We start from the raw sequence: 55,228 nt of genomic DNA, 5'->3' as shown, positions 1-55,228 counted from the left end.
GCATTGGAGTCGGGCCTTGGCATGGTGCGTGGCCTTTCCAAGTTCGACTCGGTGGCGAGCAGGGTGGGTGCGTTCAGCAGTCACTATGGAAGCGTGGCGACTGCGCTCAACAGCACAACTGGAGTCGACATCAGCATTCCCGGACCTGTTGGAGCGTTTATCTAAATGTGCTCGTCAGGCGCAATGAGTTGGGTGTCGGTAGCCGAAGATTCCATGCCGACGACCTTTAGGAAAGGTTCCCCGTCGTGAGTTCGGTTGAAGGATGGTCACTAGGGTTCGGGGAGGACGTCGATCTTCCTGGTTGGCTCTTCCTGCCAGAAGGGTTGACGTCCAGCGAGCAGGACTTGTGGCTCGAGTCGGCCACCGAACTCCTGTGGAGTGTTATCGGATCCGGGCCGGATCCCGCGGCTCGAGGCACCGAAGAAATGGTTCGGTCCATGCTTGCCGATGGCCTCGCTGCCCGCTCCGCGTCGCCGTCCTATGCGATGTACATGGTATGGCCAGTCCTCGCTCCGGCAGCAGTGATGTGTCACATTGACTTCACGGCGAGCGACGACCTTCCGGACTGGAAGGAGCTCGACGGTGTGGTTCACGCGGCCGACGCGCGGTATCTCGGCCCTGGGGTTCAGTACTCGACCCGGCGGCAGATCGAGGCTGGGGGCGGGCTGCTCGATCTGAGTTCTGTGCACTTCGTCTTCGACGACGGCGAGGTGGCACTGATGTTGACCTTGGAGGAGTCCATCTCAACGCTCGTTTCGCATGCGGCAGTTGGATTCACCCGAATGAAGGATGCGTTGCAAGTGCTCAAGGGTGATGGCACTGCGTTTGTTTCGAAGGTTGTGCCTGAATATGTTCGCGACGAACAGTGGGTGTTGTCTGATCATGATGGAGCGTCATGAATTTGCGTGAGACGATGGGCGTGTCCGTCGTGCCGGAGTTCGAACTCGAGCTGCCTGACGGGTGGGCGCGCCGCAGCGTGGATGAGGCGTCGCTCGGTGAGATGCTTGCCGCTGCGAAGCAGCGATGCATGGATGCGCACGCAGTTCACATGTACGCCGAGGTGAAAGGGCAGTTGGAGTCTGCGTTTGCGTCGATGCGCAAAGGTGGGGTGTTTGCCTTTTTCGCTCCAACCACTCCTGGTGACGGCACACTTGCAATCCCTTCGTCGATCAATGCTTCTGTCCGGAGCGCAGAGCCAGGGCAGACTTTGGACGACTTGGTCAGGACCCTTATTCGCGACCATGGAGCGACGCCTTTGCTGGGCGATCACCGGATACTGCGCGTAGAGAAGGAGAAGACAGTTCAAGTAGGGCCCGAAACTGTCATCAACCACTCTGTGGTTTATCTGACGCCAATCCCGGGGACCAAGCGTAGACGGGCGCTTTCGCTCGTGGCGGGTTTCGGAAGAACTCCTGATATTGACGCTGATTCGGAGTCAATCAACTCGGTTCGACTGTTGTTCGACGCGTGTGTATCGACGCTGCGATGGCGTTAGCGTTCAACTACCTGTCATCGGGTTAAACGGATACGATGTTGAGTGCCGCGACGATAAGGAACAATCCAACCGCCCCTAGAACGATGAAGACAGCGCCCCGGGTCAGCAAGTTGACGAGAAGTGAGTTGGTCCCGAGGAGTTCACTCGATGCGGGGTTGTTCGGGTCATACCGCATCTCCACAACATCGCCAGCCTTGGGATCCTTCAGAACTTCTGACTCCCCATGGTGCACGCGGCCACTCGCGTCGGTATATGTGTACTGGGTCTGAGTTACCTTCTCGGCTTCTACCGAGCTGGTGGCGGAGGTTCGTCGCGTAATGCGTCTCACGAAATGGACCTTTGCTTCGGTTTTGATCCAACTTGCCCGACGCACAAGCCGGCGAATCCAGAGGCCTGCCATGCAAACAGGCACAACCAGCATTGCAATTCCGATGACAAGCGCGGTGATTGATCCCGTATCCATGACTGTCCTCTCAAAGTCTCGGCGGACGCACACTATACTGCGTGGATGTGGCTCCGAGGATTGTGGGCACGTAGCGTCAGGTTGGACATGACATCAGTGCCTGTCTCAGCGACCCCCGGCCACGCCGACGCGTGGGCGCACAAGTGCCTCCGACGACGACGAGCGCAAGGTCGATCATCGGAGCCGTGCGCAGTTGTACTCATTTCATCTATCTACGGAGCAAAGTTCACGTGGGATCGGAACGAGCGAGAAGTGCTGACCTCGACGTCACGCCGGAGGCCGCCTTCCAGGCTGCCCTCGGAGTCGCGCAGCATGAGAAGAAGTACGAGATCAGGGCCGTGCACAACGAAGGTCATGCCCTGATCATCAGGCAGAAGACCAAGGCCTTGTCCTGGCCGAAGGTAATCATGCTGCGAGTCCATCAGAACGGGTCAGGGTCTTCGGTCAATGTTCTGGTCCAGAACATTCCGGGCGGACCCACCGCTTTGCTCGACGGTGTCTTCAACGGAAAGATCGCGGAGAAGTACCTCGGTGCCATCCAGGGCGCGTCGAACGGAACCATCAGCGCTCCGGCAACGGCAGTGACCTCCCACTTCGTCCGTGATGACGGCTCCGAGCTTCCGTGGACGGACCCAGATGAAGTTCCGGAGTTCTGAGGTCTGGCAACTCCTTGACTCGGGCCGCGGCACTGTGGCCTGTCGCGCAATCGATGCGCCGCTGATTTGTGTAGGGTGACCGGCTGGTTCTGAGCGCCCGTATCCCGGCTACGTGGGCGCGTAGCGGGCGATCTCGGATCGATTGCGAGGTCTCATCAGGGACCCTGTCGATTCCGTTGGCGGGCGGGAACAAGAACTGTGTATGAAGATGACAACGAATCCGTTATTGCGCTTCACAACTCTGTGAAGCGTGGCCTACGGTGACCAGCGGCTGCCCAAGGGGGCACCGTGTAATGAAATCGCGGGAAAGGCAATGATCGATGAGTGACTTCGGGGCAACATACGACGAGATGACCGGCACCGCCGACAAGCTCGACCAGGGCAAGGACACCATTGAGTCCGCGCTTGACGAGTGCCAGGGCTACGTCGACGAGCTCGTTCAGGACGGGTTCAAGACGGAGAAGGCGTCCGGTAAGTTCCAGGACGGCTACACGGAGATGACGACCGGTCTGAAGGACGCCATTGCTGGCGTCGAGGACATGGCTCAGGCTCTGCGTGACATGGCCACGGCGATCCAGGACCTGGACAGCCAGCTCGCCGGCGGCTGATCCATTCGCTTGGTTGGGCGGGGCGACACGTGAGTGATCGCCCCGCCCAAGGCGACATTTCGGCACTTTGACCGGGCAGACTGACGGAAGATCGAAGGGGAGCGCACGGTGGCGGACGTCAGGATCAAGATCGAGACTCTTTCGAGGATCGCGACACAGCTCGACTCGATTGTGAGCGAGTTCGAGAATGCGACGAGCCAGTCCGAGGAGCTGGAGGCCGACATCGGCAATCCGTACGGCCGCGGCGACCTTCGTGACAAGGCGCAGGACTTCGAAGAGCGCTGGGATGACAAGCGCGACGACCTCAAGGAGAGCCTGAAGGAGCTCCAGGAGCACGTCAAAGGTGTTGTCGACGGCTTCGAGAACTGGGACAGCGAGACTGCCCTTCAGTTCCAGTCGAACACTTCCATTCAAGCCCCCGGGGCGCCTGGCGGTGCTCCTTCGGGCGCGGCCGTCTAAGACGCGCATCCAAGACACAGTCGGCTCGGACCAAGGAACGCACAGACCATGGACTCATCCCCTAAGGGCAGAGAGATCAAGACCGTCGAGGGCAACCCCTCCGGCATCATCGAGCGTGGGAACGCCATCGAGCGACTGGGCGAGATGATGAGCTCCTGCGCCGATGAGCTGGCGATGATCGCCGCCCACGATCTCGCCAACGGCGAGATGGATGGCAAGGCGGTGGAAAAACTCCAGGAGAAGATCGGCGACTCCCACGAGACCCTCCGCGAGGCCAGTCAGCTCTACCGTCCGGTCGGGCCGATCATCGCGAAGTACGGCGAAGAGCTTCAGCAGTGGCAGCCGCTGATCAGGTCGCAGGTCGACACCTGCCAGGACCTGTGGGCCAAGTTCGACAGCATGGAGGGTGCGCCGAACCACCTTCCGGGCGCGGGTCCGAAGGAGGGCAGCCCGGAGGCGCAGCAGGAGGAAGACGCCGAGGAGGCGAAGGATCAGGCCCGCAAGGACTGGGAGAACGCCGCCGAGACCTGGGACGGCTACTACGACTCCTGGGAAGACGCGTACGACGCTGCGGTGAGCGGCATCGGTAACGAGATGTCGGGCAAGATCGAGGACGGCTTCTGGGAGGTCCTCGATGACATCATCGCTGTCCTCGAGATCGTTGCGATGGTGCTCTTCGTGGCGGCTCTGTTCATCGCCGGACCACTCGCGGCCATCGCGATGGCGGTATCGGCGCTGGTTCTCCTCGCGAAGACCATCCAGTTCTGTGCCGGAAAGTGCTCGCTCGTCGACCTCGGACTGGCGGTTCTCGACGTCGTACCGTTCGGCAAGTTCGGAAAGATGGCCGATGCGGTCACCGCCCTGGGCGACGCGACCAAGTTCGCCAAGTTCTCGGCTGCGTACAAGGCTGCGGGTGGCGTCGGAGACGCCGTCAAGTTCAAGGCCTTTCCGGACATCATGACCAGCCTTCACGCCGGTCTCGACGTCGGTGACTTCACGCGTATCAGCTCGTACAGCAAGATGTGGGCGTCGGCCGGCGACATCCAGGGGGCGTTGGCGAAGCAGGCCAACTCCTTCTACAGCACGGTGAACACGATCCAGGGCCTGCCCGACTCGGCCGTCGACATCTTCGCCTGAGCGATCGATCTTCCATACTGACGTGTGCTGCTCGGAGCTTGTAATCAAATCGGAGGACGACCGTGGTCGGAACGTGGCGAGCTGAAGGAATCCACCCACAACGTGAATGGACGCTGGTTCCCAGTGAACTGGGAGAGGGCGCCGACGCGTGGGTGTCGACCGAGTGTGCCCGCGTCCGCGAGTGGTTCGGCAACAATGCGAGCCGGCGGTCGGACGAGGACGTACGCCGCATCCTGACGGATTCCCTGGCCAGCCTCGATGAGCCGGGCAGGCTGGTCACCATGCTTCACTGGCCGATGACGGTCCCGATCGTCAGCCGCGTCAGAGTGGTCCTTGCCGAGGCTGGTGACCTCGACGTCAAGGCCTGGGAGAAGTCGGGTTTCGACGTCGATGAGTGCATCGGTGCGGCGATCGGTCCCGGCATCAAGTGCGTCGCATCGCGGGACGAGAGCATCGACGGACATGATCTACACCTGTCCACCGCGGTCTATGCCTTCAGCGGCGACGCCGGTGGTGTGGGACTGATCGTGGAGTCCGGTCTGCCGTTGGCGTTCCAGCTCACGATCGCTCAGATGCCGATCATTCTCTCGAGCCTTTCTCTCCTCGACCCGGACGGTCGTCCCTTCGAGGCCAGTCCGGTTCCGGGTCTCACACGAAACCAAGTTGACGAATGGGAGCACGTTTCCAATGCCTAAGGCGGCAGCGATCGATCCAGGAAACTGGGCAACGGTGCACAGCAACTTCGATCGCTTCGACATCAACGAGCTGAATCGAGTCGTTCTGGACTACGCGCAGATCGAGCTGGAGTCAGCTGAGAGGAAGCGTCGCCGCTCGGGTGCGGCGAACCTTGCTGCCAAGCTGATGTACTGGATCGCGCTCATCGGTCTGGCCGGACCGCTGTTCGCCGTGGCGATCTTTGCCAGTGGCGGAGGTGCGAGGAAGCTCTCCGAAGACTTCTCGCCGGGTTTCGAGGTTCCGTGCGTCTACATCGGATGCGCGCTCGGGTTCCTTGCTCTGCTCTACCACTTCGTGCCGTGGGTCCGGTCGACTCATCGGCAGTGGGATCGGTCCCTGTTCGGGTTCTCGGTCTTCGTACTGGTCTCGACCGTCGTCCTCCTGGTCCTGATCCTCATGAGCGACCCGGATGCCTATCCGCGGTTCCCCCTCGTGACGGCGCCGTTGTTGCTGCTGGTGTTCGGGATCTCGGTGATCGTCGCGGAGTTCCGGCTCTACTCGAAGGAGAAGCCACCCGCGGTCGACGTCAACGCACTGACCTCGGACGAGATGGAGGTGCTTCTCGCCTTGAGGCGTCAGGCGCTGACCACGCTTCGCTCCCGTTCGATCGTGTCCTACGAAGAATTCGATGCACTGAACAGCAGTCCGCTGACTGCGAGTGCTGACGGAAAGGCTTGACGTGTCAGGAATCGGCGCAGGCTCGTTGCGGGAGATGCTGGGTGCCAGCAAGGACCCGGAGTTTCACCTGAAGCTTCTCGACGGTTGGGAGCGTCACGTCCCGGACGCCTCTGACCGGGAAGCGATCGACGCCGAGATGAAGCGGCGCTGCATGGACGCCAACCGGCCCGATCTGCACGCGCACCTTCGGCTGCAGATGGATCAGGCGTTCTCGCTCATGAAGCAGCAGAACGTGATCGCCTACTTCGCGCCCACCGGGGCGCCGACGGGCGACGTCTACATCCCGGGTTCGATGTTCGCCACCATCCGGCGCGCCCCCAACGGCGAGAGCCTCGATGGCTATGTGACACATGCGATCCAGGCGTACGACGCCAAGCCGCTCTTCGGTGACAAGCGGTTCATCCGCTTCGAACGGGAGTCGACGAAGGAGCTCCAAGGCGGCTCGATCGTCATGACCTCGATGGTGTACGTGACACCGATCCCAGGCTCGAATCACCGCCGAGGCCTGCAGCTGACGGCGTCGGTCGCGCGGCCGGTGGAGATGGCGGCGACCGACCCGGTGTTCGTGGGTTGGAAGACGGCGTTCGACGTATGTGTCTCGACGCTTCGCTGGGCGCCGCCGGCGGCATAGTCGCGACGAGTTGACCGATCTCGGGTTGGAGTACAGATGGCCCCGCCGAAGGTACTGATGCAGTGGGCTCGCAAGTCCGATGAGGCCCGTGCGGAGTGGGCTCGCGAAGCGGTTGACGGGTGGGCGCGTACGGAGCGGTTCTCGCAGCCGTTCAGCTGGGGTGAGGCCGAGGCCACGGTGCTGGCGCGGAGCTACCCACCGCTGCCGGGCCGGTTCCTGCTGAACGCCGTCGGTTCTGTGGCCATGGGTCTGCTCGCGCTCGCCGCCCTTCCGCTTCTCGGTGCGTCCGTCCTGGGATTGGTGCTGGTTGCGCTGGCCAGCCGTCAGGAGACGGGTGCGGAGGGGCTGTTGTGGCTGGCTCGGATCGCCTTCGCCGCTGCCATCCTCGTAGTCGGCACCGGGCTGTCCGTCTGGTGGCAGACACGACGACGCAGCGTGGTCGGCGTTGCGCTTGCCGCGGCCACCGCGGTCGCGTCATTGGCGACGTACGTCTTGCTGCTGGTCTTGGACCTCCCGGTGATGCCGTGGCTGTCGATCCTCGTGCTTGGCGCGGCGATCTTGGGGCTGGCCAATCTGGTCCTGGAGCTGGCTTCCAAGCCGGAGGGCGGGGCAAAGAGCCGGAAGCCACCGCGGCGTGGGCCGCGAAGCTCGAGCAAACGACAGCGGGCCGGCGTCGCACGAGACCGCCTCCTCGACGTACTCATCCATCGTCGTCTGGTCGATGTCGACGAAGGCGACCGCATTCGACTTCGAGAGATGCCCTTGGGCTACTGGTCGGAGCTCGATGGGCTCGACGAGCGGGAGTGGCGTCGGGTGCTCGAGTATCGCCACGTGGGGTGGCGGGAGTTCGATGAGAACGACAGGTAGGTGTGAACGCTAGGCCGATATCAGGCCGAGGGAGGCGAGGATGACGAAGATGCCGCCTCCGCCGAGCAGGATGAACACGGCGCCGTAGTTGATGATGCGACCGACGACGGATCCGCCGGCGACGGTGTCGCTCGAGCTCGGGTCGTCGGGGGCGTACATGATCTCGATGACTTCGCCGACCGTCGGGCCGTGCAGGTGGTCGACCTCGCCGACGTGCTGGATGCCAGCAGCGTCACGGTATTCGTAGCGGGCCTCGTAGGACGTCTCGGTCGTGGTCGTCCCGGTGGCTGACGAACTGTGCTTCGTCTTCCGTACGTGGCGGATCGTCGCCTGCGCCCGTGGCCAGGTCGCGAGGCGGCGCCAGCGGCGGATCAGGTACCAGGCGAGCCAGGCTGGGAGGACAAGCATCGCGATGCCGATGAGGAGAGCGGCGACGGCGCCAAGGACCATGATCACTCCGTTCCCGAGATTGAACGCCCTCACCCTAGCCGCGAAGGCTGGGAGCCTGGCCGGGGCGGTGGGGTGCAGCCGGGGCTGTGCGCGTACCGTATCCCCGCTCGGAATCTCGGGGGCCTCCGCTGTGGCGCCTTCTGACTCATCTACTGACGACGGGATGTGTGCGTTGACTCGACGTGTGACGGCGATGGCGGTGGCCTCGGCGGCTGTGCTCTCCGGATGCCAGATTGGCCGACCCCCGAAGGACTTCGCGACCGGGGATGCGGTTCTGGCGCTGCGGGTCCACGAGGGCGGCGAGGACTCCAGCTACCTCGTGCTGGTCTCCCCGAAGGGGCAGACGCGTGCGTTCGAGCTCGACCGGGTCGAGGGCGCCCAGATCTCCTGGACGGAGAACGGGATCACCACGTCCGACCGGAGCCACGACTACGTGATCGATGAGACCGGGTTGACCGCGAACGAGCGGACGAGCGGTGGGAACGAGCACGAGACGCAGCATGAGTGGTACCGAGTGCCGGTCGGGGCGGGGACGTTGGTCGGGTTCAGCCCCGAGGACGGGTCCAAGGATCCGTTCGTGACGTACATCGACGGAGAGAGCGGCAAGGCGACGACGCGGGTTTCTCCGTACGGTCAGACGTCTACTGCCGCCGTGTGCGGCGAACGTGTCCTCTCCTCGGGACGAGGCACCGACACCAAGGCCTTCGAGGACGACACCGAGTCCATCCCGGAGAGCCAGTGGGACCGTGCCGCGTTGACGTCCGCCTATCCGCACGACGGGGCGGACATCCTGAGCACCGTGGAGCCCTCGGCCTTCCCCGGCACGACGTCGCCCTGTGTCGACGGCATCGTCTACGAGGGGTGGGAGAACGACGATGACCAGCACTTCGTGCGTGTCTGGAACACCGCGAAGGGGACGCCCGCGGAGCAGGTTGCCGTCGATCACGAGGTCGTCTATCCGGCGGATGACGACTCGTCGCGCATCGGCGGACCACATCGGGTGACGGTCTCGGACGGTCGGCTCTTCTGGGTCGTCGACAACACGATGTGGAGCGCGCCGGTGCCGACCACCGGGACGGCGCCGGTCCAGGCGCGTGAGGTCGGTTATCTGGAGGGGTACGTCGGGATGGACGCCGAGGTGATGACGTACGCGTCGAGTGCGGTCTACACGGTCGCCAATGACACTGATCTCCACGAGCGCAAGTGGTCCAGGTCCCGGCGCAGCGATCGCGTCTGGACGGAACTGACGGAGCTGAGCCTGCTGCGTACGGATCTGGCGAGCTGGAAGACATCCGTGGCGCTCGACGTGGATCTGGAGGACGTCGACTTCCCGACCAAGGACGTCCAGGTCACCGCACTGGCGATCAACCCGGAGTGGCTGGCCGAGAACGAGAAGTAGACAGCACCGGCGGTGTTGCGAAGGTCACCGCGCGACACGCCGAAGTAAAGAACGACCGGCAGGGCTTCGAGTTGCCAGGGTGACGCCGTACCTCTCGATCTCGGGAACATTCACTGTTGAAAGGGACCCTTCCATGCGCACTCGCACCACCGTCCGGACCTGTCGATCGGCCGCCGCCGGCCTCAGCCTCGGCCTCGCGCTCGCATTGACCGGGTGCGGCTCCGAGGCGACCGACTCCGACGCAGACGCTGCGGCCGAGGTCGAGTCCAGCGCGCCGGCCTCCGAGTCTCCGTCCGCAGCACCAGCGGGTGAGGAGAAGGAGGTCAAGATCGGGAAGACGCTCAAGGACCCCGACATGGGCGACACGATCGAGGTCGTCTCCGCGGTCCGTGACTTCCCGTCGGCGGAGGAGGCCGACCTGATCGCCGAGGGCGGCGAGGTCGTGCTGCTCCAGGTGAAGATCAAGCCCGGCACGGAGTACGGCGGTCGCATCTCGGACGGGAACTTCGAGATCTCGTGGGACAAGGGCGCCGACTTCGAGAGCGCCGACACCCGCCTGATGACCGAGGAGCTGACCGCCGCGAAGCGTACGCCGCTCGAGGACGTGCAGCGTCGCGACGGTGGCGAGCACACCGGCTGGATCGCCTTCCAGGTCGAGGAGAAGGCTGACACGTACCTCATCGAGTACGAGCGCGACGGCGCGAAGGTGATCGGCTCGGACAAGACCATCGCCGAGTTCACGGAGCAGGTGGAGATCCCCGCCTCGTGAGGTGATGACGCCGCGGGAGCGGAGACCCGCCATGTCGATGGCAGGTCTCCGCTCAGGCTCGTTAGGATCTGGGCGTCCGTTGTCTCGGAGAGGGGACTTGAAGGTGCATCCTGGGGCACGTCGTCGAGCGGGACTCGTTTCCGTTGCCAGCCTGGCGCTTGTCGCCACCGCCTGTTCGGGTGACCTCCCCGCCTCGGTCGAGGAGGGTTCTGAGGTCGCCGTCGCGTGGACGGAGTCCTTGACGAGCACCAACCCGGCGAGCGCGGCGAGCGTGACCGACGGAAACCTCGACATCGCCTCGCTGACCCGCGGAGCCTTCGGCACCCTGGTCAACGACACCGTCGAGATGGACGAGACCTTCGGCAAGGTCACCATGGAGGGCGACAAGCAGGCGCGGGTGCGCTACGACCTGGCCGAGCCGACCTGGTCCGACGGGGTGCCGATCGACACCGCCGACCTCATGCTCGCCTGGGCCGCGACCTCGGGCTACTTCCGCACCCCGAAGGAGGGGAGCCCGGACGGCACGGTCGACTTCGGTGCGGTGCCGACCGGTCTGACCAAGAGCGCCTACATCCCCGAGGTCGACGAGGGCGCCCGCGCCATCGAGGTCCCGCTGGTGGTGCCTGTGGTCGACTGGCGTACGGCCCTGGACGTCGCCGTGCCGGCGCACGTCGTCGGGCAGAAGGCCCTGAAGATCGAGGACCCGATCGAGGCCAAGGAGGTCGTCGAGACCGCGATCGAGGAGTCCGACACCGCCAAGCTCACCAAGATCGCGGAGGCGTGGAACTCGTCCTTCACCATCGCCGAGAACGGCAAGGCGTCCGAGGAGGCGCTGCTCTCCAGCGGCCCCTACCGGGTCTCGAAGATCTCGGCCGGCGAGGGCGGCCAGGAGGTCGACCTGGAGGCCAACCCGGAATACGCGGGTGAGGCCAGGCCGACCTACGAGCAGGTACGCCTCACCCCGGCCGGCTCCGACGCCCTGAACAGCCTGGGGGAGAAGGTCGACGTCGTCCAGGTCACCCCGACCAAGGCCAACCGGAAGCAGGTGCGTGACCTCGAGCGCCGCGACTACGCCGTCGAGAACGCCAACGACGGCACCATGTGGGCGCTGATCCTCCGCAGCGATCGCGGCCTGTTCAAGCGCAAGGACACGCGCACGGCGTATCTGCGGGCAGTGCCCCGCGGCGACATCGCCGAGGGCGGCGCGGGCGAGTGGGCCGAGGCGTACGAAGCCACCGACGTCGTGCTGTTCCCGCCGGGTGGCGAGGGCTACCAGATCGCGACCGAGGACTCCGGGTTCTCCACGAAGTTCAAGGCCTCCGAGGACGCGGCGGCCCCGCGTGGCGCCAAGGTGTGCATCTCCTACGACACGTCGAGCGCGTTCGCCTCAGGCGCCTACGACACCATCTCGAACGTGGTGGACGACGAGGGCTGGGGCACCACCGACTGTGGTGTGTCCTCGGCCGACAAGGTGATCTCCGGCAACAAGTGGGACGCTGCGCTCGTCCGGATCCCGGTCCCGCAGACGCCGGAGGAGATCTCGGCGCAGTGGGGCAGCAAGGGCAGCCAGAACGCGACCGGCGGCGGCGACCGCGAGCGCGACCGCCTCATCAGCGAGCTGGCCCGCACCGCGGATCCCTACGAGGCTCGCGACGTACGCGTCCAGATCGAGAAGACGCTGGTCCGGGATTCGATCGTCGTGCCGATCGTGATGAACCCGACGGTGACGGTGATCGACAAGAAGGTCGACAGCGTACGTCCCCGCTCCGGGCAGGTCGCACCGCTCGTCTCGACCGTCGTCGAATGGTCGCCGACCAAGAAGTAGGCGACTTTTAGCGCATTGGAGTGGTTGGGTTCCGCCACCCTTGAATAGGGTGCGGGCATGACGACGCTTCATCCCGGGGCAGTGTTCGGCCACTACCGCCTGGATCGCATTCTTGGTGAGGGTGGAATGGGCGTGGTCTATGACGCCTTCGACACCAAGCTCGAACGGCAGGTCGCCCTGAAGATGGTGCATGCCCACCTCGCCGACCGACAGTTCATCGACATGTTCATCCGCGAGGGGCAGACCCTGGCGCAGATCAGGTCGCCCCACATCATCGCGATCTACGACATCGGCGAGCAGCACGGCAGCCCGTTCATCGTCACCCAGTTCATCAAGGGCGGTGATGTGACCGGCCTCGTACGCAGCAACGGGCCGTTGGCGCCGCACCTGGCGTGCCTGGTGAACGCCCAGGTGGCGGGGGCGCTTCACGACGCCCACCAGGCGGGGATCATCCACCAGGACGTCAAGCCGTCGAACGTGCTCGTCCGCAACCCCGCGAGCCCTCTGGACCCGTTCGCGTACCTGTGCGACTTCGGGATCGCGACCTCGTCCTCCGACTCGCCCGCCGGCGGGATCACCGGCACCTGGAACTACCTGGCGCCCGAGTACATCCGCGACGAGCGGGACGCGCAGGGCCGGCCGATCTCGCCGGAGCCGTCGCGAGACATCTACGCGGCCGGCTGCATGCTGTGGTTCACGCTGACCGGCAAGATTCCCTACTCGGGTGCGGCCGTGCAGGTGGCGATGGCGCACCAGAACGCACCGATCCCGCAGTTCGTCGGCACCGACGAGTGGACCAGGGAAGCCAACCGGATCCTGCAGCTCTCGATGGCGAAGGACCGCCGGAGCCGCTACCAAAGCGCGGCGGTCTTCAAGGACGACCTGCTGAAGCTGCGCGAGATCACCGCGCCTGCTCAGCTCGTGCCCGCGCCGTCGATGACCGACCCCAACCCGGCGCCGATCCTGGTCGCGGCCGTCCGCGCGCCGTCCGAGAGCGAGGCCATCCTGATCGAGGAGGCCGCGCGGCCGTCCAGGATCACCCCGCTGCGGGTCGGTGCGGCGATGGTCGGGGTGGCCGCCCTCGGGGTCGGTGGTGCGCTGGCGATCACCCAGCCCTGGGTCGAGCACGGGCCCGAGCCCATCGTGCCGACCGTCAAGGGCGCTGCGTACGCGGATGTGAACGGCGACAAGTTCGGGGACGTGGTCACCAATGTCCAGAACCCCGACGGCAAGGGTGTCGACGTGGTCACCTGGAAGTCGGACGGCCGCACGCTGACCCCGTCGAAGGCCGTCACGTACGACGACCCCGCGCTCCCGGAGGACAACGACGGGAGCGAGGTGTTCCCGCTCTGCGCCGACTTCACCGGCGATGGGAAGAACTCGTTGATCACCTTCGTACGGAGCGAGAAGGGCTTCAACTTCCACGGTGATCTGGAGGGATCCCTCAAGGCTCCCGCGGGGGTCGTCGAGCAGGGCAAGAAGATGGCTGGGTCGACGTTCTACTACGACCTGGGCACCGACGACTTCGATGGTGATGGCGTAGCCGATCTGTTCATGGCGACGACCTTCGGCAACCCGGACCCTGACCTCGACAGGCAAGGTAGAACGGTCGGGGACGGCGCCATCTGGGTCTATCGCGGCACGGGATCAGGGTTCGCGGAGCCGACGCAGTTCGCGGCCTATCCGGCTGAGGACAGGGAGCAGGTCGTGGTGGGTGAGTTCACCGGCGACGAGAAGGCCGACCTCGTGGTGCTGAAGCGAGTTCCGGGTGAACCTGAGAACAAGACGCTCACGACGGGAACGTCGGAGCTGGACCTCTACCAGGGGGATGGAGCGACCGTTGCCGCGGCCAAGTCGTTCCCCTTCAAGCACCAGGGAATCAGCTCGTTCCTCGCTGGTGACGTCGACGGCGACGGCCTGGACGAGATCGTCGTCGGGGAGTCCGGCCGAGGCGAGGGCCAGACGATCACGGTCGGGACCTTCAGCGAGGACTTGGCCGAGTTCTCGATCGCCACGCGCGGAAAGCTCCCTAAACCACGCAACACCCTCAAGACCGTCAGCAGGTATCCCGTGACACTTGCCGATGTGAACGGGGACGGGCGGTCCGACGTCATTGCGGCCTCCCAGGACACCAGCGACAGCCCCTACACGTTCTATGTGGCGTTGGCCTCGAAGGAGGGCACGTTCCCGGGCCACGAGCTGGCGACGTGGAAGAACTCGCCGGAAGACGTGCGCCGCTACAACCTCATGGGAGGAACTCTCGGATGAGCGATTCCACAGGAATCCCTGACAACGACCCTCGCGGGCCCGAGCCCTCCTTCGAGCGCCCGCCCGTCGACGACCCCGACAAGACCACGATCCGGCCGCGGATCGCTCGACCCAGCGGGCCGACGAGTACGCCGCCTCCGCCGCCCCCACCCCCGCCGACCCGGACGCCACCCCCGCCACCTCCGGGCCCTCCGGCACCGACGCAGGCGCCGACACTGGCGCCGACGCAGGTGCCGTCACAGCCCGCGCCGCCTCCACCGCCCGCGCAGCAGGACACCCCCGGGATGATCGGGCCCTACCGGCTCGAGCAGCAGGTGGCGTCCAACGACAGCGCGGTCGTCTACCGGGCGACCGACACCCGGCTCAACCGAGCGGTCGCCATCAAGGTGCTCCTCGGGCGGAGCGCCCGTGACCCCGAGTTCGTGTCCCGGTTCGACAAGCAGGCCACGTTGATGGCCAAGCTCGACTCGCCCCACATCATGGGTGTCTACACCAACGGCCGGACCGGCGACGGTGCTCCGTACCTGGTCTCGCAGTATGCCGACGGCGGCGATCTCGGCTCACTGCTGAAGGCTCGCGGACGGCTCCCTGGCCCCATGGCCGCCGACATCTGCGCCCAGATCGCCGATGGCCTGGCGGCGATCCACTCGCCCGAGGTCGGGGTCGTGCACGGCGACGTGAAGCCGTCGAACATCCTGCTGCGTGACGGCAACAACCCGCCGTACGCCTATCTCTCGGACTTCGCGGCCGCGCGCGCCGACGACTCCGAGACGGCCCGGCCCGGCATCCATTCCGGCGCCTGGGACTATCTCGCGCCCGAACGCGCGATGGGTGCGCCGGCCAGCCCGGCGACCGATCTCTACTCGCTGGGCTGCCTGTTCTACGAGCTGGTCACCGGCGAGGTGCCCTTCACCGGGGCGAACGACGTCGAGACGGCGATGGCCCACAGCTCCCAGCCGATCCCCACGTTGCCCGGAAGGGACGACTTCACGCTTCAGGCCAACGACCTGCTCTCCGGCCAGGGCGGCCTGCTCACGAAGGACCCGGCCGGACGGTCCAGCGACGCGGTTCGCGTCCGGGATCGGTTCGCGGCCATGGCGGGGCGCCAGATGGGGTTCGCCTCAGGCGCCACGGTCACCCTCAAACGCGCCAAGACCAAGTGGTGGGTTGCTGCCGGGGCGGCCGCGGCGGTCCTCGTCGCCGGTGGTGCCGCGCTCGGGATCACGCTCACGACCACGGAGAACACTCCGGCGAAGCCCAAGCCGGCCGTACGCGGCGACATCACCGGAGACCGGTTGGGCGACCTGGTGCTCGGCGCGCCGTTCGGCGACATCAACTACAACTGGGACACCAACGCCGCGACTCTGTTCGCCTCGACGGGCAAGGCGTTCAAGACCGGCACCGGCGAGGGCCTCCGTTTCGGCAACCTGCTCGGTGACCTGGACGCCGACGGGCGGGTCGATGTGGTCCAGCTGTCCGGCGTCGGATCGACGTTCAACGTCGAGTCGAACTCCAAGAACCAACCGGACGGCTCCATCCAGGTGCCTGCTTCGGGCAAGCGTCTGGCCATGTTCTGCGCCGACTTCAACGGTGACGGTCGCGACGACATCGGCATGATCTCCGTCGGCAACGGAACCAAGCTGCCCGCGGACGACGCCGAGCTCGGAAAGCTCGAGGACCTGAAGTTCCACGTCACGGTCATGCTGAGCAAGGCCGACAACACCTGGGCCAAGAGCGCAGACTGGTACACCGGTCCCTGGAAGGGCACCACGTTCGACGTCAACTTCGAGGTCGGTGACCTCGATGGCGACAAGGGGGCCGACATCGTCATGGGTGCCAGGGAAACCTCCCCCGCCGCGGCCGTCCTGCTGATGAGCCAGGGCTCGAAGCTCACGAAGACCGAGCTCGACCTGCCCGGGCCCGACGGCGACCGGTCCGCCGAGACGCCGATCTTCGCCGACGTCACCGGTGACGGGAAGGACGAGATGATCACCCAGGAGGTCGCGGATCAGAAGTGGGTCTTCCGCGTCTACTCCTACGACCCCGAGGGCAAGAAGTTCGTGCACGAGCCGGCCTGGGACATCGACGACCCGGTCAGGAACGACGACGCCCTCAGTGGGTCTCAGATCCCCGCGGCGGCCGACGTCAACGGCGACGGCCGCGACGACCTGGTCAACCCGCTGCGCGCCGGTGACGGGGACTACGAGTATCTCAACAAGGCGTCGGTGATGATCTCCGGCAAGGACGGGTTCACCGTCGAGACCTGGGAGATGCCTGGCGCCGACCAGTTCGAGACCCACCCCCCGTTGCGCAAGGCGTCCAACAACAACGGGACCGGGACTCTCTAGATCACGACTGCAAGCGGCCCGCGACCTGGATCAGGTCGCGGGCCGCTGTCTCGGTCGGAGGGGCGAGCTACACCGAGGACTCGCTCCACGCCAGCTGGACGACCTCGATACCTCGGTCGCGGGTGACCAGACGACCTCGGCCCGGGCGCGTCGGGACCGGCTTCAGGTTGCCGACGAGCGGACCCTCGTCCGGGTTGCCGGAGAGCAGCAGGCCGGGCATGGCCAGATCGCGCATCGACTGGATGACCGACTCGTAGAGCGACCGCGAGGCTCCACCCGAGCGGCGGGCGATGATGACGTGCAGGCCGACGTCGCGGGCCTGGGCCATCAGCGGCTGCAGGGGAGCGACCGGCGAGCCCTGCTGGGTGGCGACCAGGTCGTAGTCGTCGACCAGCAGGAACAGGTCCGCACCCGTCCACCAGGACCGGTTGCGCAGCTGCTCGGGCGTGACGTCGGGGCCGGGGATCCGCTTCGACAGGTAGTCCGCCAGGTCGCTCAGCGCCGGCGTCGCCTGCGTCGCCGAGGTGAGGTAGCTGACCAGGTAGTCGTCCGGGATCTCGCCGAGCATCGAGCGCCGGTAGTCGACCACCGCGATCTGGGCTTCCTTCGGCGAATGCGTCCGCATGATCTCGCGGGCGATGTTGCGGAGCAGCGTCGACTTGCCGGACTGGCCGTCGCCGAAGACGAGCAGGTGGGGCTCGGTGTCGGGGTTGAGACCGACCGGAGCCAGCTCCTTCTCGTTGATCCCCAGGAGCAGTCGCTTGCCGGGCTTCTCCTCGGTGACCCCGGCCTGCTCGCGGATCCGCTCGATCGTGATCCTCTCCGGCAGCAGCCGCAGCTTCGGGCCGGCCGGACCCTGCCAGCCCGCGGAGATCCGGGAGATCAGGTCGTCGACGCCGTCGCCCAGCGTCGCCGCCGAGCCGTCGCCGTCCATGCGGGGCAGGGCGCTGAGGAAGTGGAGCTTTTCCTTCACGATGCCTCGACCCGGGCGACCGGTCGGCACGAGGGCGGCGAGCTTGCGGTCCAGCTCGGAGTCCATCGGGTCGCCCAGACGGAGCTCGAGCTTGGTGCCGAAGACGTCGCGCATCGAGGAGCGGAACTCGGCCCAGCGACCGGCCGACGCGACGATGTGGACACCGAAGGTCAGGCCACGCGGAGCGATCTCCTGGATGGCGTACTCGAGGTCGTCGAAGTCGGCGCGCAGCGTGCCCCACCCGTCGATGACGAGGAAGACGTCGCCCCAGCCGTCGTCGGCCTGGCCACGAGCGCGGCGGGTGCGGTAGGTCTCGATCGAGTCGATGCCCTGCGCCCGGAAGTAGGCCTCGCGGCGGTCGATGATGCCGGAGATCTCGGCCAGGACGCGGCGTACGACATCGGGCTCGGAACGGGTGCCGACACCGGAGACGTGCGGGAGCTTGGCCAGCGGTGCGAACGTGCCGCCACCGAAGTCGAGGACGAAGAACTGCACCTCCTGCGGCGTCATGGTCAACGACATCGAGGTGACGATGGTGCGGAGCGTGGTCGACTTACCGGTGCGAGGGGCACCGATGACCGCGACGTGACCGGCGGCCCCGCGCAGGTCGACCGTGAGCGTGTCGCGCAGCTGCTCACGCGGCTTGTCGACGATGCCGAGCGGCACCACGAGTCCGCCGAGGCGCTTCCAGGCCGGCGAGTGCAGACCGAGCTCGGGCGAGGTGGTCAGGTCGGGCATCAGCGTGTCGAGCGTGTCGGGGATGTCGAGCGGCGGCAGCCAGACCTGGTGGGCCGGGGTGCCGTGGCCGGTCATCCGGTCGACGGCGATGTCGAGCATCGACTTCTCGACGCCGTCCGCGCCGACGACCGGGGTGGCCGGACGCTCCTCCTCCTCGACCGGCATCGCCAGCTGCTTCACCTCGGCGATCGAGAACGGGAAGATGCCCTGCAGCTTGCCGCCCTCGTCGCGGCGGATCCGCGACCCCGCGGCCGGTGGCCCCGAGACGTACGCAGCCCGGAACCGCTGCATGTTGGTCGGGTCGGGCTTCAGGTAGCCGAGGCCGGGGACCGCCGGGAGCTCGTAGGCGTCCGGCACACCGAGCACGGTCCGCGACTCCTGCGCGGAGAACGTACGCAGGCCGACGCGGTAGGAGAGGTGGGAGTCGAGACCGCGCAGGCGGCCCTCCTCGAGACGCTGCGAGGCGAGCAGCAGGTGGATGCCGAGGGATCGGCCCAGACGACCGATCGCGACGAACAGGTCGATGAACTCGGGCTTGGCCGAGAGCATCTCGGAGAACTCGTCGACCACGATGAACAGCGACGGCAGCGGATCCATCGAGGGATCCTGCGTACGGGCCTTCTCGTAGTCCTTCAGCGAGGAGAAGTTGCCGGCCTCGCGCAGGAGCTCCTGGCGGCGGGTCATCTCACCGGAGAGCGCGTCCTGCATACGGTCGACCAGGGTGAGCTCGCCCTCGAGGTTGGTGATCACCGCGGAGACGTGCGGCATGCCCGCCATCCCGGCGAAGGTCGCACCACCCTTGAAGTCGACCAGCACCAGGTTGAGGACCTCCGGCGGGTGGGTGAGCACCAGACCGAGGACCAGGGTGCGGAGGAACTCCGACTTACCGGAACCGGTCGCGCCGATGACGAGGCCGTGCGGCCCCATTCCCTGCTGGGCCGACTCCTTGATGTCCATGTAGATCTGCTGGCCGGCCTCGCCGACGCCGACCGGCACGCGCAGCCGGTCGCGGTTGGCGCGGGGGCGCCAGGCGACGTCCGGGTCGAAGGAGCGTACGTCGCCCAGACCGAGCAGCGCCATGTAGTCCTTCGGGGCCGCGATCTCGGTGTCCTGCGGAGTCTCGGCAGCGGCGTCGGAGCCCTCCGGAGACACCGTGTAGAGCGCGGTCAGGCGGCGGGCGTAGGCCTCGGCGTCGGCCATGCTCATCTGGTCCACCCGCAGGCGGACGGGGTCCATGCGTACGCGCACCTGGTAGCCGGAGACCGTGTTGCTCTCGTCGGGCTCCTCGTCGTCGATCAGGAACCGCACCCGGCTGGAGTCGAACAGCTCGTCCCAGTGGGTCGGCAGGTCGATGACCGTGACGCCTTGGATGCCGTCGTCCGGGAGCACGTGGTTGCCCGGCGGGACGGAGCCGCCGTCGACGATGACCACGACCTGCGGCGAAGGAATCCGGTCGTCGGTGCCCCAGCGGGCGCGCTCGCCGACCTCGGTCGGAAGCAGGGCGCCGAGGTCGTTGATGTTGGTGACCACCATGCGGCGCGGCCCCACGGCGTCGACCTCGCGGCCGCTCTGTGCGTGCGGGAGCCATTTGACCCAGTCCCACTCGGCCAGGTTGCGCTCGGAGGTGAGTACGGCGACGACCAGCTGCTCCGGTGAGTGGAAGGCCGTCATGCCGCAGATCAGAGCGCGGGCGAGCGCCCGGGCCTGGTCCTCGTTGCCGCAGATCTCCATCTTGTCGAAGCCGCGCAGGTTGGTCGCGGCCGGCAGGTCGGGCTGGACCCGGTGGACGGTCAGCAGCCGGTGCAGCGCGCTCGCCGACGCTGGGTCGACCTGATCGATCGGGGTCTGCTGGGGCGGCACCAGAGTGAGGGCCAGGGGCTGGTGCGCGACACCGTAGCGGACGTCGAGATAGCGCTTGTGGGTGTTCGAGCGCTCCCAGAGCCGGCTGCGCTCCTCGGCGATCGCGGGCAGCGACGACGGCGCCGGATAGTGCCAGGTGAGCGCCTTGCGCTGCTGCTCACCGGCCCTGCGCGCCGACTGCCGGACGCCGGCCAGGTAGCGCAGGTAGTCCGTACGCTGCCCACCGACCTGCTTCTGCTTCTGCTTACGCTGCCGGTCGATCTGCACGAAGATGAAGCCGAGCGTCGCGAAGAGGAACATGCCGGCGGCGATGTAGCGCTGGATCGGCGGGGACCCGCCCGCGCCCGACTGCATCGTCGCGATGAGCACGATCGACCCGAGGCCACCGAGCATGGGGATGGCGTTCATCAGGATGCCCCCGACACCCTCGCCCTCTTCGATAGCCGGCGGAGCATTCAGAGCCAGCTCCCCTTCGGGGACCTCCGGCTCCTCGGTGCGGGTACCGCTGGCTGTCGCAGCGATGGTCACGTGTCCCCCTGAGACTGGTTCAGTGCCCCGCGGGCCCGGATGCCGCAGGTGGTCAGGATCTTAGAGTGCCCGCTACCCGGCTACTACCCTTAACCGTGCCGGTCGGGTAAAACGGGCGGTGGAGCTTCCGATGTGGAACTCTGTCACAGGGTCATCACGCATCCGGGAGGTGTCATGCCCACTCAGACGGCCGATGCCGTAGTGCCGGCGCTCGCAGCAGGCGGCCTGGCGGTCACGGTCCACGGCACCGCCGGAGTGGTCGACATCGTCGTTCCTTCCGATGCGCACGCCTCGGACCTGGCGAGGGAGTACGCGACGGCAGTCGGCCTGCCCGCGGCCCCGGTGCTGCGCGATCGTCGTGGCGAGGTGATCAAGCCGGACGCGTCGCTCGCCTCCCGCGGCATCACCTCCGGCGCCCTGCTCGCCGCCGACTCGCCGCCCACTCAGGCCTACGCGCGCCGCGAGGTCGTGGAGACGGCCGCCCCGGTGCAAGCAGGCAGCTTCTCGTTCTACTGGGTCGGTCTGGCCACCATCCTGGCGGTCGGCGCGGCCGGGTTCGGCGCTCAGGCCGACGGCTGGCAGCGACTGGCCATCACCGGTCTGCTCGCGCTCGGCGCCTTGATCGGCATCATCCCCGCGGGTCCGTACGCAGCGCGCCGCGCGATCGCCGCTCCGGCCTTCGCCGCCGGGGCCGCCTTCGTCATCACCGTCGAACCGGCGCCCGAGACGCTGCCCATGGCGGTCGGCGTGGCCGGGTTGAGCGCCGCGGTCGTCGCGACCATCTCGCGGTCGCTCGTCGACGGCGTCGACGAGGCGCTGAAGATCTGGACGACGACCGGCGTCGTCGTCTTCGTGGTGACCGCGCTGTGCGCCCTGCTCGGCACCTCGCCGCAGGTGCCGTGGTCGATCCTGTTCGCGGCCGCCGCGCTGGCGGCGCGGATCGTCCCGTCGTACGCCGTCGACGTCCCTGACTCCTATCTCCTCGACGTCTCGAAGCTGTCCGTGACCGCCTGGTCGGCACGGGCCAAGACCACCTCCGGCAAGGCGACGGTCCCGATCGACGAGGTCACCGCGGTGGCCGATCGCGGCGCCCGCACCCTGGCGGCGGCCTCCTGGGCGGTGCTCGCCGTGGTCGCGGTGAGCGGACCGGCGCTGGTGGCGACCGCGACGGACGACGTGGACCGGATCGGTGGCTGGCTGGTCCTGCTGGCCGGTGCCTTCGTGATCCTGCTCGCGGCGCGCAGCTATCGCTACTGGCTGCCTCGTGGCGTACTCCGGGTCGCCGGGGTTATTGCGCTGGCGGTCGGGGTCCGTGCCTTCGTAGGCTGGGCCGACCCGGAGCTGGTCTCCTGGTTCGGTCTGGGAGTCGTGGTGATCGGGTTCGCCGTCATCATCGCGGCGATCGCGACCGGCCGGGGCTGGCGCTCGGCGAAGTGGGCGTCTCGGGCCGACTGGGCGGAGTCGCTGTGCGGCGCGGCCGTCATCGCTTCGTTCGTGGTTTCCTCGGGGTTCTTCAGACACCTGTGGGAATCGGGTTTCAACGGCTAGACAGCAGGGCTGAAAAAAGTTCAGAGATTTGTGTTTAGAACTCCGGAGACGGGGTAAGAACACATTGTCCGGACCTCGGGGGAGCCCATCGGGAGCCGGGCTCCAACAGGTATCAACCTAGGAACCGGTTCCGCCGGTGGAAGGACAGCACCATGAGCAGTGAGATCAAGCAAGGGCAGGCGATCGAGTCCGCCGTCAAGTTCATCGAGGAGACGAAGGCCAAGCTGGAGAACATCAACTCCCGCACGGTCTCCGAGGCTCAGTCTGCTGGGGCCTCCGGGTGGAAGGGCGCTGGCGGCAACGCGTTCCAGCAGCTCATGAACACCTACAACGAGAAGGCCCGCGAGATCACCACGGCCCTCGACCAGCTCACCGCCGGTCTCACCAAGGCCCGCCAGCTGGGGTCCGACGCCGACCAGGATGTTGCGGGGCAGACCAGCTCCATCAGCAGCCAGGTCGAGGGCACCAAGTACTCGTTCTGATCGACGCAACAGACTGAAAAGGAACTGTCATGGGCGAAGAGATTGTTGTTAACCACGGCGCCATGGGCTCGATCGTGGACGTGCTGATCAAGGGCGTGAAGGAGATGGACGGCGCCCTCGATGAGCTCGAGAGGTACATCCTGGGCCTCCAGGAGAACTTCACCGGTGAGGCGGCCAACGCCTACAACCAGGCTCAGGCCAAGTGGAACGGGACCATCCGTGAGCTGGGTGGCGCGCTCGATCGCAGCAGCAAGTTCGTCAACGAGTCGCAGGCGCGCATGCACGATGCTGACATGCGCGGTGCCGGCGGCTTCGGCGGCTGAGCTTTCAGCACACAGACAACACGAGGGGACCGGTGCGGGGCACCGGTCCCCTCGTCGCTGGTTTTATGGCAAAGTCAGCGCTGATGTTCGCTGTCTGACTCAGCGGGCACGATGTACGTCTATCTCTCGGGACATTCGGTCGGTTCGTCTCGGGCACAGGCACGACGCGAGGAGTTCGTGAAATGACGCAGGCGCAGGTGGCGCCCACGGGGCTGGTCCGGGTCACTGTCGCCTCCGGCACACGCCGGATGGATCTGGTGCTGCCGGGCTCGGTGCCGGTGGCGGAGCTCGTGCCGGAGCTCGCGCGAAGCGTCGGGCTGCTCGACCCGCAGACGGCGTACGCCGGCTACCGCGTCGTGCTCGCCGACGGCCGCAAGCTCGCCGGCGACCTCGGCCTGATCCCGCAGGGCGTCGAGGACGGTGGCGTACTCACCGTGAGCGCCGGCATCGACGACAAGCCGCCGCGGGTCTACGACGACGTGGTCGAGGCGATGACCGACGTCGTCGAGAGCGAGATGGCCCCCTGGAAGCCGGAAGCAGGACGACGTACGTCACTGCTGGCCGCCGCGCTGCTGCTGCTCCTCGGCGCCGGTGCGCTGTGGACACAGGCGCCGTCGATGCTCGCCGGCGTCGCGGCCGGAGTGATCGGCATCGTCCTCGCCGGAGGCGCGATCGTGCTCTCCCGGCTCGAGGCCGAGAACGACGCCGCGATCGCCGCGGTGTGGATCGGTGAGGTCTACGGCGCGGTCGCCGGCTTCCTGATCGGCTCGGCCTCCCTCGATGGTGGCGTCGGGATGCCGCTGGCCTTCGCCGGCGCGGGCGCGATGCTCGCCGCCGCGATCGGCTTCCTCGGCCTCGGCGAGGCCCGGATGCTGGCGATGCCGGGTGCGCTCGTCGGCGGGGTCTTCCTGGTCGCCGGCATGCTGCTGAGCATGACCGGCTGGCAGGCCGGTGTGGTGCTCGGGATCGTGCTGGTCGTCGTGGTGCTGGCCGGCAGCTTCTTCCCGTGGCTCGCGCTGAGCACGACCAAGACCGACGTCCCCCAGCTCTACTCCGACGAGGACATCAACCTCGACCCGGACGAGATCCGTGCCGACCAGGTCAGGGTCGACGCCAAGGTCGCTCACGAGATCCTCGTCGCGATCTCCCTCTCAGTCGGCGTCCTGGTCGTGCTGACCTCGCCGTTCGTGGTGCGGCTCGGCCTCTTCGGCACGCTGCTGGCTCTCGCCGCGTGCGTCGTGCTGATGCTGCGCACTCGGCAGTACCGGACGGGATCTGAGGTGCTGGTCGGGCTGGTCTCCGGGATCGCCGGCCTGCTCGCGATCGGTGCCGCGCTGCTCGTCTACCACGAGTCGTGGCGGCCGACGACCGCCGTCGTGCTGGCGGCTGCGGGTGGCGTACTCCTGGTCCTGACGCTGGTCCCCGACGTCGGCTCGATCCGCCGTGGTCGCCTCGCCGATGTCGCCGAGACCGCCTGCCTGCTTGCGATGCTGCCGCTGATGGTGCTCGCCTCGGGCCTCTTCAGCGCCGCGGTGGCTGGTTTCTGATGGCCAGCAAGAAGGACCTCGTAGAGGCCCATGCCTTCAGCCGCCGCCGGCTCGTCTCCGCGTTCCTCTCCGGAGCCCCCGGCGGGCGCGAGGTGGAGCCGGCCCGACCGGGCCGCTCGGTCTTCGGTGGCGTCGTGCTCGCCGTGCTGCTCATCGCCGGCGGCGCCGTCGCCCACTTCCTCGCTCCCCGGCCCGCGACCGGCTGGGCAGACCAGCCCGGCCTGATCGTGACCAAGGGCGGGGCGCGGTACGTCGTCACCGGCCCCGAGAACGAGAAGGAGCTGTACCCGGTCGTCAACCTGGCCAGCGCCCAGCTCATCCTCGGGCTCGACCTGGAGAAGAAGTCCAAGGTCATCGACCAGGAGGAGATCGACAAGGAGTTCCCGAAGCAGACGATCGGCATCTCCGGCCCCGACGTCCCGGAGGAGCTGCCGCTGAAGTCCGACTTCATCAACTCCGGCTGGACCGCGTGCACGGCCAACGGAGCCGGCACGTTCCTGAACATCTCCGAGAAGCCGGACGTGAAGTCGGCGGCGGACACCGGCTTCATGGTGCAGACCGAAGAGGGCAACTACCTCATCGCGGAGTCTCGGACGAATGAGGGTTACACCCAGGCCTACAGCTACAAGATCGAGGGCGATCAGGAGACCTACGCCGACCGTGTCTTCAACGATGCGCCGCCGACGCTCAAGGTTCCGCAGTCATGGGTCAACCTGTTCCCTGCCGGCGCGCCGCTGGGGGCGGAGGCGTTCGGAAGTGCCTACTCGAAGTTCGGCCAAGCGGTGGCCGGTGAGGACTATCCGATCGGGACGAGGGGCATCTTCGACACCAAGAGCTACCTGCTGATGGAGAGTGGCTGGATCCGCATCAGTGACTTCACCGCAGAGGTGTACGACACGGCCCTGCAGGCAGCGGGCAAGTCGGTCAGCCTCCAATCGCTGAACAACGGCCCACAGATCAACGGCGACGAGCCGGAGACCTCCTGGCCGACCGAGACCCTCGAGCCCGGCACCGGCAGTGTCTGCGCCAAGCTCGAGACCGAGGACGAGACGACGGTGCGACTCGGCGTCGAGCCGGGCGAGGATGCCTGGCGGGCGTCGGAGCCTCCCGATGCCACCGACTTCACCTCAGCCCGGGTCGACCCCGGCAAGGGTGCCTTCGTGTACGCCGCCAACGGCGAGAAGCTCGACAAGAAGAGCGCGACGCCCTATCTGATCGATGCCCGCGGCACCGTGAACACCCTCGACGGCAAGGTGACCGTCGATCGGCTCGGTCTGGGGCCCGACTCCGGTCCGATCGTCCCCAGCACTTGGCTGCAATTGCTCCCGCGTGGTGCCGCGCTCTCGACCGACTTGGCGCTCTGCCCGCCCGCTACCGGAGAGGTACAGGAGAGCCAGTGCGTGGCGACCGAGTGACACTGCTGCGTAGTGGTATCGCGCTCGCCGCCGTCGTCGGTGGGCTCACCTTCCTGGGTAGTCCGGGCCCCGCGTACGCCGCGGAGGAACGGCCACTTTGTCAGGCGTACGAGAAGAATCTCGGCGGCGGCGCTCCGCAGAAGGCGGAGACCCAGATGCCGCCGGTGCTGGAGACGGTAGCTCCGTTCGCGATCATGCGGATCGCCGAGGCGCAGAAGGTGAGCAAGCAGGGGCAGGGGATCCGCGTCGCGGTCGTCGACTCGGGCTACAGCCGCAGCGCGCAGGACTATCACGGCACCGTGGCGGCCGGGCTGATCTCCCAGATCGCGCCCAAGGCGAAGCTCAGCGACCATCCGGTCCTCAAGGTCGGTCAGGAGAAGTCGACGGTCGACGCCAAGCGGATGGTGGCCGAGCTCAACTCGCTGGCCAAGGGCAACGCCAAGGGTCTGATCGTCGACATCGGCCTGCCCGCGGCGCAGGGTGCCTCGGGCCTCGACACGGCGGTCGACACGCTCATCAAGAAGGGTGCCATCGTGGTGATGGCAGCGGACTGGTCCGGCATCACCACCGCGACGGACCGGGACATCGCCCCCAAGGTTTTCCCCAACGCCAACGACTCAGTGGTGACGGTCAGCGCCTCCGGCACCTGGGCATCGGATCCGGACTTCACCGTGCTGCCCAACTCGAACACCGACGTGGCCGCTCCCACCTACGGAGCTCCGTCGAAGACGCTCTTCGGCCAGCCGTGCTGGGTCGACACGATCTCCACCTCGTTCGCCTCCGCCGAGGTCTCGGCGGTGCTCGCGCTGATCTGGTCGACCAACCCTGGCTGGAGCGCCAGCCAGGTCATCGATCGCCTCTACAGCACCACCTCGGGCGTCGAGGGCCAGGGCGGTCGCTACTGGGGTGCCGGCGTGGTCAACGCCTACGACGCGCTCACCCGCCCCGCCGTCGAGGAGGCCGTCGAGCCTCCGGAAGTCGAGCAGGCCCCGATGGCTCAGGAGAAGGCTGACCCGCTCGCCGCCGTCCGCGATGACGCGATCTGGTGGGGGATCGCCGGCGGCGGTGCGCTCGGTCTCGGGCTGGTCCTGCGACCGCTGTTCTCGCGGCGCAAGAGCTCGATGTAGCGCCTCAGGCCGAGCGGTCGAAGGCCTCGCGTGCTGCTTCGACCTCGGGCAAGGTCGTGGTCGTCCAGTGGTAGAGCCGGTCGATGAGGTCCTGCAGGGTGCTGCCCAGCGGGGTGATGCGGTATTCCACCGCGACCGGACGGGTGCTCAGCACCACGCGCTCGACCATGCCGTTGCGCTCCAGACGGCGGAGCGCGGTGGTGAGTGACTTCTGGGTGATCGCCGGGATCGCCTGACGCAGCTCGTTGAAGCGGCGCGGCCGCTCGCACAGCGTGTCGAGCACCTGGAGCGACCACTTGTCGAGAAGTTGGTCGAGGAGCTCGCGATGCTCCTGGGTCAGGCGTAGCGGCTCCGGGCTGGTATCCGACATGACACCTAGTCTCGTTGAAGTGTCCTCTGGATACCAAGTACACATGAGAAACCTTAACCCTCGAAAGGAATCTCATCGTGTCCGTCGATCTGCTCACCCCCGAAGGCATGTTCCAGCCCGTGCCCTACCACCACGTCTCCGTCGCCACCGGCACCCGCCACATCCATGTCGCCGGACAGATCGCCCGGGACGAGCTCGGGCGTGGCGTCGCCCCGGGCGACCTCGCCGGCCAGCTCGCCCATGCCCTCCGCAACACCGCCCGCGGGCTTGCCGGCGCCGGCGCGACCTTCGCCGACGTCGTACGCCTCCGGTTCTTCGTCACCGGCTGGACCCCGGACAAGTACGACGACTTCGTCGCCGGGCTCGAGAGCGTCATCGACGAGCTCGGCATCCCGCAACCCCTGCCGCCGCTGTCCGCTATCGGTGTGGACTATCTGTTCGAGCCCGACGTGCTCGTCGAGGTCGAGGCGTACGCGATCCTGGACTGAGGCGCCTCACGTAGACGAGGCCATGGCGAGGTGGCGCCAGGTGCGGTGCCGCCACGCCTGGTACTCGGGGGGTGTCCAGCGCAGGGTGCGCGTCATGTGGACGTACGTCTCGGCGTTGGCCAGCAGGGCGCTGGTGGCGATCACCCACTCGAGGTCGGCGTCGGGGCTCATCAGTCCGTCGCGGTGCAGCTTCTCCCAGAAGGCGCGCACCTGCTCGAGCGTCGACTCGCGGGCCGCCTGGGCTGCCGCTGCGATCAACGGCTCGTCCGCCTCGGCCTGCATGGCTACGGCGAGGACGGGCGCGATGCGATCCATCATCAGCGCGGTGCCTTCCGCGTCGGCAGCCAGTCGCTCCTCGAGCGTCGGGGCGTTCATCACCGTGTCGATCCAGTCGCGATCGGCCAGGGCGATCGGCAGGGCGTCACCGACGAGAGCCACGTCGACCACTCGCTTGAGCAGGTGTGCCTTGGTCGCGAAGCGGACGTAGATGGTTCGGTCGGAGACTCCCGCGGCTTTGGCGACGTCTGTCAGCGCGGTGCCGCGATAGCCGCGCTGCGCGAAGAGTTCGTGGGCCGCGGCGACGATCGCCTGCTCGGTCCGCTCGGCACGAGATCCCCTGACGAGGGGATTGACATCTGTAGGCACGAGTTGCAGTATAACTGCAATTACGAAATTGCAGTCACACTGCAAGTCAGGAGTGGACATGAGCGATCACGAAGCACCGGCTCTCGCCGGCGTCCACCACCTCAAACTGCCGGTCACCGACCTCCGGCGATCCCAGCGGTGGTACGAATCAAGGCTCGGCTACAGGGTCTCCGTGGAGTTCCAGAGGGATGGTGAGCTCGACGGCATCGGCATGGTGCACCCCAACGGTGGTCCGGGTCTGGGGCTGCGGCTCGATCCTGAACGCGCCCGGGCCGCAGCCGGTTTCGAGTACTTCGCCATCGGAGTGCCCGACGAGAGCGCCCTCCGGGCGCTGGCGGACAGGTTGACCGGCTTCGGCGAGCAGCACGCCGGCGTACAGCCTGCGACCTTCGGCTGGATCCTGCCGATGCTCCATGACCCCGACGGTCACGAAGTGCGGTTCTACACAGCGCAGCACCACACCGAACCGGACCCGGAGGACGTCCTCGTCGTGGACAACCCGGTGGAGGCGGCCAGGCGCAAGGCCGCGGCCCGGGCCGCTCACGCGGTGGGCTGAAGACGATGAACGTCAAGAAGATCGCCCGCGGCGACCAGCCTGTACGCCGCGTCGACCACGAGGGGTCGTCGCAGTGGGCGGCGTCGGCGGGTCGGGCGTACGTCGGTGCGGTCGCGGTGCTGGCGGGGTATGTCGTGGTCGCCGTCACCATCGGGGTCGGCTTCGAGCAGGATCTCGTGGCCGCAGCCGAACGCGAAGGCGTGGCGGTCAATGCGCTGGCCAGCTCCACGCAGGCCGAGATCACCCAGGACCATCCGGTCTACGCGCTGCTCACGGGGCTGCTCCTCTTCGTGTCCCCGGTGCTCCTGGCTCTGGCTGCCCGCCAGATCCGCGCCGGCGCGCCCGGGCGGCTCGCCCAGCTCGCGTGGTGGTCGGCGCTGGCCACGCTGGTCGTGTGGTGGACGTACGTGGCTCTGGGGTTGGGCCTGTTCGCCGACCCGGAGAACCTGCCGCCCCTCGTGCGGGACTTCGACGTGCTGACGGTCCCGCTCGTCTCCGCCCTGTCGCTGCTCGCGCTCGGGTCGATGGTCTTCGCCGCCGAGGCGGTACGCGGGCACGGTGTCGTCCGCAGGGCGGCGAGGGCGACCACGATCGTCAGCATCCTGCTCGGCGTGGTCAGCCTCGTCGGTCTGATCGCTGCCGGATTCGAGGACCCGGTGGCGCCGATCGTGATCGTGCCCGGAGGGCTGATCCTCGGAATCGCGCTGCTCCGCTCGCGAGGCCGCGGATGAGGGGTGGTCGCGTCGCAGTGATAAACGAACGGCGCCTGACCTGCTCGATAGCAGGTCAGGCGCCGATTTGTGCTGGCGGATCTGGGGGGATTCGAACCCCCGAGGGCGTTAACCCAACACGGATTCCAGCCGTGCGCCATAGGCCACTAGGCGACAGATCCGTGAGCGATCCTACGCGGCTCCGCGAGCATGGAGGAAATCGGCGGAGGGCCAGCGGGTGTGCTTTGGGATCGGCGAGCGGACTCGTCTAGACTCTTCCGCAACCCCCCATGTGGCGACATCTTGTCGAACCTCCCCAGGGCCGGAAGGCAGCAAGGATAAGCGAGCTCTGTTGGGTACGTGGGGGGCCTTTTCTTTTCCCGCGCATCCTGGGCGACGGACAGGTGCCCGACGCACGTGGCGGGTGGTTACGAACTGTCGGCGGTCGCGGCTAGGGTCTATCGGGTGGACGCACCGCTAGCTCTCTACCGCCGCTACCGGCCGGAGACGTTTGCCGAGGTCATCGGCCAAGATCACGTCACCGGCCCGCTGCGCAATGCGCTGGCGGGCAACCGGGTCAACCATGCGTACCTCTTCTCCGGGCCACGCGGCTGCGGCAAGACGACCTCGGCGCGGATCCTGGCGCGGGCGCTGAACTGCGAGAAGGCGCCGATCGCGGATCCGTGCGGGGAGTGCGAGTCGTGCCGGGACCTGGCGCGCGGCGGGCCCGGCAGCATCGACGTGATCGAGATCGACGCGGCGTCGCACGGTGGTGTCGACGACGCTCGTGATCTGCGGGAGAAGGCGTTCTTCGCGCCGGTGAAGAGCCGCTACAAGGTCTACATCATCGACGAGGCCCACATGGTCTCGACGCAGGGCTTCAACGCGCTGCTCAAGCTCGTGGAGGAGCCGCCGGAGCATCTGCGGTTCATCTTCGCGACGACCGAGCCGGAGAAGGTCATCCCGACGATCCGGTCGCGCACCCATCACTATCCGTTCCGCCTCTTCCCGCCCAAGCTGGTCTCCGACTACATCTCGACGCTGTGCGAGAAGGAGGGCATCAACGTCGAGCCGGCTGCGCTGCCGCTGGTCGCGCGTGCGGGCGCCGGGTCGATGCGCGACAGCCTCTCGGTCATGGACCAGCTGCTCGGTGGCGCGGGGCCTGAGGGCGTGACGTACGAGCTGGCCGCGGGGCTTCTCGGCTACACCCCGGACGCGCTGCTGGACGAGGTCGTCGACGCCTTCGCCGCCCACGACGGCGCCGCGGTCTTCGGTGTCATCGACAAGATCATCGAGACCGGCCAGGACCCGCGGCGGTTCACCGAGGACCTGCTGCGGCGGCTGCGTGACCTCGTCATCGTCAAGGCGGTCCCGGACGCGCCCGCGACCGGACTCATCGACGTCTCCGAGGACGGCGGCGAGCGGCTGGTCGCCCAGGCCGGACGCTTCGGCCCCCACGATCTGTCGCGAGCCGCTGACGCGGTCGCCACCGGTCTGACCGAGATGCGCGGAGCCACCGCCCCCCGACTCCTGCTCGAGCTGATCTGTGCCCGGGTGCTGCTGCCCGCGGCCGACGGTGCCGATGGCCTTGCGGCTCGGCTGGACCGTCTGGAGAGGCGGATCGAGATCAGCGGTACGCCGACGGTGGCCGCTGCTCCGGCGGCGCCGGCCCCCGCTCAGGACCGGCCGGTGCTCAAGCCGTCGGTCGGTGCGCCGGGGCACGAGACGGTCGCTCCGGCGGCGCCGCAGCCCGAGCCGGTCCCGGCGTACGCTCCTACCCCCGAGCCGGCCCGCGAGCCCGCCCCTGCCGCGGAGATGCCTCCCCAGCAGGCGCCGGCCGCTCCCGAGCCGCCGAGCCAGCCTCAGTCGCAACCACCGACCCAGCCTCAGGCCCAGCCTCAGACCCAGCCTCAGGCTCAATCGCCGGGCGGGATGGGCAACGTGGACGTCCGCCGTCTGTGGGACGACGTGATCGCGCAGACCAAGGGCCTGCGCCGGGCGACCTGGTCGCTGGTGGGCCAGAACGCTCAGGTGGTCGACTTCCGCGACGGTGTGCTGACCCTCGGGTTCGCCTCGCCGGGTCTCCGTGACCGGTTCGCGACCGGCGGACATGAGCCGATCCTCGGGCAGGCGCTGGTCAACGTGATCGGCATCCAGCCGAAGATCGAGGCGATCGTCGCGGGCGGCGGCCAAGGGTCTCCGCAGCGGCAGGCGCCGCCGACGCCGCAGCCGAGCCAGCCCCAGGAGCCCACCCAGCAGCAACAGCCGCCGGAGGCCTCCTGGAACGAGCAGGCGCCACCACCCGACTGGGCCGCCGAGCCGCCGCCCTCCGACCAGCCCCCGGCCCCGCCGGAGCCGCCCGCGACGCCGGCGACTCAGCCGGCGGACCCAGGAGCGATCGCGCTGGCTCGGGAGGCGATCCGGCCGACGCGTGCGGCCGACTACGAGCCTCCGGTCGACGACACAGTGGCTCGCCTGGCCGAGGCGGACGCCGCGGTCAACCCCGACGACCAGGCCTACGACGGGCCGGCCGCGATGGGCGCCGAGGCTCTGCTCGCTCAGGAGCTGGGTGCAACGATGATCGAAGAGATTCCTCACAACTAGGACGGCACAGATGACGAACCCACTCGAAGGCCTCGGCGGCGAGGGCGGCTTCGACCTCAACGCGATCATGCAGCAGGCGCAGGCGCTGCAGAGCCAGATCGTAGACGCCCAGGAGAAGCTCGCCGAGACGATCGTCGACGGCACCGTCGCCGGCGGTGCCGTGACCGTCAAGCTCACCGGCACCGGCGAGCTGGTCGGCGTGGAGATCAAGCAGGGCGAGTTCGACGGCAGCAACCCCGACGACCTCGAGGACCTCGGCGCCGTGATCGTCGCTGCCTACCGCGAGGCCAAGGGCAAGGCCGACGAGCTCGCTGGCGAGGCGATGGGCCCGCTCGCGGGCGGTCTCGGCGGCCCGGGCGCCCCCGGCGGCGGCGAGCCGCCGTTCAAGCTCGGGTTCTGAGATACGCACAGCTAGAGACAGGCGATAACCAAGTTGTACGAGGGTGTGGTCCAAGACCTCATCGACGAGCTGGGACGGCTGCCGGGCGTAGGCCCGAAGAGTGCCCAGCGGATCGCGTTCCATCTGCTCCAGGCTGACCCCGCCGACGTACATCGGCTGGCCTCGATCCTCAACGAGGTCAAGGCGAAGGTGAAGTTCTGCTCGGTCTGCTTCAACGTCTCCGAGGAGGAGACCTGCCGGATCTGTCGCGACCCCCGTCGCGAGCAGTCGGTGCTGTGCGTGGTCGAGGAGTACAAGGACGTCGTCGCGATCGAGCGCACCCGCGAGTTCCGAGGGCGCTATCACGTGCTCGGCGGTGCAATCAGCCCGATCGACGGGATCGGTCCCGACCAGCTGCGCATCCGTGAGCTCGTCCAGCGGCTCAACGACCCCGGGATCACCGAGGTGATCCTCGCCACGGACCCCAACCTCGAGGGCGAGGCGACGGCGACCTACCTGACCCGTCAGCTGAGCCCGCTCGGACTGAAGGTCACCCGTCTGGCCAGCGGTCTCCCGGTCGGTGGAGATCTGGAGTACGCCGACGAGGTCACCCTCGGCCGCGCCTTCGCCGGACGCCGCGCGGCTGAGTAGCCGTTACCTGTGCGATCCCTAAGAGCCGACTCTTTACCCTCGTCAGGCCGCGACTTCGGCGGTAGCCTGACGATTCAAGGGACCTCGGGAAGGGGGCCGTCATGACGAACGACTTGACCGGCAAGGACTTCGCCACCAGCATCGCCGACTCGGTGGAGAGCTTTCTGCTCTCGGTGCGCGCGATCGCTGCGGACGGCGATGGTGGCAGCGCCGTCCCGATGCTGCTGCTGGAAGTGAGCCAGATCCTGCTGGCGGGCGCGCGACTGGGCGCCCAGCAGGACTTCGAGCCTCGCGAGGAGTTCCAGCCCGACGTGGGCATGGAAGCCGACGTCGACGAGCTCCGGATGGGGCTTGCCGAGATGTTCGGGGACATCGACACCTACAGCTTCGTCTTCGATCCGTACAGCCCGGACGTGGTCGACAGCCAGATCTCCGACGACGTCGCCAGTCTGGTGACCGACCTGGAGTACGGCCTGCGTCACTACCGTCTCGGCGACGTCGACGAGGCGCTGTGGTGGTGGCAGTTCAGCTACGTCAACAACTGGGGCAACCTGGCCGGTGCCGTGCTCAACGCACTGCTCACCGTGGTCGCTCACGACCGCCTCGACTCCGAGCCGTTCACCGGTGAGGACGAGGACCTGGCTGCCGCTGATGAGATGCTGGAGAAGACGGCCGCATCGGCAACGTAGACTTTCCCGCCGTGGGAATCGTCGTTCAGAAGTACGGTGGCAGCTCGGTCGCAGACGCTGCAGGCATCAAGCGCGTTGCTCAGCGAGTGGTCGCGACCAAAGAGCAGGGCCACGACGTGGTCGTGGCCGTTTCTGCCATGGGCGACACCACCGACGAGCTGATCGACCTGGCCAACAAGGTCTCGCCCGACGCGACCGCGCACGCGCGTGAGTTCGACATGCTGCTCACCTCCGGCGAGCGGCAGTCGATGGCGCTGCTGGCGATGGCGATCAACGACGTCGCGAACGAGCGCGGGCTGGCGTACGAGGCTCGGTCCTTCACCGGGTCGCAGGCCGGGCTGATCACCGACGCGCAGCACGGGCGCGCCAAGATCCTCAGCATCACCCCGGAGCGGATCCAGGCAGCGCTCGCCGACGGTGCGATCGCGATCGTTGCCGGCTTCCAGGGTGTCTCCAAGGACACCAAGGACATCACCACGCTGGGCCGTGGCGGCACCGACACCACCGCGGTTGCGCTGGCGGTGGCGCTGGACGCCGACGTCTGTGAGATCTACACCGACGTCGACGGCGTCTTCACCGCCGACCCGCGGATCGTCCCGACCGCCCGCAAGCTGAGCTCGGTCGCCTTCGAGGAGATGCTCGAGCTGGCGGCCTCCGGGGCGAAGGTGCTCCACCTGCGCTCGGTGGAGTTCGCCAGGCGTCACAGTCTCCCGATCCACGTACGCTCCTCCTTCTCCACCCTCAACGGCACCGTGGTCAAGGGCAGCATCGACGCGGTCTCGCCGCACGCCGACCACCAGCGCAGCGGCGACGCCGGGATGGAGGCGCCGATCGTCGCCGCCATCGCCCACGACCGCAGCCAGGCCAAGATCACGGTCGTCAACGCACCCGACGAGGTGGGCGCCGCGGCGAAGGTCTTCGAGATCATCGCCGGGGTGGGCATCAACGTCGACATGGTCGTCCAGGACTCCTCGGCGGCCGGCACCGACCGCACCGACATCACCTTCACGCTGCCCCGCGACGACGCCGAGCGGGCCGGGAAGGTGCTGGAGCAGGCGCGCGGTGAGCTCGGCTTCGAGCGGGTGAACACCGAGCCCCGGATGGGCAAGGTCTCTCTGATCGGCGCCGGGCTGCGCACCCAGCCGAAGAAGATCGCCGACTTCTTCTCCGCGATCGCGCAGGCCGGCGTCAACATCCAGATGATCTCCACCTCGGAGGTCCGGGTCTCGGTCGTCGTCGGCGACGACGAGGTCGACCGCGCCGTTCAGGCCGCCGCCGAGAGGTTCAGTGACGTGGAGGTCGAGAAGGTCTCCTACGGCGCCGACGCCGATGGCGACACCCCGGAGATCGTCGGCGTGGCCCACGACCGCGGCGAAGCCAAGATCACCGTTGCCGGCGTCACCGACGAGCCCGGTGAGGCTGCCCGCATCTTCGACACTCTCGCCGACAACGGCATCAACATCGACATGATCGTCCAGAACGTGTCGGCGGAGAAGACCCGGCGCACGGACATCTCGTTCACGCTGCCGCGTACCGACGTCAAGAGGGCCCGCGCGGCGCTCGGCGACATCCAGGGTGAGGTCGGGTTCGCCGACCCGGTCGCCGACGAGCAGATCGGCAAGCTCTCGATCGTCGGTGCCGGGATGCGTACGCATCCGGGGATCACGGCGAAGTTCTTCGCCGCGCTCGCCGCCGAGGGAGTCCTGATCAGGATGGTGTCGACCTCGGAGATCCGCGTCTCGGTGCTCGTCAGCGCCGACGACCTCGACCGCGCTGTGCGCGCGACACACAAAGCATTCGGCCTCGACAGCGACGTAGAGGCCATCGTCTATGGAGGGACCGGCCGATGAGCATCATCAACCTGGGAATCGTGGGAGCGACCGGACAGGTGGGCGTCGCCGTACGCCAGATCCTGCTCGAGCGCGGCTTCCCGCTCGGCGAGGTCCGTTTCTTCGCCTCGGCGCGATCGGCGGGCAAGACCATCGAGTTCGGTGACCGCTCGGTCGTCGTCGAGGACGCCGCCACCGCTGACCCCTCGGGCCTCGACATCGCGATCTTCTCCGCCGGTGGCGCCACCTCGAAGGCGCTGGCGCCGAAGTTCGCCGACGCCGGTGTGATCGTCATCGACAACTCCTCGGCCTGGCGCAAGGACCCGTCGATCCCGCTGGTCGTCTCCGAGGTCAACCCCTCGGCGATGGACGGCGTCATCGCGGCCCGCCAGGGCATCATCGCCAACCCCAACTGCACCACCATGGCCGCGATGCCGGCCCTCAAGGCGCTCCACGACGAAGCCGGTCTCGAGCGGCTCGTCGTATCGACCTACCAGGCGGTCTCGGGCTCCGGCGTCGCCGGCGTCGAGGAGCTGGTCGGCGAGATCGCGGCGGCAGGCGACAAGGCCCGCGAGCTCGCCTACGACGGGTCCGCGATCACGTTCCCCGAGCCGGAGAAGTACGTCGAGACGATCGCCTACAACGTCCTTCCCTACGCCGGTTCGCTGGTCGACGACGGCCTCAACGAGACCGACGAGGAGCAGAAGCTCCGCAACGAGTCCCGCAAGATCCTCTCGCTGCCCGACCTGCGAGTCTCCGGCATCTGCGTCCGCGTCCCGGTCGTCACCGGGCACTCCCTCGCGGTCAACGCCGAGTTCTCCTCGCCACTGACCCCCGAGCGCGCGATCGCGATCCTCTCGAACGCCCCGGGCGTCGAGCTCCGCGACGTACCCACGCCTCTGTACGCCGCCGGCAAGGACCCCTCCTACGTCGGCCGCGTCCGTCAGGACGAGGGTGTTCCCGACAACCGCGGTCTCGCCCTGTTCATCTCCAACGACAACCTCCGCAAGGGTGCCGCGCTCAACACCGTCCAGCTCGCCGAGCTGGTCGCCGCCGCCCTCTGACCCAACCCGAGACGTTAGTCCGGTCGGGCGAGGTGGCACTCAGGTGCCACCTCGGCCGACGTACGTGACGTGTCGACCGACGGGGGCGACGCTTCGGCTGCGCTTGTCAGTCGATGTAGTTGGTGGTGACCCAGTAGGCGAGGGCGTACGCGGCGGCGGCGAGGATCACCACGATGATCACTCCCCAGGCGTGGACGAAGAGGTCGGTGAGGAAGAGCATCGAGAGTACGGCGACGAGCGCTGATCCGAGGAAGCTGATCGTGAAGGGGGAGCGGGCGCCGGCGAGGCGGAGGAGGTAGCCGCCGACGATGATCGCGAGGGCGAAGACGGCGATCAGGATGATCGCTCCCTTGTCGCCGAGCGACGAGGTGCCTCGGGTCCACTGACTCACGGTGCCGCTGAACCAGACCGCCAGGGCCATGAACGCGCCGACGATGGCGCCGATCATGACGGCTGCGGAGAGGCCCGACGGGGTGCCGAGGTTGATCCGTCGCTGGCTCGGGTCCTTGGGCTGCTTGGGTGCCCTCGGTTCCTTCGCGGGCTTGGGCGGCTTCTGCGCCTTCTGCTTCTCCGGGGACTTCTTCGCTGGCGGCTCGGGCGCTACGACGGGTGGTGCCGTCTTCTCCAGCACCTGGGTCTTCTCCGCGGAGGCCGTTTCGACCGCAGCGGTCTCGACCGGTGCCTTCTCGACCCGAGCCTTCGGGGCCTGGGTCTTCGGGGCCTGGGTCTTCTGGGGCTGAGTCTTCGCGGGCTGGGTCCTCTCAGGCTTGGCGTTCGCCGGCTTCGTGCCCCCACGCTTCTTCTTGAAACCGAACGACGGCGCGGCGAGCTTGTCGGCGGGGTCGTTGCTCATGAGGGGCAGTTTCGCATGCCGCGCGTCACATTTGAACTCAGGCGCGGGTGAGACGGATGACCGGGATCTCGCGGTCGGTCTTCTCCTCGTAGCTCCCGAAGTTGGCTGCCGACTCGACGATCGCAGCCCACGCACGGGCGCGCTCCTCGCCGTGCAGCTGCTCGGCGACCACCGGGATGGTCTCGCCGCCGAGCTCGATGGTGACCCGGTCCGGGTTGGCGGCGAGGTTGTAGTACCACGCCGGGTTCTTCGGTCCGCCGGCTGCCGAGGCGGCGATCAGCCAGGTGCCGTCGTCGCTCGGGAACCACGCGAGCGGCGTCGAACGGGGCTCGCCGCTCTTCTTGCCGATCGTGGTGAGCACGAGCAGACGCATCCCGGCCGTGGTGCCGCTGCTCTTGCGGGCTCGCCTCATCATCAGCTTGTTGCCCAGCTTCAGAAGGAGGTTGGCCGAGGGCTGCTTGGCGCCACGGGTGCCGTTGCGCGTGTCGAAGCTCATGGCGTCGACTCTACTGCGCCGGAAAACGGGATCAGGCTCGGAGATCTTGCGATCTCCGAGCCTGAGCTCGATGTCGGGTTGACAGGATTTGAACCTGCGGCCCCCTCGTCCCGAACGAGGTGCGCTACCAAGCTGCGCTACAACCCGAATGCTGCACCGAACAAACGGTCCAACGAGGAATGAGCATAGCCCAGAGACTCCCTCGATCCGTAATCGGCCCCTACCGACGAGACGCCCCGCGCGGCGTGAGCGTCAGGAGCGTCGCCTCGGGGCGGCAAGCGATGCGGATCCGGGTGTAGGGCGAGGTGCCGAGGCCGGCCGAGACGTGCAGCCACGCCTGCCGTCCGCCGTGGGTGTGAGTGTGCAGGCCGCGTACGCGGGCGGGGTCGAGATCGCAGTTGGTGGCCAGCGCTCGCCCGCCCGGCAGGCAGATCTGCCCGCCGTGGGTGTGGCCGGCCAGGATCGCGTCGTAGCCGTCGGCGGTGAACTGGTCCAGGACCCGCAGATAGGGAGCGTGCGCGACCCCGAGGCGTACGTCCGCGGACGGGTCCGCGGGGCCGGCGACCGCGGACAGGTCGTCGAGGCGGAGGTGGGGGTCGTCGACGCCCGCGAAGGCGAACTCGATGCCCTTGACGGTCAGCGACGTACGCGTGTTGGTGAGGTCCAGCCAGCCGGCCTTGGTGAAGGACGCGGACAGGTCGCGCCAGGGGAGCTCGGGTACGTTCGTCTGCCGCTTGCCGTTGTCGGGCAGCAGGTAGCCGATCGGGTTGCGCAGCCGTGGCTCGTAGTAGTCGTTGGAGCCGTGCACGAAGACGCCCGGTACGTCGAGCAGCGTGCCGAGAGCGTTGACGATCGACGGCACCGCCCGCTGGTGGGCCAGGTTGTCACCGGTGTCGACGACCAGGTCGGGCTTCAGGGAAGCCAGCGATGCGATCCAGTCGAGCTTCTTGTGCTGCGACGGGACCACGTGCATGTCGGAGAGATGCAGCACCCGCAGCGGGTCCGCGCCCTCGGGGAGCACCGGTATTCCGACATGGCGCAGCGTGTATTGACGGGCCTCCCACAAGGCGTACGCCGTCATGGCCGCGCCGGTGGCGAGCCCGGTGCCAAGTGCTGTGCCGACTACTGGGCCGATTACTGAGGCGAGCCGCATGGCTCAACCCTGCCACAATGGGTTCCATGAGCACTCTGAAGGACCAACTGAGGACCGACCTGACCTCCGCGATGAAGGCCCGTGACAAGGAGCGCGCCGGCACGCTGCGCATGGTCATGGCCTCGATCACCGAGGCCGAGGTCGCCGGCAAGGAGGCCAAGGAGCTCACCGACGACGAGATCATCACGATCCTCACCCGCGAGGCCAAGAAGCGCCGCGAGGCGGCCACCGCCTTCGCCGACGGCGGTCGAGCCGAGCAGGCCGAGAAGGAGACCGCGGAGGCCGCGGTGATCACCGAGTACCTGCCCGCTCAGCTGAGCGCCGAGGAGATCTCCGACCTGGTCAGCAAGGCCATCGCCCAGACCGGTGCCGCCGACGAGGGGATGCGCGCCATGGGCAAGGTCATGGGCATCCTGACCCCGCAGACCAAGGGCAAGGCCGACGGTGGCGCCGTGGCCGCGGAGGTACGCAAGCAGCTCGCCTGACGGCAGCCCGAGAACGACTGTGGCCCCACCGGATCGGTGGGGCCACGCGTCGTCTTCTGCGCTGGGCGTCAGCCGGTCGGCCACTCCCAGCCGAAGTCGGGCTCTTCCTCGACCGTGGCCGGTCTCTCCTCATCGCCGCGGCCGGGCTTCCGCTCGGGCTGCTTCTTCTTGTCGGGCTTGGGGTCGGGCTTCGGCTCCGGGCCCAGCGAGGTGTAGATCGTGATCGGCGAACCCTCGGCGGCGTCGCCGGAGGGGGTGGTGAAGGCGACCAAGCCCTTGTCGTACTCGGAGTACGCCTCCGGGCCGAGCTGGACCTGGAAGCCGGCGCTCCGCAGCACCTTCGTGGCCTTCTCGACGGTCATGCCGCCGACCCAGGGGACGTCGACCGTGTTTCCTGCGATCACGTTCGGGTCGGGCTCCTCGAAGTCCACCCACTTGAGGTACTTGTCGATCACCTGCATCGCGCCGCCCCACATCGGACCGGCAGTCGTCGAGCCCGCCGCCTCGTAGACGTAGTTGCCGCCCACGACCTGGCCGTTGAGGCTGAGCGGCGTGCCCGCCGAGTTGGCACCGGCGATCATCGAAGCGGTGGCGAGCCGCGGCGTGTAGCCCATCAGCCACACCGCCTTGTTGTCCTGCGTGGTGCCGGTCTTGCCGGCGCTCGGCACCGACAGGGCCAGGTTCTGGCCGAAGCCGCCGGGCTCCATCACGCCGCGGAGGATGTCGTTGACCGCGTCGGCGGTGCCCTTGGCCATCGCCTGCTCGCAGGTCGGCTCGTACCTCTTGATCACCTTGTCGTTGGCGTCGAGGATCTCGTTGACCGGCACCGAGTCGCAGTGCTTCCCGCGGGCGCCGAACGTCGCGTACGCCTCGGCCATCTCGAGCGGGCTGACGTCGACGACGCCGAGGGTGAAGGTCGGTACGCGCTCCGCGCCGCCGCAGCGGGTCTCGCTCGGCTTGCAGACGTGACCGTCGTCGAAGCTGACCCCGAACGGGGCGGTGAGCTTCACGCCCATCTTCTGCGCCATCTTGTAGGGCGTGCACATCCCGGTGAGCTGGAACAGCTGGGCGTAGAAAGTGTTCACGGACTCCCGGGTGCCGGTGTAGGCGTCCTTGCTGCCCGAGGTGGTGGAGTTGTGGAAGGTGTGGGAACCGACGCGGTTGCCGTCGCCGGGGCAACCGGCGAAGGTCGACTCGTTGAGGGTCAGCTCCTCGGGCGAGTTGATCTTCTGCTTGAGCGGGAAGCCCTGCTCGATGGCAGCGGCCAGGGTGAACGCCTTGAAGGTCGACCCGGCCTGGAAGCCGTTGGAGTCGCCCGACTTCTCCTTCGGGACCAGGTAGTTGAGGTAGGACTGGCCCTTCTTCTTGTTGTCACCCATCGGACGGGACTGGGCGAGCGCCCGCACCCGACCGGTGCCGGGCTCGACCATGGCCAGGGCGCCGATGGCCTGGTCGGTGGCGTACACGTGATCCTCGACCGACTCCTGAGCGGCGTCCTGGAAGCGCTGGTCGAGCGTGGTCTTGATGGTCAGACCGCCGGACTTGATCAGCGCGAGCCGGTCGGTCTCCGTCTCACCGAAGGCCGGGTCCTTGAGCAGCCACTTGATCACGTAGTCGCAGAAGAACTCCGCGGACGAGCCGAGGCAGCCGTTGCGCTGCTTCTGGACGTTCAGGCCGAGGCTGGCGTCCTTCAGCTTCTCCGCCTCGGGACGGGAGACGACCTTGAGCGCGGCCATCCGGTCGACGACGACGTTGCGGCGGGCGATGGTGGCGTCGGGGTAGTTGGTCGGGTCGTAGCCGGTGGGGTTCTTCACCATCCCGGCCAGCATCGCCGACTGCTGCCAGTTGAGCTCGGAGGCGTTGACGTTGAAGTAGTGCTTGGCGGCGGCCTGGACGCCGTAGGCGCCGTCGCCGAAGTAGGCAGCGTTGAGGTAGCGCTCGAGGATCCAGTCCTTGGAGTGCTTCTCCTCCAGCGCGATCGCGTAGCGCAGCTCGCGGATCTTGCGGGCGGTCGACTTCTCGATGGCCGCCTTGCGCTCGGCCTCGGTCTTCGCGGAGTAGACCAGCGTGGTCTTCACCAGCTGCTGGGTGATCGAGGAACCACCCTGCACCGAGTCGCTGGCCTGGTTGGTGATCAGCGCGCGCAGCGTGCCCTTGAGGTCCATCGCGCCGTGCTGGTAGAAGCGGTAGTCCTCGATCGCCAGGAGCGCCTTCGTCATGTTGGACGAGATCTGGTCGAGCGGACGGTAGACGCGGTTCTGGTCGTAGAGCGTCGTGATCAGGTTGCCCTTGCGGTCGACGATCTTGGTCGTCTGGGACATGTCGTCGACCTCGAAGGCCTGCGGCAGCGAGTCCATCTTCTCGGCCGTCTCCTTGGCCGCGATCCCGGCCACACCTGCGAAGGGGATGGCGAGACCCGCGGCGACGACGCCGAGGACGGCTGCGACCCCGCACATGACGGCGAGATGCTTGAGCACGGTCTGCGGGCGCAGCGACGGCGAAGACATGCTGGTCATCGTAGGTGATCGCGGCTAATAGCACATGATTCGCAATCGGCGCCGGACAGGGAGGCAAAAGAGGGTCCCAGGACCCCTCCTAGTCATTTCGGACTACGTACTTTGGGCCAGAAGGGTGTGTCACTCGACCGGGTCGAGTCCTTAACCTTTAGTCCGCACGGGCGCCACGTCATCAATATGGGGAGGGCGAAGCGCTCCGATGAAGGGATGGCACACCATGTGGGTAGATGAATGGTCGCTACAGGCCGCCTGTCGTGAGAACGAGCCCGACGAGCTCTTCGTACGTGGAGCCGAGCAGAACAAGGCCAAGATGGTCTGCTCAGGCTGCGTCGTCCGCACCGAGTGCCTCGCCGAGGCGCTCGACAACCAGATCGAGTGGGGTGTCTGGGGCGGCATGACCGAGCGCGAGCGTCGTGCGCTGCTCCGCCGCAGCCCGAACGCCTCCTGGCGCGCCGTGCTCGAGGCCGCGCGCACCCGTGCCTCCGTGGAGTGACCTCTCGTCCCTCCCCTACTCGAGTGAGTCGCTGAAGATCTTGGTCTGAGCCAGGACGTACATCGCGTACGTCCTGGCTCGACCCCGTTTTCAGGTGCTCAGCCCTGGGCCAGGAGCCGGCCGATCTCGCGGAGCCCGTCGAGATCGTGTACGTCACCGGGCAGCGCCGGCACGACGGCGGTCGGCACCTGAGGGTGGGCGACCGCGAAACGCTCGCGCAGCTGGTTCTGGCGCTCGACCAGGAGCGCGCGGTCGGCATGGAGCCGCAGCAGCCCGGCGGTGAGCGGCGCGTCGGGGAGGCGCTCCGAGGCGGCGCCGGCCGCAGCCGCGGTGAGCGAGGCGTCGTCGGGCAGCGTGGCCCGGTTGACGACCAGGCCCTGGAGCGGCATCCGGTCTCCGGAGAGCCGCTCGACGAAGTAGGCGGCCTCGCGGAGCGCGTCGGGCTCAGGGGCGGCGATGACGAGGAAGGCGGTCTCGTCGGCCTGAAGCAGTGCGTACGTCTCCTGGGCCCGTTGCCGGAACCCGCCGAAGACGGTGTCGAGCGCGGTGACGAAGGTCTGCAGGTCGGTGAGCATCTGCCCGCCGAGGACCTTCTTGAGCGCGTTGGTGACGATGTTGATCCCGGCCGACATCAGCCGGACCGGTCCCTTGGCCGGGGCCAGCATGAGCCGGATGAAGCGGCCGTCGAGGAAGCTGGAGAGGCGCTCAGGTGCGTCGAGGAAGTCGAGTGCGCTGCGGCTCGGGGGCGTGTCGACGACGATCAGGTCGTAGTCGCCGTTGCCGCCGTTGTGGGCGAAGGCGTCGCGGTAGAGCTGGCCGAGCTTCTCCATCGCCATGTACTCCTGCGTGCCCGCGAAGCTGGAGCTCAAGGCGATGTAGAACTGGTTGTTGAGGATCTGCTGCGCCTTCTCGGGGCTGGCCTGCGACTCGACCACCTCGTCGAAGGTGCGCTTCATGTCGAGCATCATCGCGTCTAGGGTGCCTGGTCCGATGCCGGGAACCGGGCGGGGCGTGTTGTCGAGCCGCTCGATGCCCATCGACTGGGCGAGGCGTCGCGCCGGGTCGATCGTCAGCACGACCACCTTGCGTCCGCGTTCGGCCGCTCTGAGCGCGAGCGCGGCCGACGTGGTCGTCTTGCCCACGCCGCCACTGCCGCAGCAGACGATGATGTGGGTGTCGCGGTCGTCGAGCAGCCGGTCGACCTCGAGCTGTCGGGTGTCGTTCGCGTGGGCGGCCAGCGGGCCGACGCGTGGGTGAGCGCTCATCGGGCTGTCCCTCTCGTCACTTCCGTCACGTCGCTCAGGCAGTTCCTGCACTTCTCAGGTGTTGCAATGCCCGAGAAGTGCAGGGATACCCGGTTAACCGGGGATTCCAACCTCATGCGAGCCCCTGATCCTTGAGCTCGGCCGCGAGCTCGTAGAGCCCACCCATGTCGATCCCGCCGGCGATCCGGTTGAGCTCGTAGGTGGGGACCCCGAGGCCGGCGACGAGGTCACGCTGGGCGTCCTCGAGGGCTCGGCGCTCGGCGTACTCCTTCGCCTCGTCGGCGAGGGCGGAGATCAGGGCGGGGTCGGGTTCGACGCCGGCGCGCTTGAGGTCCTCGGCGATCAGCTCGCCGTCGAGGGAGCCGGCGAGGGCGGGGGCGAGGGACTCGTCGGGGAGGTCGCGGGGGCGTACCTGGTTGACGATGACGCCGCCGACCGGCAGCCCGGCGGCGCGCAGCTCGCTGATGCCGTCGGCGGTCTCCTGGACCGGCATCTCCTCCAGCAGCGTGACCAGATGGACCGCGGTGCGCCGAGAGCGGAACAGGGTCATCATCGTGTCGGCCTGGTGCTTGATCGGCCCGACCTTGGCCAGACCCGCGACCGACTCGGACACGTTGAGGAAGCTCGTGATCCGGCCGGTCGGGGGAGCGTCGAGCACGACGGCGTCGTAGGTCCGGGCGCCCTTGTTGCGGCTGTTGCGCTGGACGGCCTCGAAGAGCTTGCCGGTGAGCAGTACGTCCCGGACCCCGGGCGCGATCGTGGTCGCGAACTCGATCACGCCGAAGCGGTCGAGGGCGCGGCCGGCCGGGCCGAGCTTGTAGTACATCTTGAGGTATTCGAGGAGGGCTTCCTCCGGGGCGATGTGCAGGGCGTAGACGTTGCCCGGCTCGGCGTCGGCACCGGATCGCGCGCGCAGCCGAAGCCCGGTTGCGATGCGGGTTTCGGCGTAGGGCAGCGGGTCGACGTCGAACATCCGGGCCACCCCCTGGCGGCCCTCGACCTCGCACAGCAGGACGTTCTTTCCGTGCGAGGCCAGCCCGAGCGCCAGGGCCGCAGCCACCGTCGACTTGCCCGTGCCGCCCTTGCCGGTCACCACATGCAGCTGCACATGGGGCCAGTCAGAACTCATGGAAGGACTCTAACGGGGTCGCACCATCAAGGGGTGATGTTGAGGTTCTCGACGATCTTGGTGCCGATCGCGGTGTCGCCGGTGATCTCGACCTTGGCAGGGTCGCCGGAGGCGCGGCCGCCGGTGAGGAGGACGTACGTCTCCCGGTCCGTGGAGAGGGTGACGGTGGGGGCGGTGACCGGGGCGGCCACCGGGACTCCCTTGCCCTCCTTGGTGACGGTGAACGCGTAGGGCGCGTGGCCCTCGACCTCGACGACGACGGAGGTGCCAGGGGCGCAGGCGGCCTTCTTGGCGAGCACGAACCCGACGCCCTCGAGGAGGTAGTCGGCGGTGTGGAGGGCGCCGGGGCTGTCGAGGTTGCCCGGGCGGCCGGTGGCGCGGCGGATGTCCTGCTCGTGCAGCCAGAGGTCGAGCGGCCGGTTGCGGAGGAGCTTGCCGGTCGTCCACCCGAGCGCACCGAAGATGCCGGAGGCGGGCGCCGCGGGGTCCTCGGGCGGAGAGGCGAGCAGCTCGTCGTGACGTACGGCGGTGTAGCGGCGGATCTCGTCGATGATGCTCGCCGGCTCGGCGTCGCGTCGGGTGATCACGCCGATCTCGGTGAACTGGCCCATCGGCGACTTGATGTGGGCCGACTCGGGTACGTCGGCGTCCTCGCGGGGCGCGCCGGCGGTGAGGCCCTCGAGGTGAGCGACATGGGAGGCGACGGCGCGGACGTCCCAGCCGGGGAGGTCGGTCGGCTGGTCCCAGTCGGTCTCGGAGAGCTCCTCCAGGAGGGTGAGGAGGTCCTGGACGGAGGACCACCAGGTGTCGACGTACGTCTTCAGCTGCTCTGCGGAAGTCACGGACCTGACCATAGTGGCCCGGGGACCTCGGTTGGAAGGTCAAACCATGTCGCCGGGAGACCGGTCCACGGGTCCGCGAAGTAGGGTGCCGATATGACCAAGTGGGAGTACCAGGTAGCGCCGATCCTCAACCACGCTGCGGCGCAGATCCTCAACAACTTCGGTGCCGACGGGTGGGAGCTCGTCTCCATCCTCGACAACGGCACCGGCAACTACGTCGGCTTCTTCAAGCGGGCGGTCTCGGAGTGAGCGGGCCCGAGGAGGTCCTTGCCGAGCTGGGGCTGAGCGTGCCGGACGTCGTGCCGCCGGTGGCGGCCTACATCCCGGCGCTTCGCACCGGCGACTACGTCTTCACCTCGGGGCAGCTGCCGATGAAGGACGGCGCGCTGCTGTCCACCGGCAAGCTCGGTGGCGAGGTCTCGCCCGAGGAGGGCGTGGCAGCTGCGCAGCAGTGCGCGCTCAACGCGCTCGCCGCGGTGAAGGCCGAGATCGGCGATCTGTCGCTGGTCAAGCGGGTCGTCAAGGTGACCTGCTTCGTCGCCTCCACCCCTGACTTCACCGGCCAGCCGGGCATCGCCAACGGTGCCTCCGAGCTGCTCGGCAAGGTCTTTGGTGACGCTGGGCGCCACACCCGGTCCGCCGTCGGCGTGCCCGTTCTGCCGCTCGACGCGCCCGTCGAGGTGGAGATCATCGTCGAGATCTGAGCCTGGTCTGGGTCTCGGTCTGAGGCTCGGATGGGGGTAGGGCGGCGGTGTGAGCGTCGCTACAGTGACGAACGTGCGTATCCCGATCCCTCCAGTCCGGCTTGGTGACGACATCGTGGCGTTGGCCGGGGAGTACGCCCAGGGCGTACGCACCCCGGTCGAGCCGCGCGATGCGGCGACGGTGCTGCTGCTTCGGCCAGGCTCCGGATCCTCTGGCCCCGAGGTCTACCTGCTGCGCCGGCAGCTGACGATGGGTTTCGCCGCCGGGATGGCCGTCTTTCCCGGCGGCGGCGTGGACGTACGCGACGCCGAGCTGCCCGACTCCTGCTGGGCCGGGCCGTCCGCCGCCCAGTGGGCGCACCGGCTCGGGGTCGACGAGTCCCGCGCGCGGGCGCTGGTCGCCGCGGCGGTGCGGGAGACGTTCGAGGAGTGCGGGGTGCTGCTCGCGGGAGCCTCGGGCGACTCCGTCGTCGACGACGTCTCAGGCGACGACTGGGAGGCCGACCGGGCCGCCCTGGAATCACGCTCGCTGTCGTTGACCGAGCTGTTGACCCGGCGAGGGCTGGTGCTGCGTACAGACCTGCTCGGGCCGTGGGCCGCCTGGACGACGCCCGTCTTCGAGCCGAAGCGCTTCGCGACCTGGTTCTTCGTCGCGCGCCTCCCCGAGGGCCAGGTGACACGGGACGTGTCCAGCGAGTCGTCCTCGGTGCTCTGGCTGAGCACCGCCGAGGCGGTCGCCCAGGTCGAGGCCGGCGAGCTGGCGATGATGCCGCCGACCTATCTCAACTGTCTCGAGGTCACCGCGGTCGGGTCCGAGGACGAGGTCCTCGCTGACGCCGCGGAGCGGGTGCTGACGATGTTCACACCGGCCGTGACCGAGGTCGACGGCGGCCACACCCTGTCGATGATGCCCCTGCACGCCTCCCTCGTCGCCGAAAGGAAGCACTCATGAACGAGTCCTGGTCGGGCGGGGCATTCGGCGAGCGCGGGCAGTGCATCCTCGCGCCCAACCCCGGGATCATGTCGCTCGACGGCACCAACACCTGGGTGCTGCGCGAGCCGGGTGCGCGCCGGTCCGTCGTGATCGACCCGGGGCCTCTCGACGAGGGGCATCTCGACGCCGTCGCGGAGGCCGCCGGCGAGGTGGCGACGGTGCTGCTGACCCACCATCACTACGACCACTCCGAGGCGGCACGGGCCTTCGCCGAGCGGGTCGGGGCCGGCGTACGCGCTCTTGATCCTGAATACCGGCTCGGGACTGAGGGGCTCGGCGACGGTGACGTCATCGAGGTCGACGGCCTGGAGATCCGCGTCGTCGGGACTCCCGGACACACCTCGGACTCGCTGTCCTTCTGGCTGCCCGCCGACGGCGCGGTGCTGACGGGCGACACCGTCCTCGGGCGTGGGACGACCGTGGTCGCTCATCCCGACGGCGAGCTGGGTGCCTACCTCGACTCGCTCGACCGCCTGCACGCCCTCGCCTCCGAGCACGGTGTCGGCAGCGTCTGGCCCGGCCACGGCCCGGTCATCGGCAACGCCCTCGGCGCGCTCGACTACTACATCGCCCACCGCCGCGAACGCCTCGGCCAGGTCGAGGAAGCTCTCTCCGGGCTCGGCGCGACCCCCGCCGACGCGGATCCGCGGGCGATCGTCGAGATCGTGTACGCCGACGTCGACCAGGTCCTCTGGGGTGCCGCCGAACTCTCGGTGCGAGCGCAATTGGCTTACCTCGCCGAGCGCTGACGCCTACTGTTCGGCCCATGGCGATCCTGTCCGGAGACGAGCTCCTGCTTCCCGACCCACCCGCGTGGCGGGCCTGGCTGGAGGAGCACCATGCCGACACGCCCGCGGTCTGGCTGGTGCTGACCAAGAAGGGCGGCACGCTGACCACGCTGACCTGGCAGACCGCGCTCGACGAAGCGCTCTGCTTCGGCTGGATCGACGGTCAGGCCCGGCGGCGCGACGAGCAGTCGTCGTTCCAGCGGTTCACCCCGCGTGGGCCGAAGAGCCGCTGGTCACTGAGGAACGTCGAGCACATCGACCGCCTCGAGCGCGAGGGCCGGATGACCGCAGCCGGGCGGGCCGCTGTGGAGGCGGCGAAGGCGGACGGGCGGTGGGAGGCGGCGTACGCCGGTCCGGCCACCGCCGAGACCCCGCCCGACCTTCTCGCCGCGATCGCCGCGGTGCCCGAGGCGCAGGCGATGTACGACGTCCTCACCTCTCAGAACCGTTTCGCCCTCTATCACCGCATCACCTCTCTGAAGACCGAGGCCGCGCGGGCGCGCAGGATCGAGGAGTACGTCGCCATGCTCGCCCGTCACGAGACGATCCATCCACAGAAGCGGCGGCCTCAGTAGCTCCGTCTGGCGGGGGAAGGCATATCGGCCTTCCTTCGCCTGACGTGTCCCCAGATGAGGAAGCCGGTCACGACCGCACCAACGGCTCCGACCGGCGGTAGCCAGCGGAGTGGGCTCGGCTCGGCCCACTCCGCGTCCGGTGCCTGGACGGCCAGATCCTCGGGGAGGGCTGTGGCGATGCTCAACATCTGCAGTCGGTAGTCGATCTCCGCCACGATCTCGGTCGATCCGTCGTCGGCGACGGTACGGAGGTCGGTGCCCTCATCGCCCGCGGTCACGATGAGCGGGGTCCCGCCGGTCAGCCATCCTGCAACCTCGACGAGCTGACGAGCGTCGACGTCGACACCGCGAACGGTCGATCCGATCGTGAAGGTGACTCGTGAGGACAAGGTGTCGACCGTTCGGACGTCGTCCGCCACTGCGTCGGTGCCGATCCAGGTCGACAGGGTGTCCTGGTCGGCGAGGCCGGTGTTGTCGGAGGGGGCGGGGAAGTCGACAGCCTTGTCTTCTGGCCAGATCTGAGTGCCAGTCGCGGACCGGGCGACGACGGTGCCGTCGTTGCCGATGCCTGCATGTGCCCAGTTGCCCTTGGGGAGCGGGTCGGTGGTGCCGCCGGGCGTGATGCGACCGGCCTGTCGGTCTTCGTGGTCGGAGTCCCAGACCAACCATGACGAGTCCGGCGACCAAGAGAAACTGGTGATCCTCCCGCGCTCGAGCTCGATGGGTTGCCTGGTCACCTTCCCCGTCTGCAGATTGATGACGTTGAGGCCGGAGTCCTTGGTGACGTACGCCAGGTGGAGGCCGTCGGGGGAGAGATGCATGGCCTCTTCTTCCCGCATCGCGAAGGAGCTGTCAGTTCCCGGCAGGGCCAGACGCTTGTATTCGCCGTCGGCGGTGATCACCGCCGCGACCCCCTCGCAGTACTCCTCGCAGTTCTCCTGGTCATCTATCACGCCGCTCTCGTCGCCGAACGCGAGGATGGCACGGCCGACCGCTCGGGAGTCGGCGACGGGAACATCGGAGACTGGGACGTCGGGCTCGGTGAAGGGGTCCGCCCAGCGGATGTGCCGCGGAATCACCGCGCGGCTCGGCGTTTCAGCGTCCGGCGAAGAGGACGTGATCTCGATCGTGCCGCCAGAGCCTTCCACCTTCGCGCCCTGCGGCAGGAGGTCGGCGGGGTCAAAGAAGATGAACGCGCCGACGGCGGCGAGAATACAGGCGAGAGGGATAGCGGCTGCGAGCACGCGCCTCGCCCGTCGCCAGCAGACGGCGACCACGACGGAGATGACCACAACTGCCGCGACCAGCCAGAACACTGCTGTGTTGACCCACAGCGGCATGAAGAACGGCTGACTGCGGTGCACCGTCGGGTGCTTGACCGAGTCGGTATCGATGAGTCCGTACGCGATGCTGACGGTGTCGACGACCATGCTCGCGTCGCCGTCGACCGCGATGAGGGAGTTTCCGCCGGCGCCCTCGCGTCCGGGCGCATCGTCGACTGCCCAGACTTGGCCGTAGTAGACGTCGTCCGGGCCATGGAGCCTGAGCAGAGGCCCGTCGCCGACCCAGCCGACCGGATCCAGGGGCATCTTGTTCGGGCTCGGGTACGTCGCGCCGCGGCCGTCGACCCGGGCCAGCCCGTTCTCCGTGGTGACGTAGAGGTCGGACCCGTGGAACATGATCGGCTCGTAGGCGGATGCCTTGCCGGGCAGCGGCAGCCTCGTGATCTCGCCGCTCGGCTCCTGGACGTGGAGACCGGTGTCCGACGGACCGTTGAAGGCGATCGTTCCGTCGTCCGAGATCGCCCACAGGCTGAGGGCCGTGGCAGAGTCGATCCTGCCGGAGTAGGCGGTCATGGTGCCCGACGCGTGCGTGATGACTCCGACCACGGCGTCGGCGGGGACGTACGCCCCGGAGTCCCAGCGGTCCATCTGGCGACCGGTCCAGAGCAGCTGGCTGCCGCTCTCGGACCACTCCATGCCAGTGACGTAGGTGCTCCCGTCGTTGCTGAGATCCCACTCGGAGGTCTTGCCGGTGGTCAGATCGGCGATGCGTACGCCGCCCGAAACGCGCTCACTGCCAGCGGCCGCGTCCCGGCCCAGTCCCCAGGACCACGCCAGGTGGGTCCCGTCGGGGGAGAGGGCGAGCGGGCGTTCCCCGCCGTTGTCGCCGTAGGAGTTCTTCCAATAGGGATCGAGACCGATGAAATCCGGAAGGTAGAGCGGGTGGTAGTCGCCGTCGTCGGCATCGACGACGATCGCGACGGCGCCGTTCGAGTCCTGAGCAGGTTGGGCGTATGCGATCGCACCGGCGCCGATCGCCAGGTCGTGTTCCAGTTTCCCGGCGTTGACGTAGTGGCCGTCCTCGGTCTCGGCCAGCCACGTCGGCGTCGCAAAGATCGTGTCGGGGACGGCGAGGTCGGTGTCGCTTCGGGCAGGGTCGACTTCGGCCGAGTCGCGCTGCGGAGCGAAGGCGATGGAGCCGGCGATGAGGGCGATGGCGGCTGAGACGGCGCTGACGGCGATGACGACTGAGCGGCGATGGGCGCGTCGGCCTCGGGCGAAGGTGTCAGTGGGCACGTACGCCTCGGGCGCTCGCTCGGCGATGCGGTGGAGCTCGTCGCGGAGCTGCTGGTCAGTCATGGAGGAGCTCCTCAAGGTGAGGTGCGAGGGTGCGCAGGCGAGCGAGCGCCTTGCGGGTGGTGGACTTGACCGTGCCGGGGTGGATGCCGAGAACGTGGGCGGTCTGGACCTCGGTGAGATCTTCGAAGAAGCGGAGCACGAGGATCGTGCGCTGGCGGGCGGTGAGCTGAGCGAGGGCGGCATCGAGGCTGAGCCGCAGTTCCGTGTCGCCGGCGGCGACGGCCGACGCTTCGTACGTCTCGGTCGGGGTCTCAACCAGGCGACGTCGGCGCCACCAGGAGATGTTCTGGGTGTAGAGGATGCGACGGACGTACGGCTCGGGGTCGCCCTGGATGCGATGCCACGACTTCGCGGCGGAAAGGAGTGCCTGCTGGACGAGGTCTTCGGCGAGGTGCGCGTCACCGGTGAGCAGGTAGGCGGTTCGGGACAGCGCCGGGACCCGGGAGCGTACGAAGTGGTCGAACGCTTCGCGCCCCGTATCTGTGGGGAAAAGCAACACGGCCTCCTTTCACCGGCTTATACGCCGGTGGAAAGGAGGCCGGGTGCCTTCGTAAAGTTAAAAGATCAGCGGGCGCGGCGAGCCATGCGCTCAATGTCCATGATCACGACCGAGCGGGGCTCCAGGCGGAGCCAGCCGCGGCTGGCGAAGTCGGCCAGGGCCTTGTTGACCGTCTCGCGGGAGGCGCCGACGAGCTGGGCGAGCTCCTCCTGGGTGAGGTCGTGGTGGACGTGGACGCCGTCGTCGGCGGTGCGGCCGAAGCGGTCGGCGAGGTCGAGCAGGGCCTTCGCGACACGGCCGGGGACGTCGGAGAAGACGAGGTCGGCGACGACGTCGTTGGCCTTGCGGAGGCGGCCGGCCAGCTGGGCGAGCAGACCGCGGGCGACGACCGGGCGGCCCTCGAGCCACTTGAGGAGGTCCTCGTGCGACAGGCTCGCGAAGGCGGAGTCGGTGACCGCGGTGACGGTGGCCGAGCGGGGGCCGGGGTCGAAGAGCGAGAGCTCACCGAACATCTGGCCGGGGCCCATGATGGCGAGCAGGTTCTCGCGGCCGTCGGACGAGGTGCGGCCGAGCTTCACCTTGCCGTCGATCACGACGTACAGCTTGTCGCCGGAGTCGCCCTCGTGGAAGAGCACCTCTCCGCGGCGGAGCTTCGACTCTGCCATCGAGGCGTGCAGGGCCGTCATCGACTCGTCATCGAGTGCGCTGAAGAGCGGTGCCTGACGGAGTACGTCGTTGTCCATTGCGGCCATTCCTCCTGGATTTTCCCCACATCCGCGGGTATTACACCGGGAATCCTATCTGTGGAACGTCTCACACGTGCACATCCCCCACCGATAAGCGCAGAAAGTGCATGTGTTGAGCGGTGTTTGTGCTAGCCGTCTTCCGGGCCGGATCGGGATTGTCGGTGCGGCCGCGTAGCCTTGCTGCGTGCCTGCCCAGAAGTTTGCGACTGAGACGCGCCTGGGTCTGGTGCGTCGTGCCCGTCGGATCGACCGCATCCTCGGTGAGACCTACCCGGATGCCAAGGCCGAGCTCGACTTCACCAATCCGTTCGAATGCCTGGTCGTGACCGTGCTGAGCGCGCAGACCACGGACAAGCGGGTCAACCTGGCCTCGCCTGCCCTCTTTGCGGCCTACCCGTCCGCGAAGGAGATGGCGGCGGCGCCCCGGGAGCACCTGGAGCAGCTCGTCGGGCCGCTCGGCTTCTTCCGCGCCAAGACCGACGCGCTGCTGAAGCTGAGCGCCGTGCTGGTGGAGGAGTACGACGGCGAGGTGCCTGACCGTCTGGAGCAGCTGGTGAAGCTGCCCGGCGTGGGGCGCAAGACCGCCAACGTGGTGCTCGGCAACGCCTTCGGCAAGCCGGGGATCACTGTCGACACACACTTCGGACGGCTCTCGCGGCGCTTCGGTTGGACGACCGAGAAGGACCCGGTCAAGGTCGAGCACGAGGTCGGTGCGCTCTTCGAGAAGCGGGACTGGACGATGCTGTCCCACCATGTGATCTGGCACGGGCGGCGGATCTGTCACGCCCAGAAGCCCGCGTGTGGTGCCTGTCCGGTGTCACAGCTGTGCCCTGCGTACGGCGAGGGGCCGACCGACCCCGTCGCCGCGGCCAAGCTGGTCCGCACGGAGGGCCGCAACTGATGGTTCGTGCCCTGGGGAGACGAGCCCGGGTCGCGTCGGCAGCTGCCCTGCTGCTGGCCGTCCTGGCCGGTTGCGGCACCGACTCCTCGAGCGAGGGCGGTCAGTCCGGCGCGCCACTGGCCGATGAGCCGTCCTCCTCCAAGGTCAACGTCGCCACCGCGGAGATGGTCGCGGCCAAGAAGGCGTCGAAGGTGGAGGCCTGCGAGGAAGGGCCCGCCAGCGACGGTGGGCTGCCGTCGATCGTGCTGCCCTGCCTCGGCGGTGGGTCGTCGGCTGACCTGGCGTCCTTCGAGGGACCGATGGTGATCAACCTCTTCCAGGGCTTCTGCGCGCCCTGCAAGGAGGAGATGCCTGCGTTGCAGAGCTTCTACGAGAGCTACGGCGACGAGGTGCCGGTGATCGGCATCGACGTCATGGACACGGTCCCCGGAGTCGCGCTCAAGGAGGCGATCTCGCGTGGGGTGACCTTCCCGATGTACGCCGATCCGGGCGGTGAGCTGCAGGGCGGGCCGCTCACGGCGCGCGCGGTGCCGGCGACGTACGTCCTGTCCTCCTCTGGCGAGGTCGAGCTGCTGCAGATGGGTGGCATGACAAGTGCGGCCCAGGTGAAGGAGCTCGTCGAGAAGAAGCTGGGGATCGAGCTGTGAGCGATCGTCAGGCGGCCAACGGGACGCGGCCGGAGTGGTTCGACGAGATCGTCGAGGCGGCGCAGCAGATCCAGGGCGAGGACATCTCACAGTTCCTGCCCCCGGCGGACGGCAGCGCCCGCGAGTCGGCCGTGCTGATGCTCTTCGGTGAAGGACCCTCGGGTCCCGATCTGCTGCTGACCGAGC

Annotated in this window: 56 protein-coding genes, 2 tRNA genes, 1 other RNA gene and 1 pseudogene (2 of these 60 cut by a window edge); 43 read left to right on the top strand and 17 right to left on the bottom strand. The window is 67.9% G+C overall.

All coding sequences use genetic code 11. From position 1 onward, the window contains the following. From ACW14X_RS12935 to ACW14X_RS12925, 3 genes are all read left to right on the top strand, one after another. Positions 1-165, top strand: partial view of a hypothetical protein gene (locus tag ACW14X_RS12935; protein WP_457165841.1) — the end only. The gene continues 1,053 nt to the left of window position 1, outside the view; only the last 165 of its 1,218 coding nucleotides appear in the window; its start codon lies off the left edge, out of view; it ends in the stop codon at positions 163-165. 80 nt (positions 166-245) lie between these two features. Next, a complete protein-coding gene (locus tag ACW14X_RS12930) occupies positions 246-899 on the top strand; it encodes a hypothetical protein (RefSeq protein WP_457165840.1) in 654 nt (217 codons plus the stop codon). Then, positions 896-1,495, top strand: a complete 600-nt coding sequence (locus ACW14X_RS12925) for a protein TPRXL (RefSeq protein ID WP_457165839.1) — start codon at positions 896-898, stop codon at positions 1,493-1,495. Before ACW14X_RS12930 ends, ACW14X_RS12925 begins: the two co-directional genes overlap by 4 nt. 22 nt (positions 1,496-1,517) lie before the next feature. Here ACW14X_RS12925 and ACW14X_RS12920 read toward each other — a convergent pair whose 3' ends face one another. Beyond that, positions 1,518-1,895 (bottom strand): DUF3592 domain-containing protein, encoded by a 378-nt coding sequence (locus tag ACW14X_RS12920; protein ID WP_457166064.1) that lies wholly within the window; start codon positions 1,893-1,895, stop codon positions 1,518-1,520. Between the two features lie 293 nt (positions 1,896-2,188). Between ACW14X_RS12920 and ACW14X_RS12915 the strand changes: the two genes are divergently transcribed. The 8 genes from ACW14X_RS12915 (at position 2,189) to ACW14X_RS12880 (ending at position 7,729) form a co-directional block, all read left to right on the top strand. Further along, positions 2,189-2,614 (top strand): hypothetical protein, encoded by a 426-nt coding sequence (locus ACW14X_RS12915; RefSeq protein WP_457165838.1) that lies wholly within the window; start codon positions 2,189-2,191, stop codon positions 2,612-2,614. A 320-nt stretch (positions 2,615-2,934) separates the two neighbouring features. Further along, positions 2,935-3,222, top strand: a complete 288-nt coding sequence (locus ACW14X_RS12910; RefSeq protein WP_008356172.1) for a WXG100 family type VII secretion target — start codon at positions 2,935-2,937, stop codon at positions 3,220-3,222. 108 nt (positions 3,223-3,330) lie between these two features. Beyond that, positions 3,331-3,681: a flagellar protein FlgN gene (locus ACW14X_RS12905; protein WP_457165837.1), complete on the top strand. Its 351-nt coding sequence runs from the start codon at positions 3,331-3,333 to the stop codon at positions 3,679-3,681. A gap of 48 nt (positions 3,682-3,729) precedes the next feature. Continuing rightward, complete coding sequence (locus tag ACW14X_RS12900) at positions 3,730-4,818, top strand: hypothetical protein (RefSeq protein ID WP_457165836.1); 1,089 nt, start codon at positions 3,730-3,732, stop codon at positions 4,816-4,818. A 62-nt stretch (positions 4,819-4,880) separates the two neighbouring features. Continuing rightward, positions 4,881-5,513, top strand: a complete 633-nt coding sequence (locus ACW14X_RS12895) for a hypothetical protein (RefSeq protein WP_457165835.1) — start codon at positions 4,881-4,883, stop codon at positions 5,511-5,513. Continuing rightward, on the top strand, positions 5,482-6,231 hold the full coding sequence (locus ACW14X_RS12890; RefSeq protein WP_457165834.1) for a hypothetical protein: 750 nt from the start codon (positions 5,482-5,484) through the stop codon (positions 6,229-6,231). The genes ACW14X_RS12895 and ACW14X_RS12890 overlap by 32 nt, the downstream gene beginning before the upstream one ends. A 1-nt stretch (position 6,232) precedes the next feature. Next, positions 6,233-6,862 (top strand): protein TPRXL, encoded by a 630-nt coding sequence (locus ACW14X_RS12885; protein ID WP_350843360.1) that lies wholly within the window; start codon positions 6,233-6,235, stop codon positions 6,860-6,862. 36 nt (positions 6,863-6,898) lie between these two features. Beyond that, positions 6,899-7,729, top strand: coding sequence for a hypothetical protein (locus tag ACW14X_RS12880; protein ID WP_457165833.1), 831 nt, complete (start codon positions 6,899-6,901; stop codon positions 7,727-7,729). A gap of 9 nt (positions 7,730-7,738) precedes the next feature. On the opposite strand, the gene ACW14X_RS12875 is transcribed toward ACW14X_RS12880, so the two are convergent. Then, positions 7,739-8,179 (bottom strand): DUF3592 domain-containing protein, encoded by a 441-nt coding sequence (locus ACW14X_RS12875; protein WP_350843356.1) that lies wholly within the window; start codon positions 8,177-8,179, stop codon positions 7,739-7,741. A 184-nt stretch (positions 8,180-8,363) separates the two neighbouring features. Between ACW14X_RS12875 and ACW14X_RS12870 the strand changes: the two genes are divergently transcribed. The 5 genes from ACW14X_RS12870 (at position 8,364) to ACW14X_RS12850 (ending at position 16,788) form a co-directional block, all read left to right on the top strand. Next, a complete protein-coding gene (locus tag ACW14X_RS12870; RefSeq protein ID WP_457165832.1) occupies positions 8,364-9,578 on the top strand; it encodes a hypothetical protein in 1,215 nt (404 codons plus the stop codon). Positions 9,579-9,711: 133 nt separating this feature from the next. Continuing rightward, positions 9,712-10,347: a transcriptional regulator gene (locus tag ACW14X_RS12865; protein ID WP_457165831.1), complete on the top strand. Its 636-nt coding sequence runs from the start codon at positions 9,712-9,714 to the stop codon at positions 10,345-10,347. Positions 10,348-10,585: 238 nt separating this feature from the next. Then, positions 10,586-12,172 (top strand): ABC transporter substrate-binding protein, encoded by a 1,587-nt coding sequence (locus ACW14X_RS12860; protein ID WP_350843350.1) that lies wholly within the window; start codon positions 10,586-10,588, stop codon positions 12,170-12,172. A 57-nt stretch (positions 12,173-12,229) separates the two neighbouring features. Continuing rightward, positions 12,230-14,440 carry a protein kinase domain-containing protein gene (locus ACW14X_RS12855; RefSeq protein WP_160025802.1) on the top strand — a complete coding sequence of 737 codons (2,211 nt, stop codon included), beginning with the start codon at positions 12,230-12,232 and terminating at the stop codon, positions 14,438-14,440. Further along, the gene (locus ACW14X_RS12850) at positions 14,437-16,788 is read left to right on the top strand and encodes a protein kinase domain-containing protein (protein WP_457165830.1); all 2,352 of its coding nucleotides are present in this window, start codon (positions 14,437-14,439) and stop codon (positions 16,786-16,788) included. Before ACW14X_RS12855 ends, ACW14X_RS12850 begins: the two co-directional genes overlap by 4 nt. 67 nt (positions 16,789-16,855) lie before the next feature. Here the strand turns inward: ACW14X_RS12850 and eccCa are convergent, their stop codons facing one another. Beyond that, positions 16,856-20,887, bottom strand: coding sequence for a type VII secretion protein EccCa (gene eccCa, locus ACW14X_RS12845; protein WP_457165829.1), 4,032 nt, complete (start codon positions 20,885-20,887; stop codon positions 16,856-16,858). A gap of 174 nt (positions 20,888-21,061) precedes the next feature. On the opposite strand from eccCa, the gene ACW14X_RS12840 reads away from it, so the two are divergent. The 6 genes from ACW14X_RS12840 (at position 21,062) to ACW14X_RS12815 (ending at position 27,329) form a co-directional block, all read left to right on the top strand. Further along, positions 21,062-22,435 (top strand): hypothetical protein, encoded by a 1,374-nt coding sequence (locus ACW14X_RS12840; RefSeq protein ID WP_457165828.1) that lies wholly within the window; start codon positions 21,062-21,064, stop codon positions 22,433-22,435. A gap of 152 nt (positions 22,436-22,587) precedes the next feature. Then, positions 22,588-22,917 (top strand): WXG100 family type VII secretion target, encoded by a 330-nt coding sequence (locus ACW14X_RS12835; RefSeq protein ID WP_160025798.1) that lies wholly within the window; start codon positions 22,588-22,590, stop codon positions 22,915-22,917. 29 nt (positions 22,918-22,946) lie between these two features. Beyond that, the gene (locus ACW14X_RS12830) at positions 22,947-23,240 is read left to right on the top strand and encodes a WXG100 family type VII secretion target (protein ID WP_160025797.1); all 294 of its coding nucleotides are present in this window, start codon (positions 22,947-22,949) and stop codon (positions 23,238-23,240) included. Positions 23,241-23,422: 182 nt separating this feature from the next. Continuing rightward, complete coding sequence (gene eccD, locus ACW14X_RS12825) at positions 23,423-24,787, top strand: type VII secretion integral membrane protein EccD (protein WP_160025796.1); 1,365 nt, start codon at positions 23,423-23,425, stop codon at positions 24,785-24,787. Then, positions 24,787-26,202 carry a type VII secretion protein EccB gene (locus ACW14X_RS12820; RefSeq protein WP_457165827.1) on the top strand — a complete coding sequence of 472 codons (1,416 nt, stop codon included), beginning with the start codon at positions 24,787-24,789 and terminating at the stop codon, positions 26,200-26,202. The genes eccD and ACW14X_RS12820 overlap by 1 nt, the downstream gene beginning before the upstream one ends. Continuing rightward, the gene (locus ACW14X_RS12815) at positions 26,199-27,329 is read left to right on the top strand and encodes a S8/S53 family peptidase (RefSeq protein WP_457165826.1); all 1,131 of its coding nucleotides are present in this window, start codon (positions 26,199-26,201) and stop codon (positions 27,327-27,329) included. Before ACW14X_RS12820 ends, ACW14X_RS12815 begins: the two co-directional genes overlap by 4 nt. A 4-nt stretch (positions 27,330-27,333) precedes the next feature. On the opposite strand, the gene ACW14X_RS12810 is transcribed toward ACW14X_RS12815, so the two are convergent. Continuing rightward, complete coding sequence (locus tag ACW14X_RS12810; RefSeq protein ID WP_457165825.1) at positions 27,334-27,699, bottom strand: winged helix-turn-helix transcriptional regulator; 366 nt, start codon at positions 27,697-27,699, stop codon at positions 27,334-27,336. Positions 27,700-27,776: 77 nt separating this feature from the next. On the opposite strand from ACW14X_RS12810, the gene ACW14X_RS12805 reads away from it, so the two are divergent. After that, positions 27,777-28,187: a RidA family protein gene (locus ACW14X_RS12805; RefSeq protein ID WP_160025792.1), complete on the top strand. Its 411-nt coding sequence runs from the start codon at positions 27,777-27,779 to the stop codon at positions 28,185-28,187. A 6-nt stretch (positions 28,188-28,193) separates the two neighbouring features. Here the strand turns inward: ACW14X_RS12805 and ACW14X_RS12800 are convergent, their stop codons facing one another. Then, positions 28,194-28,832 (bottom strand): TetR/AcrR family transcriptional regulator, encoded by a 639-nt coding sequence (locus ACW14X_RS12800; protein ID WP_160025791.1) that lies wholly within the window; start codon positions 28,830-28,832, stop codon positions 28,194-28,196. Positions 28,833-28,890: 58 nt separating this feature from the next. On the opposite strand from ACW14X_RS12800, the gene ACW14X_RS12795 reads away from it, so the two are divergent. Together ACW14X_RS12795 and ACW14X_RS12790 are read left to right on the top strand one after the other, a co-directional pair. Then, positions 28,891-29,388, top strand: a complete 498-nt coding sequence (locus ACW14X_RS12795; RefSeq protein ID WP_160025790.1) for a VOC family protein — start codon at positions 28,891-28,893, stop codon at positions 29,386-29,388. A 5-nt stretch (positions 29,389-29,393) separates the two neighbouring features. Then, complete coding sequence (locus ACW14X_RS12790; protein ID WP_457165824.1) at positions 29,394-30,119, top strand: hypothetical protein; 726 nt, start codon at positions 29,394-29,396, stop codon at positions 30,117-30,119. 73 nt (positions 30,120-30,192) lie between these two features. On the opposite strand, the gene ACW14X_RS12785 is transcribed toward ACW14X_RS12790, so the two are convergent. Further along, a tRNA-Ser gene (locus ACW14X_RS12785) sits at positions 30,193-30,280 on the bottom strand. Positions 30,281-30,380: 100 nt separating this feature from the next. Here ACW14X_RS12785 and ffs point away from each other — a divergent pair. The 8 genes and pseudogenes from ffs (at position 30,381) to ACW14X_RS12745 (ending at position 37,314) form a co-directional block, all read left to right on the top strand. After that, positions 30,381-30,471, top strand: an RNA gene (gene ffs, locus ACW14X_RS12780) — signal recognition particle sRNA small type. Between the two features lie 92 nt (positions 30,472-30,563). Further along, entirely contained in the window at positions 30,564-32,702 is a 2,139-nt protein-coding gene (locus tag ACW14X_RS12775) for a DNA polymerase III subunit gamma and tau (RefSeq protein ID WP_457165823.1), read from the top strand. A gap of 10 nt (positions 32,703-32,712) precedes the next feature. Beyond that, on the top strand, positions 32,713-33,102 hold the full coding sequence (locus ACW14X_RS12770; protein ID WP_160025787.1) for a YbaB/EbfC family nucleoid-associated protein: 390 nt from the start codon (positions 32,713-32,715) through the stop codon (positions 33,100-33,102). 33 nt (positions 33,103-33,135) lie between these two features. After that, on the top strand, positions 33,136-33,732 hold the full coding sequence (gene recR / locus ACW14X_RS12765) for a recombination mediator RecR (protein ID WP_008356228.1): 597 nt from the start codon (positions 33,136-33,138) through the stop codon (positions 33,730-33,732). A 101-nt stretch (positions 33,733-33,833) separates the two neighbouring features. After that, positions 33,834-34,421 (top strand): DUF5063 domain-containing protein, encoded by a 588-nt coding sequence (locus ACW14X_RS12760; protein WP_160025786.1) that lies wholly within the window; start codon positions 33,834-33,836, stop codon positions 34,419-34,421. An 11-nt stretch (positions 34,422-34,432) separates the two neighbouring features. Further along, positions 34,433-35,737: pseudogene (locus ACW14X_RS12755) on the top strand (aspartate kinase); the annotation flags it as partial. Beyond that, positions 35,714-36,271, top strand: coding sequence for an ACT domain-containing protein (locus ACW14X_RS12750; protein WP_406029443.1), 558 nt, complete (start codon positions 35,714-35,716; stop codon positions 36,269-36,271). The pseudogene ACW14X_RS12755 and the gene ACW14X_RS12750, both read left to right, overlap by 24 nt. Continuing rightward, positions 36,268-37,314 carry an aspartate-semialdehyde dehydrogenase gene (locus ACW14X_RS12745; protein ID WP_457165822.1) on the top strand — a complete coding sequence of 349 codons (1,047 nt, stop codon included), beginning with the start codon at positions 36,268-36,270 and terminating at the stop codon, positions 37,312-37,314. The genes ACW14X_RS12750 and ACW14X_RS12745 overlap by 4 nt, the downstream gene beginning before the upstream one ends. A gap of 106 nt (positions 37,315-37,420) precedes the next feature. Here the strand turns inward: ACW14X_RS12745 and ACW14X_RS12740 are convergent, their stop codons facing one another. The 4 genes from ACW14X_RS12740 to ACW14X_RS12725 all read right to left on the bottom strand — a co-directional run bounded on the left by ACW14X_RS12740 (position 37,421) and on the right by ACW14X_RS12725 (position 39,816). Beyond that, positions 37,421-38,167, bottom strand: coding sequence for a hypothetical protein (locus ACW14X_RS12740; protein WP_457165821.1), 747 nt, complete (start codon positions 38,165-38,167; stop codon positions 37,421-37,423). A 37-nt stretch (positions 38,168-38,204) separates the two neighbouring features. Beyond that, complete coding sequence (locus tag ACW14X_RS12735; RefSeq protein ID WP_457165820.1) at positions 38,205-38,663, bottom strand: nitroreductase family deazaflavin-dependent oxidoreductase; 459 nt, start codon at positions 38,661-38,663, stop codon at positions 38,205-38,207. Between the two features lie 73 nt (positions 38,664-38,736). After that, positions 38,737-38,810 (bottom strand) — tRNA-Pro (locus ACW14X_RS12730). A 73-nt stretch (positions 38,811-38,883) separates the two neighbouring features. Beyond that, the gene (locus tag ACW14X_RS12725) at positions 38,884-39,816 is read right to left on the bottom strand and encodes a metallophosphoesterase (RefSeq protein WP_457165819.1); all 933 of its coding nucleotides are present in this window, start codon (positions 39,814-39,816) and stop codon (positions 38,884-38,886) included. 26 nt (positions 39,817-39,842) lie between these two features. Here ACW14X_RS12725 and ACW14X_RS12720 point away from each other — a divergent pair, with 26 nt between their 5' ends. Then, positions 39,843-40,301, top strand: a complete 459-nt coding sequence (locus ACW14X_RS12720; protein ID WP_201451160.1) for a GatB/YqeY domain-containing protein — start codon at positions 39,843-39,845, stop codon at positions 40,299-40,301. Positions 40,302-40,369: 68 nt separating this feature from the next. On the opposite strand, the gene ACW14X_RS12715 is transcribed toward ACW14X_RS12720, so the two are convergent. Then, complete coding sequence (locus ACW14X_RS12715) at positions 40,370-42,808, bottom strand: transglycosylase domain-containing protein (RefSeq protein ID WP_457165818.1); 2,439 nt, start codon at positions 42,806-42,808, stop codon at positions 40,370-40,372. Between the two features lie 226 nt (positions 42,809-43,034). On the opposite strand from ACW14X_RS12715, the gene ACW14X_RS12710 reads away from it, so the two are divergent. Beyond that, positions 43,035-43,310: a WhiB family transcriptional regulator gene (locus tag ACW14X_RS12710; protein WP_045548985.1), complete on the top strand. Its 276-nt coding sequence runs from the start codon at positions 43,035-43,037 to the stop codon at positions 43,308-43,310. A 98-nt stretch (positions 43,311-43,408) separates the two neighbouring features. Here the strand turns inward: ACW14X_RS12710 and ACW14X_RS12705 are convergent, their stop codons facing one another. The 3 genes from ACW14X_RS12705 to ACW14X_RS12695 all read right to left on the bottom strand — a co-directional run bounded on the left by ACW14X_RS12705 (position 43,409) and on the right by ACW14X_RS12695 (position 46,546). Further along, complete coding sequence (locus ACW14X_RS12705) at positions 43,409-44,575, bottom strand: ArsA family ATPase (RefSeq protein ID WP_160025778.1); 1,167 nt, start codon at positions 44,573-44,575, stop codon at positions 43,409-43,411. 112 nt (positions 44,576-44,687) lie between these two features. Further along, entirely contained in the window at positions 44,688-45,704 is a 1,017-nt protein-coding gene (locus ACW14X_RS12700; protein ID WP_457165817.1) for an ArsA-related P-loop ATPase, read from the bottom strand. Positions 45,705-45,730: 26 nt separating this feature from the next. Next, the gene (locus tag ACW14X_RS12695; protein WP_457165816.1) at positions 45,731-46,546 is read right to left on the bottom strand and encodes a maleylpyruvate isomerase family mycothiol-dependent enzyme; all 816 of its coding nucleotides are present in this window, start codon (positions 46,544-46,546) and stop codon (positions 45,731-45,733) included. Between the two features lie 93 nt (positions 46,547-46,639). Here ACW14X_RS12695 and ACW14X_RS12690 point away from each other — a divergent pair, with 93 nt between their 5' ends. The 5 genes from ACW14X_RS12690 (at position 46,640) to ACW14X_RS12670 (ending at position 49,607) form a co-directional block, all read left to right on the top strand. Next, complete coding sequence (locus ACW14X_RS12690; RefSeq protein ID WP_141791386.1) at positions 46,640-46,795, top strand: DUF4177 domain-containing protein; 156 nt, start codon at positions 46,640-46,642, stop codon at positions 46,793-46,795. After that, complete coding sequence (locus ACW14X_RS12685; RefSeq protein ID WP_457165815.1) at positions 46,792-47,250, top strand: RidA family protein; 459 nt, start codon at positions 46,792-46,794, stop codon at positions 47,248-47,250. Before ACW14X_RS12690 ends, ACW14X_RS12685 begins: the two co-directional genes overlap by 4 nt. 73 nt (positions 47,251-47,323) lie before the next feature. After that, positions 47,324-48,202 (top strand): NUDIX hydrolase, encoded by an 879-nt coding sequence (locus ACW14X_RS12680; protein WP_457165814.1) that lies wholly within the window; start codon positions 47,324-47,326, stop codon positions 48,200-48,202. Further along, positions 48,199-48,993: an MBL fold metallo-hydrolase gene (locus ACW14X_RS12675; protein WP_160025773.1), complete on the top strand. Its 795-nt coding sequence runs from the start codon at positions 48,199-48,201 to the stop codon at positions 48,991-48,993. The genes ACW14X_RS12680 and ACW14X_RS12675 overlap by 4 nt, the downstream gene beginning before the upstream one ends. A gap of 17 nt (positions 48,994-49,010) precedes the next feature. Continuing rightward, positions 49,011-49,607: a YdeI/OmpD-associated family protein gene (locus ACW14X_RS12670; protein WP_400469062.1), complete on the top strand. Its 597-nt coding sequence runs from the start codon at positions 49,011-49,013 to the stop codon at positions 49,605-49,607. On the opposite strand, the gene ACW14X_RS12665 is transcribed toward ACW14X_RS12670, so the two are convergent. The 3 genes from ACW14X_RS12665 to ACW14X_RS12655 all read right to left on the bottom strand — a co-directional run bounded on the left by ACW14X_RS12665 (position 49,601) and on the right by ACW14X_RS12655 (position 53,491). Continuing rightward, on the bottom strand, positions 49,601-52,249 hold the full coding sequence (locus ACW14X_RS12665; protein ID WP_457165813.1) for a hypothetical protein: 2,649 nt from the start codon (positions 52,247-52,249) through the stop codon (positions 49,601-49,603). The two genes, ACW14X_RS12670 and ACW14X_RS12665, sit on opposite strands and share 7 nt — an antisense overlap. Then, positions 52,242-52,748 (bottom strand): SigE family RNA polymerase sigma factor, encoded by a 507-nt coding sequence (locus ACW14X_RS12660; protein WP_457165812.1) that lies wholly within the window; start codon positions 52,746-52,748, stop codon positions 52,242-52,244. Before ACW14X_RS12660 ends, ACW14X_RS12665 begins: the two co-directional genes overlap by 8 nt. Positions 52,749-52,813: 65 nt before the next feature. After that, positions 52,814-53,491 carry a Crp/Fnr family transcriptional regulator gene (locus tag ACW14X_RS12655; protein ID WP_008356269.1) on the bottom strand — a complete coding sequence of 226 codons (678 nt, stop codon included), beginning with the start codon at positions 53,489-53,491 and terminating at the stop codon, positions 52,814-52,816. A 187-nt stretch (positions 53,492-53,678) separates the two neighbouring features. Between ACW14X_RS12655 and nth the strand changes: the two genes are divergently transcribed. The 3 genes in view from nth to ACW14X_RS12640 are tightly spaced (each overlapping or abutting the next) and all read left to right on the top strand, a layout consistent with a single transcriptional unit that may run on beyond the window. After that, entirely contained in the window at positions 53,679-54,395 is a 717-nt protein-coding gene (nth, locus tag ACW14X_RS12650) for an endonuclease III (protein ID WP_350719145.1), read from the top strand. Next, positions 54,395-55,042 carry a TlpA family protein disulfide reductase gene (locus tag ACW14X_RS12645; protein WP_457165811.1) on the top strand — a complete coding sequence of 216 codons (648 nt, stop codon included), beginning with the start codon at positions 54,395-54,397 and terminating at the stop codon, positions 55,040-55,042. Before nth ends, ACW14X_RS12645 begins: the two co-directional genes overlap by 1 nt. Then, a protein-coding gene (locus ACW14X_RS12640) for an NUDIX hydrolase (protein WP_350844680.1) crosses the window boundary here: on the top strand, positions 55,039-55,228 show its 5' portion. Its footprint extends 506 nt past the window's final position; the window shows 190 of its 696 coding nt (coding positions 1-190); it begins with the start codon at positions 55,039-55,041; the stop codon falls past the right edge of the window. Before ACW14X_RS12645 ends, ACW14X_RS12640 begins: the two co-directional genes overlap by 4 nt.

The organism is Nocardioides sp. YJ-D4 (assembly GCF_054031495.1).
This window is presented reverse-complemented; position numbering and strand designations above follow the sequence as displayed.

Excerpts from the sequence above, each read along its gene's own strand:
- ACW14X_RS12925 (WP_457165839.1), top strand. The coding sequence starts at position 896 with ATGAATTTGCGTGAGACGATGGGCGTGTCCGTCGTGCCGGAGTTCGAA.
- ACW14X_RS12920 (WP_457166064.1), bottom strand. The coding sequence starts at position 1,895 with ATGGCAGGCCTCTGGATTCGCCGGCTTGTGCGTCGGGCAAGTTGGATC.
- ACW14X_RS12910 (WP_008356172.1), top strand. The coding sequence starts at position 2,935 with ATGAGTGACTTCGGGGCAACATACGACGAGATGACCGGCACCGCCGAC.
- ACW14X_RS12900 (WP_457165836.1), top strand. The coding sequence starts at position 3,730 with ATGGACTCATCCCCTAAGGGCAGAGAGATCAAGACCGTCGAGGGCAAC.
- ACW14X_RS12880 (WP_457165833.1), top strand. The coding sequence starts at position 6,899 with ATGGCCCCGCCGAAGGTACTGATGCAGTGGGCTCGCAAGTCCGATGAG.
- ACW14X_RS12875 (WP_350843356.1), bottom strand. The coding sequence starts at position 8,179 with ATGGTCCTTGGCGCCGTCGCCGCTCTCCTCATCGGCATCGCGATGCTT.
- ACW14X_RS12865 (WP_457165831.1), top strand. The coding sequence starts at position 9,712 with ATGCGCACTCGCACCACCGTCCGGACCTGTCGATCGGCCGCCGCCGGC.
- ACW14X_RS12855 (WP_160025802.1), top strand. The coding sequence starts at position 12,230 with ATGACGACGCTTCATCCCGGGGCAGTGTTCGGCCACTACCGCCTGGAT.
- ACW14X_RS12850 (WP_457165830.1), top strand. The coding sequence starts at position 14,437 with ATGAGCGATTCCACAGGAATCCCTGACAACGACCCTCGCGGGCCCGAG.
- ACW14X_RS12840 (WP_457165828.1), top strand. The coding sequence starts at position 21,062 with ATGCCCACTCAGACGGCCGATGCCGTAGTGCCGGCGCTCGCAGCAGGC.
- ACW14X_RS12835 (WP_160025798.1), top strand. The coding sequence starts at position 22,588 with ATGAGCAGTGAGATCAAGCAAGGGCAGGCGATCGAGTCCGCCGTCAAG.
- ACW14X_RS12830 (WP_160025797.1), top strand. The coding sequence starts at position 22,947 with ATGGGCGAAGAGATTGTTGTTAACCACGGCGCCATGGGCTCGATCGTG.
- eccD (WP_160025796.1), top strand. The coding sequence starts at position 23,423 with ATGACGCAGGCGCAGGTGGCGCCCACGGGGCTGGTCCGGGTCACTGTC.
- ACW14X_RS12820 (WP_457165827.1), top strand. The coding sequence starts at position 24,787 with ATGGCCAGCAAGAAGGACCTCGTAGAGGCCCATGCCTTCAGCCGCCGC.
- ACW14X_RS12810 (WP_457165825.1), bottom strand. The coding sequence starts at position 27,699 with ATGTCGGATACCAGCCCGGAGCCGCTACGCCTGACCCAGGAGCATCGC.
- ACW14X_RS12795 (WP_160025790.1), top strand. The coding sequence starts at position 28,891 with ATGAGCGATCACGAAGCACCGGCTCTCGCCGGCGTCCACCACCTCAAA.
- ACW14X_RS12790 (WP_457165824.1), top strand. The coding sequence starts at position 29,394 with ATGAACGTCAAGAAGATCGCCCGCGGCGACCAGCCTGTACGCCGCGTC.
- ACW14X_RS12770 (WP_160025787.1), top strand. The coding sequence starts at position 32,713 with ATGACGAACCCACTCGAAGGCCTCGGCGGCGAGGGCGGCTTCGACCTC.
- ACW14X_RS12760 (WP_160025786.1), top strand. The coding sequence starts at position 33,834 with ATGACGAACGACTTGACCGGCAAGGACTTCGCCACCAGCATCGCCGAC.
- ACW14X_RS12745 (WP_457165822.1), top strand. The coding sequence starts at position 36,268 with ATGAGCATCATCAACCTGGGAATCGTGGGAGCGACCGGACAGGTGGGC.
- ACW14X_RS12740 (WP_457165821.1), bottom strand. The coding sequence starts at position 38,167 with ATGAGCAACGACCCCGCCGACAAGCTCGCCGCGCCGTCGTTCGGTTTC.
- ACW14X_RS12735 (WP_457165820.1), bottom strand. The coding sequence starts at position 38,663 with ATGAGCTTCGACACGCGCAACGGCACCCGTGGCGCCAAGCAGCCCTCG.
- ACW14X_RS12725 (WP_457165819.1), bottom strand. The coding sequence starts at position 39,816 with ATGCGGCTCGCCTCAGTAATCGGCCCAGTAGTCGGCACAGCACTTGGC.
- ACW14X_RS12720 (WP_201451160.1), top strand. The coding sequence starts at position 39,843 with ATGAGCACTCTGAAGGACCAACTGAGGACCGACCTGACCTCCGCGATG.
- ACW14X_RS12715 (WP_457165818.1), bottom strand. The coding sequence starts at position 42,808 with ATGTCTTCGCCGTCGCTGCGCCCGCAGACCGTGCTCAAGCATCTCGCC.
- ACW14X_RS12710 (WP_045548985.1), top strand. The coding sequence starts at position 43,035 with ATGTGGGTAGATGAATGGTCGCTACAGGCCGCCTGTCGTGAGAACGAG.
- ACW14X_RS12705 (WP_160025778.1), bottom strand. The coding sequence starts at position 44,575 with ATGAGCGCTCACCCACGCGTCGGCCCGCTGGCCGCCCACGCGAACGAC.
- ACW14X_RS12700 (WP_457165817.1), bottom strand. The coding sequence starts at position 45,704 with ATGAGTTCTGACTGGCCCCATGTGCAGCTGCATGTGGTGACCGGCAAG.
- ACW14X_RS12690 (WP_141791386.1), top strand. The coding sequence starts at position 46,640 with ATGACCAAGTGGGAGTACCAGGTAGCGCCGATCCTCAACCACGCTGCG.
- ACW14X_RS12675 (WP_160025773.1), top strand. The coding sequence starts at position 48,199 with ATGAACGAGTCCTGGTCGGGCGGGGCATTCGGCGAGCGCGGGCAGTGC.
- ACW14X_RS12670 (WP_400469062.1), top strand. The coding sequence starts at position 49,011 with ATGGCGATCCTGTCCGGAGACGAGCTCCTGCTTCCCGACCCACCCGCG.
- ACW14X_RS12665 (WP_457165813.1), bottom strand. The coding sequence starts at position 52,249 with ATGACTGACCAGCAGCTCCGCGACGAGCTCCACCGCATCGCCGAGCGA.
- ACW14X_RS12655 (WP_008356269.1), bottom strand. The coding sequence starts at position 53,491 with ATGGACAACGACGTACTCCGTCAGGCACCGCTCTTCAGCGCACTCGAT.
- ACW14X_RS12645 (WP_457165811.1), top strand. The coding sequence starts at position 54,395 with ATGGTTCGTGCCCTGGGGAGACGAGCCCGGGTCGCGTCGGCAGCTGCC.